Annotated in this window: 56 protein-coding genes (1 of these 56 cut by a window edge); 20 read left to right on the top strand and 36 right to left on the bottom strand. The window is 66.4% G+C overall.

Translation table 11 applies throughout. The annotated features are described in order from the left end of the window. Positions 1-689, top strand: partial view of a methyltransferase domain-containing protein gene (locus ACE3SL_RS06470; protein ID WP_374524935.1) — the 3' portion only. Its footprint begins 157 nt before the window's first position; 689 of the gene's 846 nt are visible here — the last part of the coding sequence; its start codon lies off the left edge, out of view; it ends in the stop codon at positions 687-689. On the opposite strand, the gene ACE3SL_RS06465 is transcribed toward ACE3SL_RS06470, so the two are convergent. Both ACE3SL_RS06465 and ACE3SL_RS06460 read right to left on the bottom strand, forming a co-directional pair. Then, a complete protein-coding gene (locus tag ACE3SL_RS06465) occupies positions 686-1114 on the bottom strand; it encodes a (deoxy)nucleoside triphosphate pyrophosphohydrolase (RefSeq protein WP_374524934.1) in 429 nt (142 codons plus the stop codon). The genes ACE3SL_RS06470 and ACE3SL_RS06465 overlap by 4 nt on opposite strands. 77 nt (positions 1115-1191) lie before the next feature. Continuing rightward, complete coding sequence (locus tag ACE3SL_RS06460) at positions 1192-1347, bottom strand: hypothetical protein (protein ID WP_374524933.1); 156 nt, start codon at positions 1345-1347, stop codon at positions 1192-1194. A 151-nt stretch (positions 1348-1498) separates the two neighbouring features. Here ACE3SL_RS06460 and ACE3SL_RS06455 point away from each other — a divergent pair, with 151 nt between their 5' ends. Then, positions 1499-1660 (top strand): Flp family type IVb pilin, encoded by a 162-nt coding sequence (locus tag ACE3SL_RS06455; protein WP_374524932.1) that lies wholly within the window; start codon positions 1499-1501, stop codon positions 1658-1660. Between the two features lie 99 nt (positions 1661-1759). On the opposite strand, the gene ACE3SL_RS06450 is transcribed toward ACE3SL_RS06455, so the two are convergent. From ACE3SL_RS06450 to ACE3SL_RS06435, 4 genes are all read right to left on the bottom strand, one after another. Beyond that, positions 1760-3262, bottom strand: coding sequence for a M48 family metalloprotease (locus ACE3SL_RS06450; RefSeq protein ID WP_374524931.1), 1503 nt, complete (start codon positions 3260-3262; stop codon positions 1760-1762). A gap of 110 nt (positions 3263-3372) precedes the next feature. After that, on the bottom strand, positions 3373-4320 hold the full coding sequence (locus tag ACE3SL_RS06445; protein WP_374524930.1) for an acetyl-CoA carboxylase carboxyltransferase subunit alpha: 948 nt from the start codon (positions 4318-4320) through the stop codon (positions 3373-3375). A gap of 9 nt (positions 4321-4329) precedes the next feature. Next, positions 4330-5241, bottom strand: a complete 912-nt coding sequence (locus ACE3SL_RS06440) for a tyrosine recombinase (RefSeq protein ID WP_374524929.1) — start codon at positions 5239-5241, stop codon at positions 4330-4332. Then, positions 5234-7063 (bottom strand): hypothetical protein, encoded by a 1830-nt coding sequence (locus ACE3SL_RS06435; RefSeq protein ID WP_374524928.1) that lies wholly within the window; start codon positions 7061-7063, stop codon positions 5234-5236. The genes ACE3SL_RS06440 and ACE3SL_RS06435 overlap by 8 nt, the downstream gene beginning before the upstream one ends. 149 nt (positions 7064-7212) lie before the next feature. Here ACE3SL_RS06435 and ACE3SL_RS06430 point away from each other — a divergent pair, with 149 nt between their 5' ends. Further along, the gene (locus ACE3SL_RS06430; protein WP_374524927.1) at positions 7213-7788 is read left to right on the top strand and encodes a shikimate kinase; all 576 of its coding nucleotides are present in this window, start codon (positions 7213-7215) and stop codon (positions 7786-7788) included. Beyond that, positions 7776-8879 (top strand): 3-dehydroquinate synthase, encoded by a 1104-nt coding sequence (aroB, locus tag ACE3SL_RS06425; protein WP_374524926.1) that lies wholly within the window; start codon positions 7776-7778, stop codon positions 8877-8879. Before ACE3SL_RS06430 ends, aroB begins: the two co-directional genes overlap by 13 nt. On the opposite strand, the gene ACE3SL_RS06420 is transcribed toward aroB, so the two are convergent. The 4 genes from ACE3SL_RS06420 to radA all read right to left on the bottom strand — a co-directional run bounded on the left by ACE3SL_RS06420 (position 8876) and on the right by radA (position 13224). Continuing rightward, a complete protein-coding gene (locus tag ACE3SL_RS06420; RefSeq protein WP_374524925.1) occupies positions 8876-10753 on the bottom strand; it encodes a cation:proton antiporter in 1878 nt (625 codons plus the stop codon). The two genes, aroB and ACE3SL_RS06420, sit on opposite strands and share 4 nt — an antisense overlap. Beyond that, a complete protein-coding gene (locus ACE3SL_RS06415; RefSeq protein ID WP_374524924.1) occupies positions 10750-11178 on the bottom strand; it encodes an iron-sulfur cluster assembly scaffold protein in 429 nt (142 codons plus the stop codon). Before ACE3SL_RS06415 ends, ACE3SL_RS06420 begins: the two co-directional genes overlap by 4 nt. Continuing rightward, positions 11175-11720: a CvpA family protein gene (locus tag ACE3SL_RS06410; RefSeq protein ID WP_374524923.1), complete on the bottom strand. Its 546-nt coding sequence runs from the start codon at positions 11718-11720 to the stop codon at positions 11175-11177. Before ACE3SL_RS06410 ends, ACE3SL_RS06415 begins: the two co-directional genes overlap by 4 nt. Before the next feature lie 142 nt (positions 11721-11862). After that, positions 11863-13224 carry a DNA repair protein RadA gene (gene radA / locus ACE3SL_RS06405; RefSeq protein ID WP_374524922.1) on the bottom strand — a complete coding sequence of 454 codons (1362 nt, stop codon included), beginning with the start codon at positions 13222-13224 and terminating at the stop codon, positions 11863-11865. 211 nt (positions 13225-13435) lie between these two features. Here radA and fsa point away from each other — a divergent pair, with 211 nt between their 5' ends. The 3 genes from fsa (at position 13436) to ACE3SL_RS06390 (ending at position 16609) form a co-directional block, all read left to right on the top strand. Continuing rightward, positions 13436-14086, top strand: coding sequence for a fructose-6-phosphate aldolase (gene fsa / locus ACE3SL_RS06400; RefSeq protein WP_297663226.1), 651 nt, complete (start codon positions 13436-13438; stop codon positions 14084-14086). Between the two features lie 215 nt (positions 14087-14301). After that, on the top strand, positions 14302-15105 hold the full coding sequence (locus ACE3SL_RS06395; RefSeq protein WP_374524921.1) for an enoyl-CoA hydratase-related protein: 804 nt from the start codon (positions 14302-14304) through the stop codon (positions 15103-15105). A gap of 7 nt (positions 15106-15112) precedes the next feature. After that, entirely contained in the window at positions 15113-16609 is a 1497-nt protein-coding gene (locus ACE3SL_RS06390) for an acetyl-CoA acetyltransferase (RefSeq protein WP_374524920.1), read from the top strand. Between the two features lie 114 nt (positions 16610-16723). Here the strand turns inward: ACE3SL_RS06390 and ACE3SL_RS06385 are convergent, their stop codons facing one another. Continuing rightward, entirely contained in the window at positions 16724-18226 is a 1503-nt protein-coding gene (locus ACE3SL_RS06385; protein WP_374524919.1) for an aldehyde dehydrogenase family protein, read from the bottom strand. Positions 18227-18322: 96 nt separating this feature from the next. Here ACE3SL_RS06385 and acs point away from each other — a divergent pair, with 96 nt between their 5' ends. Next, positions 18323-20290 (top strand): acetate--CoA ligase, encoded by a 1968-nt coding sequence (gene acs, locus ACE3SL_RS06380; protein WP_374524918.1) that lies wholly within the window; start codon positions 18323-18325, stop codon positions 20288-20290. Between the two features lie 104 nt (positions 20291-20394). Here the strand turns inward: acs and ACE3SL_RS06375 are convergent, their stop codons facing one another. The 7 genes from ACE3SL_RS06375 to ACE3SL_RS06345 all read right to left on the bottom strand — a co-directional run bounded on the left by ACE3SL_RS06375 (position 20395) and on the right by ACE3SL_RS06345 (position 28456). Then, positions 20395-21126, bottom strand: a complete 732-nt coding sequence (locus ACE3SL_RS06375; protein WP_374524917.1) for a peptidase — start codon at positions 21124-21126, stop codon at positions 20395-20397. A gap of 34 nt (positions 21127-21160) precedes the next feature. Beyond that, positions 21161-21964 (bottom strand): transglutaminase domain-containing protein, encoded by an 804-nt coding sequence (locus ACE3SL_RS06370; protein WP_374524916.1) that lies wholly within the window; start codon positions 21962-21964, stop codon positions 21161-21163. Positions 21965-21966: 2 nt separating this feature from the next. Then, positions 21967-22911: an alpha-E domain-containing protein gene (locus tag ACE3SL_RS06365; protein ID WP_374524915.1), complete on the bottom strand. Its 945-nt coding sequence runs from the start codon at positions 22909-22911 to the stop codon at positions 21967-21969. Continuing rightward, positions 22911-24350 carry a circularly permuted type 2 ATP-grasp protein gene (locus ACE3SL_RS06360; RefSeq protein ID WP_374524914.1) on the bottom strand — a complete coding sequence of 480 codons (1440 nt, stop codon included), beginning with the start codon at positions 24348-24350 and terminating at the stop codon, positions 22911-22913. Before ACE3SL_RS06360 ends, ACE3SL_RS06365 begins: the two co-directional genes overlap by 1 nt. Before the next feature lie 145 nt (positions 24351-24495). Continuing rightward, positions 24496-25230 (bottom strand): TSUP family transporter, encoded by a 735-nt coding sequence (locus ACE3SL_RS06355; RefSeq protein WP_374524913.1) that lies wholly within the window; start codon positions 25228-25230, stop codon positions 24496-24498. A 106-nt stretch (positions 25231-25336) separates the two neighbouring features. Then, entirely contained in the window at positions 25337-28072 is a 2736-nt protein-coding gene (secA, locus tag ACE3SL_RS06350; protein WP_374524912.1) for a preprotein translocase subunit SecA, read from the bottom strand. A 114-nt stretch (positions 28073-28186) separates the two neighbouring features. Then, complete coding sequence (locus tag ACE3SL_RS06345; RefSeq protein ID WP_374524911.1) at positions 28187-28456, bottom strand: hypothetical protein; 270 nt, start codon at positions 28454-28456, stop codon at positions 28187-28189. Positions 28457-28623: 167 nt separating this feature from the next. On the opposite strand from ACE3SL_RS06345, the gene ACE3SL_RS06340 reads away from it, so the two are divergent. Further along, entirely contained in the window at positions 28624-29427 is an 804-nt protein-coding gene (locus ACE3SL_RS06340; RefSeq protein WP_374524910.1) for an SDR family oxidoreductase, read from the top strand. Positions 29428-29486: 59 nt separating this feature from the next. On the opposite strand, the gene ACE3SL_RS06335 is transcribed toward ACE3SL_RS06340, so the two are convergent. From ACE3SL_RS06335 to ACE3SL_RS06310, 6 genes are all read right to left on the bottom strand, one after another. Further along, positions 29487-29750, bottom strand: coding sequence for a hypothetical protein (locus ACE3SL_RS06335; RefSeq protein ID WP_374524909.1), 264 nt, complete (start codon positions 29748-29750; stop codon positions 29487-29489). Positions 29751-29848: 98 nt separating this feature from the next. Next, the gene (locus tag ACE3SL_RS06330; protein WP_374524939.1) at positions 29849-30610 is read right to left on the bottom strand and encodes a sulfite exporter TauE/SafE family protein; all 762 of its coding nucleotides are present in this window, start codon (positions 30608-30610) and stop codon (positions 29849-29851) included. Between the two features lie 26 nt (positions 30611-30636). Beyond that, the gene (locus tag ACE3SL_RS06325) at positions 30637-31347 is read right to left on the bottom strand and encodes a head GIN domain-containing protein (RefSeq protein ID WP_374524908.1); all 711 of its coding nucleotides are present in this window, start codon (positions 31345-31347) and stop codon (positions 30637-30639) included. A 43-nt stretch (positions 31348-31390) separates the two neighbouring features. After that, a complete protein-coding gene (locus tag ACE3SL_RS06320; RefSeq protein WP_374524907.1) occupies positions 31391-32146 on the bottom strand; it encodes a head GIN domain-containing protein in 756 nt (251 codons plus the stop codon). 57 nt (positions 32147-32203) lie between these two features. Then, on the bottom strand, positions 32204-32854 hold the full coding sequence (locus ACE3SL_RS06315) for an NrsF family protein (protein WP_374524906.1): 651 nt from the start codon (positions 32852-32854) through the stop codon (positions 32204-32206). Between the two features lies 1 nt (position 32855). Beyond that, entirely contained in the window at positions 32856-33377 is a 522-nt protein-coding gene (locus tag ACE3SL_RS06310; protein ID WP_374524905.1) for a sigma-70 family RNA polymerase sigma factor, read from the bottom strand. A gap of 155 nt (positions 33378-33532) precedes the next feature. Between ACE3SL_RS06310 and ACE3SL_RS06305 the strand changes: the two genes are divergently transcribed. The 5 genes from ACE3SL_RS06305 (at position 33533) to ACE3SL_RS06285 (ending at position 38509) form a co-directional block, all read left to right on the top strand. Then, complete coding sequence (locus ACE3SL_RS06305) at positions 33533-34009, top strand: GreA/GreB family elongation factor (RefSeq protein ID WP_374524904.1); 477 nt, start codon at positions 33533-33535, stop codon at positions 34007-34009. Further along, the gene (locus ACE3SL_RS06300) at positions 34006-34185 is read left to right on the top strand and encodes a hypothetical protein (protein ID WP_215353462.1); all 180 of its coding nucleotides are present in this window, start codon (positions 34006-34008) and stop codon (positions 34183-34185) included. The genes ACE3SL_RS06305 and ACE3SL_RS06300 overlap by 4 nt, the downstream gene beginning before the upstream one ends. Before the next feature lie 7 nt (positions 34186-34192). Beyond that, complete coding sequence (locus ACE3SL_RS06295; RefSeq protein WP_374524903.1) at positions 34193-35365, top strand: NAD(P)/FAD-dependent oxidoreductase; 1173 nt, start codon at positions 34193-34195, stop codon at positions 35363-35365. A 146-nt stretch (positions 35366-35511) separates the two neighbouring features. Beyond that, positions 35512-37347 carry a DEAD/DEAH box helicase gene (locus ACE3SL_RS06290; RefSeq protein ID WP_374524902.1) on the top strand — a complete coding sequence of 612 codons (1836 nt, stop codon included), beginning with the start codon at positions 35512-35514 and terminating at the stop codon, positions 37345-37347. A 175-nt stretch (positions 37348-37522) separates the two neighbouring features. Next, positions 37523-38509, top strand: coding sequence for a quinone oxidoreductase (locus tag ACE3SL_RS06285; RefSeq protein ID WP_374524901.1), 987 nt, complete (start codon positions 37523-37525; stop codon positions 38507-38509). A 27-nt stretch (positions 38510-38536) separates the two neighbouring features. On the opposite strand, the gene fghA is transcribed toward ACE3SL_RS06285, so the two are convergent. From fghA to ACE3SL_RS06235, 10 genes are all read right to left on the bottom strand, one after another. Continuing rightward, on the bottom strand, positions 38537-39385 hold the full coding sequence (gene fghA / locus ACE3SL_RS06280; protein WP_374524900.1) for an S-formylglutathione hydrolase: 849 nt from the start codon (positions 39383-39385) through the stop codon (positions 38537-38539). Then, entirely contained in the window at positions 39382-39885 is a 504-nt protein-coding gene (locus ACE3SL_RS06275) for a prolyl-tRNA synthetase associated domain-containing protein (RefSeq protein WP_374524899.1), read from the bottom strand. Before ACE3SL_RS06275 ends, fghA begins: the two co-directional genes overlap by 4 nt. An 8-nt stretch (positions 39886-39893) precedes the next feature. Then, positions 39894-40271: a VOC family protein gene (locus ACE3SL_RS06270; RefSeq protein ID WP_374524898.1), complete on the bottom strand. Its 378-nt coding sequence runs from the start codon at positions 40269-40271 to the stop codon at positions 39894-39896. 109 nt (positions 40272-40380) lie between these two features. Further along, the gene (gene purU / locus ACE3SL_RS06265) at positions 40381-41247 is read right to left on the bottom strand and encodes a formyltetrahydrofolate deformylase (protein ID WP_374524897.1); all 867 of its coding nucleotides are present in this window, start codon (positions 41245-41247) and stop codon (positions 40381-40383) included. Positions 41248-41383: 136 nt separating this feature from the next. After that, a complete protein-coding gene (locus ACE3SL_RS06260; RefSeq protein ID WP_374524896.1) occupies positions 41384-42496 on the bottom strand; it encodes an S-(hydroxymethyl)glutathione dehydrogenase/class III alcohol dehydrogenase in 1113 nt (370 codons plus the stop codon). Between the two features lie 531 nt (positions 42497-43027). Continuing rightward, entirely contained in the window at positions 43028-44407 is a 1380-nt protein-coding gene (locus tag ACE3SL_RS06255; RefSeq protein ID WP_374524895.1) for an L-serine ammonia-lyase, read from the bottom strand. Positions 44408-44578: 171 nt separating this feature from the next. Next, positions 44579-45193, bottom strand: a complete 615-nt coding sequence (locus ACE3SL_RS06250) for a superoxide dismutase (protein WP_374524894.1) — start codon at positions 45191-45193, stop codon at positions 44579-44581. An 89-nt stretch (positions 45194-45282) separates the two neighbouring features. Next, positions 45283-46851: a cisplatin damage response ATP-dependent DNA ligase gene (locus tag ACE3SL_RS06245; protein ID WP_374524893.1), complete on the bottom strand. Its 1569-nt coding sequence runs from the start codon at positions 46849-46851 to the stop codon at positions 45283-45285. Further along, on the bottom strand, positions 46848-47864 hold the full coding sequence (locus tag ACE3SL_RS06240; RefSeq protein WP_374524892.1) for a ligase-associated DNA damage response exonuclease: 1017 nt from the start codon (positions 47862-47864) through the stop codon (positions 46848-46850). Before ACE3SL_RS06240 ends, ACE3SL_RS06245 begins: the two co-directional genes overlap by 4 nt. A 48-nt stretch (positions 47865-47912) precedes the next feature. Beyond that, entirely contained in the window at positions 47913-49451 is a 1539-nt protein-coding gene (locus ACE3SL_RS06235; RefSeq protein ID WP_374524891.1) for a sensor histidine kinase, read from the bottom strand. A 198-nt stretch (positions 49452-49649) separates the two neighbouring features. Here ACE3SL_RS06235 and ACE3SL_RS06230 point away from each other — a divergent pair, with 198 nt between their 5' ends. Then, complete coding sequence (locus ACE3SL_RS06230) at positions 49650-50444, top strand: response regulator (RefSeq protein ID WP_374524890.1); 795 nt, start codon at positions 49650-49652, stop codon at positions 50442-50444. Between the two features lie 6 nt (positions 50445-50450). Here ACE3SL_RS06230 and ACE3SL_RS06225 read toward each other — a convergent pair whose 3' ends face one another. Further along, positions 50451-51101, bottom strand: a complete 651-nt coding sequence (locus tag ACE3SL_RS06225; protein ID WP_374524889.1) for a sigma-70 family RNA polymerase sigma factor — start codon at positions 51099-51101, stop codon at positions 50451-50453. 166 nt (positions 51102-51267) lie between these two features. On the opposite strand from ACE3SL_RS06225, the gene ACE3SL_RS06220 reads away from it, so the two are divergent. The 4 genes from ACE3SL_RS06220 (at position 51268) to ACE3SL_RS06205 (ending at position 54160) form a co-directional block, all read left to right on the top strand. Then, the gene (locus ACE3SL_RS06220) at positions 51268-51522 is read left to right on the top strand and encodes a NepR family anti-sigma factor (RefSeq protein WP_374524888.1); all 255 of its coding nucleotides are present in this window, start codon (positions 51268-51270) and stop codon (positions 51520-51522) included. Further along, positions 51522-52157 (top strand): sigma-70 family RNA polymerase sigma factor, encoded by a 636-nt coding sequence (locus ACE3SL_RS06215; RefSeq protein WP_374524887.1) that lies wholly within the window; start codon positions 51522-51524, stop codon positions 52155-52157. Before ACE3SL_RS06220 ends, ACE3SL_RS06215 begins: the two co-directional genes overlap by 1 nt. A gap of 70 nt (positions 52158-52227) precedes the next feature. Further along, a complete protein-coding gene (locus tag ACE3SL_RS06210; protein WP_374524886.1) occupies positions 52228-53403 on the top strand; it encodes a PQQ-dependent sugar dehydrogenase in 1176 nt (391 codons plus the stop codon). Positions 53404-53410: 7 nt separating this feature from the next. Beyond that, the gene (locus ACE3SL_RS06205) at positions 53411-54160 is read left to right on the top strand and encodes an esterase/lipase family protein (RefSeq protein WP_374524885.1); all 750 of its coding nucleotides are present in this window, start codon (positions 53411-53413) and stop codon (positions 54158-54160) included. A gap of 10 nt (positions 54161-54170) precedes the next feature. Here ACE3SL_RS06205 and ACE3SL_RS06200 read toward each other — a convergent pair whose 3' ends face one another. Next, on the bottom strand, positions 54171-54689 hold the full coding sequence (locus ACE3SL_RS06200) for a GNAT family N-acetyltransferase (RefSeq protein ID WP_374524884.1): 519 nt from the start codon (positions 54687-54689) through the stop codon (positions 54171-54173). A 159-nt stretch (positions 54690-54848) separates the two neighbouring features. Here ACE3SL_RS06200 and ACE3SL_RS06195 point away from each other — a divergent pair. After that, positions 54849-55111 (top strand): hypothetical protein (locus ACE3SL_RS06195; RefSeq protein WP_374524883.1); only part of this gene is annotated, 263 nt, incomplete at its 3' end.

Raw genomic sequence — 55111 nt, 5'->3', positions numbered from 1 at the left:
TGATCGGCGCGCACGATGCAGCGCTGGCCGATCGGCTTCGCGGCACAGGCACCGATCTCACCCTGTTCGAAGCGGGACAACGGTTTGCCCAGAAAACCGGGGCCCTCGTCGGCGAGGTTGACGCGATTGACCTGCCGCTCGAAAGCTTCGACCTGATCGTCTGGCCGGGAGGCCTCGAAAGCGTCAACGACGTCCCCGGCGCGCTCGTCCGCCTGCGCGCGCTGCTCGCGCCTGACGGCTTGCTGCTCGGCGCCTTCGTCGGCGACGGCAGCCTGCCGCGCCAGCGCCGCGCCGTGATGAGCGAAGGCGTGCGGCCGATCGCGCGCCTGCACCCGCAGATCGACCTTTCATCGATGGGCAATCTGCTCCAGCGCACCGGCTTTGCCCTGCCGGTCGTCGATGTCGACGCGCTGACGGTGCGCTATGGAGATTGGTTCGCGCTCGTCCGCGACCTGCGCGCCGCGGGGCTCGCCAGTCGCCTCGCCCCCGCGCCACCTCCGCTGACGCGCGAGGAAGCCGCACGGATCGCCGCCGCCTTCGCAGCGCAGGCCGACCCCGACGGGCGCATCGCCGAAACCTTTCGTATCGTCCATTTCAGCGGCTGGGCGCCGCATCCCGACCAGCCCCGCCCCGCGCGGCGCGGCAGCGGCGCGGCCTCGCTCGCCGAAGCGCTGAAGCAGAAACCTTAGATCAGGGCTTCGAGCAGGCCGATCAACGGCTCGTCGGCGGGCGGCATGGCGAGCGCGTGCAGTTCGACCGGGCGCACCCAGCGCAGCGCGGTGGCGTGTTGCGCGATCGGCGTTCCACGCCATTTGCGGCAGACGTAGAGCAGCAGCAGCAAATGCCGGTCACCTAGCGTGTCGCTCGCAAAACAGGCCGGAGCGAGGCAGGCGTGATCGACGTCGATCGCCAGTTCCTCGGCGAGCTCGCGGATCAGTGCCTGCTCGGGCGTCTCGCCGGGCTCCAGCTTGCCGCCCGGAAACTCCCAGAGGCCGGCCATCGGCTTCCCCTCCGGCCGCCGCTGGACGAGCAGCCGCCCATCGCGATCGACAAGAGCCGCAGCGACGACGGTAAGCGTGGATTTTACGGCGATTCCGCCATCGGACGCGGGCAAATCATTAACCTTCCTATGGGATGTTCGGAACCCTCGGGAACTATAACTTCAGTCAGGGGCGGGACAATGAACAAGATTCACAGGCTGCTGCGGTCGACCAGGGCCGCGACAGCCGTCGAATACGGGCTGATACTGGCCATGATATTTCTGGCTGCGGTGGGCGCGATAAGTGCCGTCGGAAACTCGACCATCACCATGTGGAACAGGGTCTCCTCGAACGCGAGCAGCGTCATGTAGGCCGCCGATTGTCCAATAACGGGACTCGCCACCGCCCTATTTTCGAGGGGCCGGCATTAAGATTTTCCAAACCTATTTCGCCTAGACCCGAACCGTTGACCCAGACCAGACCGTCAACAGGGTAAGTGAAGCATCAGGAGACCAGTCATGAAATTCTTCAAGAAATTCGTCCGCAACACCAAGGCCGCAACCGCCATCGAATATGGCCTGATCGCCGCTCTGATCGCCGTCGCCGGCATCGGTGCGATGAGCGCCGTCGGCAGCGGCGTGAAGGGCACCTTCACCAAGGTCGGTGACAACCTGAAGTAAGTCAGCGACCGTTCCGCCGGTTTCACCGGCACAAGGAAACCGAAGGGGCGGTGGCTTTCACCGCCCCTTTTTCGTGCGCCCCGTCTTTGCCATGCCGCCTCAGCGGCTGGCGTAAACCACGATCTTGACCTTCTGTCCCGGCGTCAACCGGCTCGACGAACCGAGGCGGTTGAGCACCTGAAACCGCTCGGTCTGATAGTCGCTGTACGCCATGCGCCGCGCCAGCGTCGCCACCGTGTCGCCGCGCGCGACGGTGATGACATCGACCCGACGCGGCCGGATCGCCGCCACCTCGCTCGCGCCCAGCCGCCGCACGCTGTTGAACATCGGGTTGAACACCGACGCGCCGCCAGCTTTTGTCAGCGCCACGAAATGGAACGCGCTGCTCCGCGAAAATTCATAGGCAAAGACGGTGACATCGACCTGACCCGACTGGGTATTGGCACGCGCGATTGCATAATAGGCCGGAATGCCGTTCACTGTCGTCCGCTCGATAGTATTCGGCGAAAGATTGGCGTTGCCGCCGACCGCCTTGAAAACAGACGCAATATAGGCATTCATGTCGCCATTATAGGCGGCGGTCGAAAATTGCGCCTGCCCGCCGTTGCCGCTGACCGACACCGCGTCATTGCCGTTCTGCATGCCATAGCCGTTCGGCACGGTGAATTTGAGCCGCAGATCGGGATGCAGGAAATCGCGCCCCTCGATCACGCCCTGCTTGGGATCGTCGCCGTAGAGGAGACCACCGACCGACGCGAGAAATGCATCGGCATTGCGGACGCCGCCTGCACCGACGCGCGCGGCGAGGCTTTCAGCATTGCGGACGCGCGACGCCGGATCGGGGTGGGTGCTCGCCCATTCGGGGATCGAGCGCGCATCGCCGCCCGACAGGCGCGCCTCAAGGCTGGTCTGGTTGGCGAGGCTCGCGAGCATCGTCGACAGCGCGAGCGGATCGTAACCCGCCTTCTTCAGATATTGAACGCCGAGCTGGTCGGCCTCGAGCTCCTGACTGCGCGAGAAGCCGAGCGTCGCGAGCTGCGCCACCTTCATCGCATTATTCTGCAAGAGGCCGCCGAGCCCGCCGAGCAGTCCGCCATTATCGCCGATGGCGCCGCCCAGCACCGCGCCGAGCACGCCGAGGATCTGGTTGCGCGTCGCCGCCGACTGGCGCTTCTTGCTGTGCTGCGCCGCGACATGGCCGACCTCGTGCCCCAGCACGCCCGCCAGTTCGGCCTCGTCGTTCATCAGCGCCATCAGCTGGCGCGTGACATAGACATAGCCGCCGGGGATCGCGAAAGCATTGTTCACCGGCGAGTTGAGCAGAGTGACGGTGAAATCCTTGGGCGAGCGCGACAGACCCGACTGGATGGCGATATTCTGCCCGATCCGGTTCACATAGGCCGCCTGCGGACCGTTGTAAGCACCGCCGAATTCAGCGAGCAGCTGCGGATGCGCCTCGTCGCCCTGCTTGCGTTCGGCGGGGGTGATATTCGTCTGGGTGCGGATCGCCTTCAACTGCGCGTCGGCAACGCCCGTCAGCATCACGCTCGCGGCCAGCACCATCGCCAGCCTCGTTCCCGTCGTTCCCGTCCTTCGCGTCATCGGCAGCCTCCCGCTTCATGGTCCCTGAACGATATAAGCCAAGCCGCCGCTGAACAGCGGCTTGCTATCGTCGCGATTTTGAACGCGATAGGGCCGTTCGGGTTCCGGGTCTACGCTCGCCCCATTGCCAGGAATTTTTCCTCGCGCTCGGTGAGCAACGTCTCGCGCGGCAGACCGGCGAGCGAATCGAGCTCCTGCGCGATCGCGTCGCCTAGCGACCCGATCGCGACCTCGGGGGCCCGATGGGCGCCGCCGACGGGTTCGGGGATGATGCGGTCGATGACCTTCAGCGCCAGCAAATCCTGTGCCGACATCTTCATCGCGGCGGCGGCATCGGCGGCCTTGTCGGAGGTGCGCCACAGGATCGAGGCACAGCCTTCGGGCGAAATCACCGAATAGACGGCATGTTCGAACATCAGCACGCGGTTGGCGGCCGCCAGCGCGATCGCGCCGCCCGATCCGCCTTCGCCGACGATCGCGGCGACCATCGGCACGCCAAGCGCGAGGCACTGCTCGGTCGAGCGCGCGATCGCCTCGGCCTGTCCACGCTCCTCGGCCTGGATGCCCGGAAAGGCACCCGAGGTATCGACCAGCGTCACCACCGGCAGTCCGAAACGGTCGGCGAGCTGCATCAGGCGGATCGCTTTCCGATAGCCCTCGGGCTTCGCCATCCCGAAATTATGCTTCATCCGCGATGGAATATCGTCGCCCTTTTCATGGCCGATCACCATCACGCGGCGGCCGCGAAAGCGCGCGAGCCCGCCGAGAATCGCCTGATCGTCGCCGAAATTGCGGTCGCCGGCGAGCGGCATCCAGTCGTCGAACAGCCCCGCGACATAATGTTTGAAATGCGGCCGGTCGGGATGGCGCGCGACCTGCGTCTTTTGCCACGGCGTCAGCTTGGCATAGATGTCGCGCAGCAATTTCGAGGACTTGTCCTCCAGCCGCGCGATATCATTGTCGATATTGAGCGAAGGATCGTCGCCCATTTCGCGCAGTTCGGCGATCTGCCGATCCAGCGCTGCGACCGGTTTTTCAAAGTCCAGAAAGGCTGTCATAGGGGAGCGCTAGTGCGAAGGCGGCGCGCCGTCAACGCCATCCATATGCGCCAGCGGGTGCCGCCTGTTGACCAGTTCGACGAGCCGGCGGCTATCGACATGCGTGTAAATTTCGGTCGTCGCGATGTCGGCATGACCAAGCATCAGTTGCAGCGCACGCAAGTCCGCCCCGCCTTCGAGCAGATGGGTCGCAAAGGCATGGCGCAGAACATGCGGGCTGATCGCCGCCGGATCGATCCCCGCGCGTGCCGCCAGTTCGCGCAGCATCTGGAACAGCCGCACGCGCGATAAATGCGCCTTGCCCGAAGGAAAGAGCCAGGGCGACGCATCGGTCAGGAAAGGTAGCCAGCGTTCGAGCATGTCGCGCGCGCGCGCCGACAGGGGCGCCAGCCGCTCCTTGTCGCCCTTGCCGCGGATGATCAGAAATTCGCGCCCGCCTGCGACCGCACGGCGCGGGAGCGAGACGAGTTCGCTTGCGCGCAGCCCCGAGCCGTAAAGCAGTTCGAGCAGCAACAGCATCCGCACCGCGTTCGCGGGCGGCGCACCGCCCCCAGCCTCTTCGCCCGCCTGCCCGAACAGCCGTTCGACATCCTCATGCGTCAATATGCGCGGCAGCGGCCGCCGCGTCGCCGGGCGCGCAATATCGAGCGCGGGATTGTCTGCGCGCTCGCCCTCGTCGAGCAGGAAGGCGAAGAATTGCCGCAGCGCCGACAATTTCCGCGCCGCGCTGCTCGCCGCCAGATCATGATAGGCAGCCATCAACCCACGCAGGTCTTCCGCGCCCGCTTCGCCCAACGAACCGCGCACCATCTCGGCGGCTTGTTCCAGGTCGCGCTTGTAGGCCGCAAGCGTATTGCGCGATGCTCCGCGCTCGGCCGCCATCATCTCCAGAAAGCGGTCGATCAGTGCGCCGTCAGACACGCACCAGCGCTTCGGCTGCGATCATCCGCGCTTCGCCTTCCAGCCCGACGTCGCGCAGCGCGCGGACGATATAATAGAGATGATAAGGCGGGATGTCCGACCAGTCGCCCTGCATCCCGGCCGCGGCGATCAGCGCCACCATGCCCGGCTCGCGCCGCTCGGCCGCCGCCATGATCGCGCGCGACCAGCGCGTCTGCTTGCCCAGCGTCATGTCGAGGTCGCCAGCCGCCGAGGCCGCCTGCCCCTCGTCGAGGCGCCCTAGCCCCGCGAGGCCCGCGACGAGGAATTTCGAGCGCTGATGGTCGGCGCTGTCGTCGCTGCCCGAAAAACTGCTGATGCTCCCGGCGCTCACGCCGGTCAGCGCGCGCGGCGACCCGACAGCCAGCACGCCCCAGGCACGGCTGCCGACATTGAGCTTCCGCACCCATGCCATCGCGTTGGCGTCGTAGCCGGCGGCGAGCATCGATCCCATGAGCTGCCACGGGTCGTCTCCGACGTCGGTCCCGGTCGGCAGGCCGGCGGCGGCGCGCGCGGTCGCGACGAGCGCGGCGTAGCGCTGCGCCGGATTCTGCCCCGCGCCCCACAGCCCTTCCATCGCGGCATAGCGTTCGGCGCCGCTCGCGGCGCCGAAGGCGTCGCGCAGTTCGTTCGTCTGGGCCGCGATCGCTTCGGGCGGTTCTTCTTCGCTCGATGCCGCGCTCAGCAGCGACACATAGGCCTCGCTCGACAGCACGCCGCGCGCCGCCGCATCGGGCGCCGCGGCGATGCGGTCGGCCATATCGGTCATCGGCGCCAGCACGGTCCAGCCGCGCATATAAGCGGGCTCGCCGGTGCGGAGCGCCGCGGGAATGTCGATCGCGGTCGCGGTCGCGAGGCCGAAGCGCCAGCTCGTCAGCCGGTCGACCTTGTTCCATTCGATCGTCGTCGAACGGCGGCCCGCGCCGGTCGCGCCGAGCACGCGCTCGGCAAGCAAAATGTCGAAATTGCTGATCTTGCCGCTCGACCGCACCCGGCCGATCGCCCAGCCCGCCGGTCCCGCTTCGCCCGACAGGCCCGAACAGATTGCCGCGGACAGCCGCCACGACTGTTCCTCGCCATGCGCGAGGCCGGCAGGAACATAGGGGCAGAGGCCGGCGGGGTCGGCGTTGGCGAGGAAGGTCTGCTGCGCAACCTGAACCAGCCGCGGGCTCGCACGGTCATAATCGACCGACTGGACGATCCAGCGCGCGGCGATCGATTCGCCCATGCGGAGAAGCAGTCCGGCACGGTCGGCGGCGAGGTCGGCGCCATTGATCGTCTCGGGCGTGTCGATCGCCGAAGACAGCGCGCGGCGGAGCAATATCTGGCCCCAGCGCGACGCGAGATTGCCGCTCGTCTTGCGCATGATCGCCGCGGCATATTGGCCGCGCACGCCAAAAGCGTCGGGCGCGAGTCCGCCGGTTTCGGGCGTCAGCGGCCCGATCCGCGCGAGCAGGCGCCGCGCGCCCGGCGGCAGGTCGTATTTGAGGCCGCCCGCCGTGGTTTCTTCACCATCGGCGGCATCGCCCTCTTCGCTGGCCGCGTCGGTGAGGGTCGAGGTGACGGGAGGCGGAAGGACGCTCCCGGACGACGGCGCCGGGGTTCCCGCGGATGGGGACGGTGACGATTTCGGGGTGGCGGTCGGGGTCGGGGACGGCGCGGGCGAAGCCTTCGGCGTCTCGGACGGATTACCGAAGCCTTCGGGGAGCAGCGATTCCTGCGCGAGCGCGGGCAGCACCAGTGCCGCCGCCATTGCGGTGCCCGAAAGGCCCAAAGTCAGGGTAAGCAGCTTTTTCGTCATCATCCGTCCCCGGGCGCCGGGCGTCCGGCCATCCACAGGCCTTTTCCCGATCTGCCCCGCGCGCGCAATATCCAATGCCCGCAGTTCGTCCCATAAGTGCGCCCGCGAAAGTGATTGTTCCGCGCGGCTTGCGCGGTATAGCCCCGCGCACCATGTCGCGAAACCCGAAAAGCCCGGGCTCAAACCTTGACGGAGCCATCCCCGCGTCGATCCGCGATCGGTCGATCGTGCTCGTCGGGCTGATGGGGTCGGGCAAGTCGACGATCGGCCGCCGCCTCGCGCAGCGGCTCGGCATGGCCTTTGCCGACGCCGACGACGAGATCGAGCATGCCGCGGGGATGACGATTTCCGACATGTTCGCAAAGTTCGGTGAGGCGCATTTCCGCGACGGCGAACGCCGCGTAATCGCGCGGCTGCTCGCAGGCCGGCCGCATGTGCTGGCGACCGGCGGCGGCGCCTTCATCAACGACGAGACGCGCGCGCTGATCCTCGCGGACAGCCTGTCGATCTGGCTCGACGCCGACATTCCGACGCTGGTCGAGCGGGTCGCGCGGCGCAGCCACCGCCCGCTGCTCAAGGATCGCGACCCGGGCGAAGTGCTCCGCGAGCTCGCCGCGGTCCGCAACCCTATCTATGCCGAAGCGCATATCCGCGTCAGTTCGGCGTCGAGTCCGCACGAGCATACGGTGCGCGCGATATTGGAGGCTCTCGCAACATGGAACGGTTGACCGTCGAACTGGGGAACCGCAGCTATCCGATATTGATCGGCGACGGGCTGCTCGGCGCGATTGGCCGCCATGTCGCGCCGCTGCTCAAGCGCCCGCGGACGATGATCGTCACCGACGAGCATGTCGCGCCGCATTATCTGGACGCGGCGAGCACCGCGCTGGCGGCGGAGGGCATCGCGGTCTCGTCGCTCGTCCTGCCCGCGGGCGAAGGCTCCAAAAGCTGGGCCGGGCTCGCGCGCCTCACCGAATGGCTGATCGGCGAAGGGGTCGAGCGCAGCGATCATGTCGTCGCGCTCGGCGGCGGGGTGATCGGCGATCTGGTCGGTTTCGCCTGTTCGATCGTCAAGCGCGGCTGCGCCTTCGTCCAGGTCCCGACCACCTTGCTCGCGCAGGTCGACAGCAGCGTCGGCGGCAAGACCGCGATCAACGTCGCCGCGGGCAAGAATCTGATCGGCGCCTTCCACCAGCCCGCGCTGGTGGTGATCGACCCGATGACGCTCGCCACCTTGCCGCGCCGCGAGCTCGGCGCGGGCTATGCCGAGGTCGTCAAATATGGGTTGATCGACGATGCCGATTTCTTCGCCTGGTGCGAGGCGAACGGCGCCGCACTGCTCGCGGGCGACGGCGAGGCCCGGCACAAGGCGATCGCCCACAGCGTCGCCGCCAAGGCGCGGATCGTCGCCGCCGACGAACGCGAAACGCAGGACATTCGTGCGCTGCTCAATCTCGGCCACAGCTTCGGTCATGCGCTCGAAGCCGAAACGGGCTATTCTGACCGGCTGCTCCACGGCGAGGCGGTCGCGGCGGGGATGGTGCTTGCGCATCAGTTCTCGGCCGCGAACGGCCTCTGCCCGGTTGCGGATGCAGCCCGGGTGCGCGACCATCTCGCCAGCGTCGACCTGCCGCACAGCCTCGCGAGCGCGGGGATCAACACCGGCGGCGCCGAACTCGCGGCGCATATGGCGCACGACAAGAAGGTGCGCGGCGGCAAGCTGCCGCTGATCCTGACCCGCGGGATCGGACGGAGTTTCGTCACTGAGGATTATGGGCTGGATAGCGTGGCGGCGTTTCTGGACGGGCAGCGGGGCTAGGCCGCCGCCTCGCTCTCGGCCTCTTCACGCGCTCGCTTTGCCGCCGCCCGGCGTTCGCGCAGCGCTTCGAGCACGCTCGCCGCCTGCCGTCCCCCGCCCGCAACGAAGCGATGATCGCGTCCCGCACCGAGGTCGCCCTCGCTGATCTGCATGTCGAGCCGCTCGGCGTCGAGCTGGCGCAGCGCCAGCTCGACATCTTCGATCTCGCGCGGCTCGACCTCGAGTTGCTGCAGTGCCATCGCGCCGAGCGCGATCGAGCTTTCGAATACCTCGCGCACCGCGCCCGCGGTGCCGGCGCCGTCGATCGCGAGCAATTGCCGGCGGTCGAACACCCGCGTCAGCACGCGGGCATCGGGAAAGGCTTCGACAATCGGGGCAAGCGCCGCCGCGTCGATGCCGCGATCATCGGTGCAGAAGATGATCAGCCGCGCCTCTTCGGCGCCTGCGCGGCGCAGCACGTCGATGCGCAGCCCGTCGCCGAAATAGACTTTGGTGTCGAAACGCCCCGACAGCTCGATCTGGCTCGGCTTCTTGTCGATCAAGGTCACCGAGCAATCAACCGCGTGCAGCATCTGCGCGACGATCTGTCCAAAGCGGCCGTAGCCGATGACGATCGACGATCCGCGCGGCGCATTTTCGGGATCGTCGAGATCGGCATCGCTCCCGGGCGAAAACTCCAGATTGCGCGCGAACAGCATCAGGAAGGGCGTCGTCATCATCGACAGGGTGACGACGGCGCTGAACAGGCTCGCCGCCTCGGGCGCGACGAGCAGCGCGTCGGCCGCCTGGGTAAAGAGCAGGAAACCGAACTCGCCGCCCTGGCTGAGCAGCAGGCCGAGACCGAGCGCGGTGCTCCACGACTTGCCGAACAGCCGCACGAGGACGGTGAGCACCGCGACCTTCACTACTACCAGTCCCGCGGCGAGCGAGATAACGAGCAACGGCTTGGCAGCGACGACGCCGACGTCGAGCACCATGCCGACCGCGAGGAAGAAGAGGCCGAGCAGCACGAGGCGGAACGGCTCGACATCGGCCTCGATCTCGTGCCGATAGGGTGAATCCGCGAGCATCATGCCCGCGACGAACGCCCCGAGCGCGGTCGACAGGTGCAGGCTGTGCATGAAGGCCGCGCTCGCCAGCACCGCGAGCAGGCCGACGACGACGAACAATTCGCGCTCGCCATAGCGGCCGACGAGGCGGAGCAGTGGATTGACGACGAAGCGCCCTGCGAGGACGAGGACGACGATCGCCCCGACGGTATAGAGCGCCATCTGCCATCCCGGCGGCGCCGAGGGGTCGGCGGGCGCGCGCGACAGCGCGGCGATGATCGTGATCATCGGCACGATCGCAAGGTCCTGGAACAGCAGGATCGAAAAGGCCTTTTCGCCGAAGGGCGAGTTGATCCGGCCCGAGCTTTTGAGGCTGGGCAGCACCTGCGCGGTCGATGACAGCGCGAGCGGCAAGCCGAGCGCGAGCGCCGCCTGCCAACTGAAGCCCAAGGTCACGAAGATCAGGCCCGCAAGGATCAACCCGGACACCGCGACCTGCGCGAAGCCGAGTCCGAATATCGCGCGGCGGAGATCCCAGAGGCGCCTCGGGTGGAGTTCGAGCCCGACAAGGAAGAGCAGGAAGGCGATGCCGATCTCGGCAAAGGCGAGCTTCGATTCGCCGCCGCCGACGAGCCCCAGCCCGTGCGGCCCGACGAGCGCGCCCGCGATCAGATAGCCGAGCACCGCGCCGAGCCCGAGACGGCGGAAGATGAGGACGAACAGCGTCGCGACCCCGAGCAGGATCGCGCCTTCGAGCAGCGCAGCGTCGGTGGCGGTCTCGCCCACGGCCGCGGTCGCTGTGGCGGCGATAACGGCGAGCCTCATACCGGGGCTGCCTGCTCGCCGAGCGCCGCAACTGCGGCGTCGAAGGGGAGCAGGATGGCGCCATGCCGGGCCGGATAATCGCGCGCGGCGGCGAGAAGGTCGAAACCCGGCCAGTCGGGAAGATCGCCCTCGCCCGCGAACCAGCCAGCGATCGCGGCGCGCGCAGCGCCAATCTCGGTGAGGTTCTTGCCCTCCGCGTGGCGCGCGAGCAGGGTCGCCGAAGCTTGGCCGAGCGCACACGCCTCGACATGCATGCCGATGCCGGTCACGCGGCCCGCCTCGTCCGTGTCGATATCGAGGATTATCGCGCTGCCGCAGAGCGGCGCGCGCACCGAAACGCGGTGCCGCGCTCCTTCGCGTAGCGGGAAATCGGCCGAGCCGACGGCGAGCGCCAATATGTCGCGATTGTAGAGCGCGCCGCTCATGGCGCGCCCTGCCTGTCGGCTTCGGCTTGCGCCGACCGCGCCTCGGCACGGCGCTCCGCAATGACCTTGCTCAAGGCCGCGCTGGTCGCGCTGAGCGCCGGATAGGTGCGGCTGTCGGTCATCCATTGGGGGCGCTGCGCGTTGCCGTAGCCGATGTCGTAAAGCAGCGTTGCGGCCATGAAGAGCAGCGTCGCGACGAGCAGGCCCTTGACCGCGCCGAAACCGGCACCGAGCCCGCGATCGAAGCCGCCGACGAGCGAAGCGCGGCTGCGCTGTCCCATCGCGCGCGATCCCCATTTGGCGAGGCCGAAGACGCCGCCGAACAGGATCACGAAGGCGAGCATCGCCGCACCGCCGGGCGCCTCGATCCAGCCCGACAGCAGATCGGTGGTCATCGGGTGGAAGAAGCGCACTGCGAGAATCGCGAGAACCCAGGCGAGGAGCGTCGTCACCTCCTGCACCAGCCCGCGCATGAAACCGAGCACCGCGCCGCCGCCGACGAGGGTGAGCACGAGAATGTCGAGGGCGGTCAGATTGGCCATCGAACCGCAATCCAGAAATCACGCATGAAATACAACCGTTCGTGCTGAGCTTGTCGAAGCACCGTCCTTTTCTCCTTCCGGGACAGAAAGAACAGCCCTTCGACAAGCTCAGGGCGAACGGAAAAACCTAGCGTTCGCTGATCTAATCACGGCCAAGCATCAGGTCAACGAGTTCGCCGAGCCGGCCGAAGCCGGTGACGCCAATCCCGTTCACAGCCTTCATCCCCTTTGGCCCCCAGCCCCTTGAAAAGCCGAGCTTCGCTGCTTCGCGCAGGCGCAGCGCATCGTGCGAAACCGGCCGCACTTCGCCCGATAGCGAAAGCTCGCCGAAGACGATGGCGTCCGACGGCGCCGGCCGTTCGCTGAACGCCGAGATCAGCGCCGCGGCGACCGCGAGGTCGGCCGCCGGATCGGTAAGCCGATAGCCGCCGGCAATGTTGAGATAGACTTCGGCGGCGCCCATCTGGAGCCCGCAGCGCGCTTCGAGCACGGCGAGCACCATCGCCAGCCGCCCGCTGTCCCAGCCGACCACCGCGCGTCGCGGGGTCGCGCCGCTCGCGAGGCGGACGGTCAGCGCCTGGACCTCGACCAGCACCGGGCGCGTGCCTTCGAGCGCCGGGAAGACCACCGACCCCGGCACGTCGCGGCTGCGGTCGGTCAGGAACAGGCTCGAAGGGTTGCTGACTTCGCCGAGCCCCTCCTCGCCCATTGCGAACACGCCGATCTCGTCGGTGCCGCCGAAGCGGTTCTTGACCGCACGGAGGATGCGATACTGGTGGCTGCGCTCGCCCTCGAACGCCAGCACCGTATCGACCATATGTTCGAGCACGCGCGGGCCGGCGATCGTCCCGTCCTTGGTGACATGGCCGACCAGCACGATCGCCGCGCCGCTGTCCTTGGCGTAGCGGATCAGCTCCTGCGCGCTCGCGCGGACCTGGCTGACGGTGCCGGGGGCACTGTCGATCAGATCGCTGTGCATCGTCTGGATCGAATCGATAACGACGAAATCGGCGGTCCGGCTATCCAGTGTCGCAAGAATATCGCGCACCGAGGTCGCACTCGCCAGTGCGACCGGCGCGTCGCCAAGCCCCAGCCGCTGCGCGCGCAGCCGCACCTGCCCCGCCGCTTCCTCGCCGCTGATATAGACGACCGACTTACCAGCTTTGGCAAGGCGCCCGGCTGCCTGCAGAAGCAAGGTCGATTTGCCGATCCCCGGATCGCCGCCGATCAGCGTCGCCGACCCCGCAACGAAGCCGCCGCCAAGCGCGCGGTCGAACTCGGCGATGCCGCAGAGCATCCGGTCGGGCATCGGGCTGTGGACGTCGAGCGTTTCGAGCGCCAGCGCGCGCCCGCCCTTGCTGAGGTCGTGCTTGGCCGAAAAAGCGGTTTCACCGGCCTCCTCGACCAACGTGTTCCATTCGTTGCAGTCGGCGCATTGCCCCTGCCAGCGATAGCTGACGGAGCCGCAATTCTGGCAGACATATTGGCGTTTCGCTTTGGCCATGCGGCCTCGCATAGTCGGAACAAAAATGGAACGCTAGTGCTTTTGCCCTCTCCGTCATTGCGAGGAGCCGCAGGCGACGAAGCAATCTCCAGCCATGGACCTTTGCGCAAGGTCGATGGCTGGAGATTGCTTCGCTACGCTCGCAATGACGAGCAAAGGGCTCTAGTGGATCGGCAACACCGAATCACCATCCAGCAGGATCGCCCACGCCATGAAATTCTTCGCCGACACCGCCGAAATCGCTGACATCCAGGAACTCGCCGCGACCGGCCTGCTCGATGGCGTCACCACCAACCCGTCGCTGATCGCCAAGTCGGGCCGCGACTTCAAGGAAGTGACCAGGGAAATCTGCGCCATCGTCGATGGCCCCGTCTCGGCCGAGGTCGTCGCGCTCGACCATGCGACGATGATGAAGGAGGCTGAAATCCTCCGCAAGATCGCCGACAATGTCTGCATCAAGGTGCCGCTGACCATCGACGGGCTCAAGACCTGCAAGGCGCTGACCGGCGACGGCACGATGGTCAACGTCACCCTCTGCTTTTCGGCCACGCAGGCGCTGCTCGCGGCAAAGGCGGGGGCGACCTTCGTCTCTCCTTTCGTGGGCCGCCACGACGATAATGGCTTCGACGGAATGCAGCTCATCGCCGACATCCGGCTGATTTACGACAATTATGCCTATGACACCGAAATCCTCGTCGCCAGCGTGCGCCACGGCATCCATGTCCTCGAAGCCGCGAAGATCGGCGCCGACGTGATGACCGCGCCGCCGTCGGTCATCAAGGGGTTGTTCAAGCACGTCCTGACCGAAAAGGGCATCGAAGGTTTTCTGGCCGACTGGGCCAAGACCGGGCAGTCGATCTGACGCGACGCAGATAATCAAGCCGCGTGCCCCCGCGAAGGCAGGGACCCATCTCCGGCCGGTTCAAAATTGCGCCCTCGGCTGATTGGCAGTGCCGGGAGGCATGTGACTCCCGACACTCTTGGCGTGCGCCCGCGGTTCGTTTGAGCGCCGTCACCCTTTCCAGTTGACGTAAACGTCAACCTACGCCGATACTCTTCCGAAAGGGAGAGATTCGCATGACCGACACCGCTGCCCCCGCCGTTTTGACCGAACGCAACGGCCATATATTGATCGTCACGATCAACCGGCCCGAGGCCCGCAACGCGGTCAACGCGGACGTCCATGCCGGAATCGGCACCGCGCTCGACGAAGCCGAGGCCGACCCCGACATCCGCGTCGTCATCATCACCGGCGCGGGCGACAAGGCGTTCTGCGCGGGCGCCGACCTCGTCGCACTGTCGCGTGGCGGCGCGCTCCAGCCCGACGACAAGGCGCAACAGGCGTGGGGCTTCGGCGGCTTTGCCGCGCACCCGATCTCGAAGCCGGTCATCGGCGCGGTCAACGGCTTCGCCTTTGGCGGCGGTTGCGAACTCGCGCTGATGTGCGATCTGATCGTCGCCGCCGAAAATGCGCAGTTCGGCCTGCCCGAGGTCAAGGTCGGCTTGTTCGCGGCGGCGGGCGGCGCCTTCCGCATCGTCAAGCAGTTGCCGCCGAAACTGGCGATGGAGCATCTGCTGACCGGCGATCCCTTCGATGCCGCGACCGCGCTGCGCTACGGCTTCGCGAACCGCGTCGTCCCGCTTGCCGACCTCATGCCGACCGCCATCGCGCTCGCCGAGAAGATCGCGGGCAATGCGCCACTGTCGGTGCAGGCGTCGAAGCGCGTCGCCCTCAGGATGCAGGACGGACAGATCGCGGGCGACGACGCGCATTGGGCTGACAACAGCCGCGAGCGCCGCGCGCTGATGGCGAGCGAGGACGCCCGCGAAGGCCCGCGCGCCTTTGCCGAGAAGCGCAAGCCCGTCTGGAAGGCGCGCTGAGATGGGCATGACCGATCCCGAGCGCATTCCCGTCATCGTCGGCGTCGGGCAGGTCAACGACCGCCCCGACGATCCCGACCAGGGGCTCGACTCGCTCGGCCTGATGATCGAGGCCTTGAAGGTCGCGGCGGAGGACGCGGGCGTGCCGCTCGCCGAGATCGACAGCCTCGCGATCGTCGACCAGATCAGCTTTCATCATCTCGGCAAGCTTTGCGAACCGCTCGCGGCGGCAATCGGCGCCAGTCCCGCGATTAATTACCAGTCCGCCGCGCCGCACGGCGACACGCCGGTCCGCCTGCTCAACGAGGCAGCGAACCGCATCGGTGCGGGCGAGGTCAAATTGGCCGCGATCGTCGGCGGTGAAGCGCTGCGCACCGCCGCGGGCCGCGCCGCCAAGGCCGCGAGCGGTGAGGACAAGAGCTATAACGCGATCCGCAAGGTCGCGACACGGCGCGAGCCCGACTATGCACAGAAGCACGGCCTCGCGGCGCCGGTCGACGTCTACCCGCTCTACGAAAATGCGACCCGCGCCGCGTGGGACCAGAGCCTTGCGGATGCACAGTTCGAGAGCGCCGAAATCTGGTCGCGCTTTTCAGAGGTCGCGGCCGCGAATTCCGGTGCGTGGATCAGGAAGCCCGCAAGTCCCGCCGACATCCTCAAGATCGACGAGCGCAACCGCCCGATCGCTTTCCCCTATTCTAAGCTGATGGTCGCCAATTCGTCGGTGAATCAGGGCGCCGGCTTCCTCGTCGCCAGCCTCGCCGAAGCGCGGCGGCGTGGCATCGCCGAGGATCGTCTCATCTATGTCGGCATGGGTGCCGCGGCGAAGGAACCGGCAAGCATCCTCCGCCGCGACCGCTACGACGGCAGCGTCAGCATGGAGACGTCGATCATTCGCACGCTCGAACTCAACGGCATGACCGTCGCGGATTTCGACTGCGTCGAGCTCTACAGCTGCTTCCCCTGCGTTCCAAAGATGGCGCGGCGTATCCTCGGCTGGCCGTGGGACCGCCCCGCGACGGTGTTCGGCGGCTTGACCTTCGGCGGCGGCCCGATCGCCAATTATATGAGCCATGCCGTGGTCTCGATGGTCGAAAAGCTGCGCAGCGAAGGCTGCTACGGCTTTCTCTTCGCCAACGGCGGTTTCGCGACCGACAATCATTGCATCGTGCTGGGGAATCGGCCGATCGCCGCGGCGCGCTTTCCGCAGGACTTCGACTATCAGGCCGAGGCCGAGGAAAAGCGTGGCGTGGTGCCCGAACTGGTCGAGGATTATGCCGGACCGGCAACGATCGAAAGCTACACGGTCTTCTATGGCCGCGACGGAGCGCCGAAGGCCGGTGTCGCCGTGGCGCGCACGCCGGAGGGCAAGCGCACCCTAGCGCACGTAGACGTGAGCGACGCCGCGATGCTGGCGTTCCTGACCGATGGGACGGCGGAGCCGGTGGGGACGCGTGGGGAAATTGTCGCGCTCGATGAAGGCTATGGGTGGCGAGCAAACTAACAAATCTCGTCATTGCGAGGAGCCGAAGGCGACGCGGCAATCCCCAGCTATCGACCTTGCGCGAGGCCGATAGCTGGGGATTGCTTCGCTTCGCTCGCAATGACGCTGTTGTTGTCAGTTGAGATCGAAACTCACCCCCTGCGCCAGCGGCAGCGCATCCGAATAATTCACCGTGTTCGTCGCGCGGCGCATATACTGGCGCCACGCGTCCGAGCCGCTTTCGCGCCCGCCGCCGGTCTCCTTCTCGCCGCCGAAGGCGCCACCGATCTCGGCCCCGCTCGTTCCCAGATTGACGTTGGCGATCCCGCAGTCGCTCGCCGCGAGGAAACGCTCGGCTTCGCGCAGGTCGGTGGTGAAGATCGCTGACGACAGCCCCGCCGCGACCGCATTATGCTGCGTGATCGCCGCATCCAGATCGTCATAGCGCATGACATAGAGGATCGGCGCGAACGTCTCCTCCAGCACCGGCCCGACCTGTCCCGGCATCTCGATCAGCGCGGGGCGGACATAGAAGCTCGCGCCCTCACCCACACGCTCGCCGCCGAGCACGATACCACCCGCCGCTTTGGCCGCCGCCAGCGCCTCCTGCATCCTCTCATAGGCAGCGCGATCGATCAGCGGCCCGACGAGGACCCCGCCTTCCAGCGGATTGCCGACTCCAACGCTGGCATAGGCAGCCTTCAGCCGCGCAAGGAACCCGCTGTAGATGCCATCATGCAGAAACAGCCGCCGCGTCGTCGTGCAGCGCTGCCCCGCGGTCCCCATCGCCCCGAAGGCGACGCCGCGCAGCGCGAGATCGAGGTCGGCCGAGGGCGCGACGATCACGCCATTGTTGCCGCCAAGCTCGAGGATCGAGCGCGCGAAGCGCTGGGCGAGCCGCGGCGCGACGGCGCGCCCCATCCGCGTCGATCCCGTCGCCGACACCAGCGCGACGCGCGGATCATCGACCAGCGCCTCGCCCGCCTCGCGCCCGCCGATCAAAAGCTGCGACAGGCCTTGGGGCGCATCGCCGAACCGCGCCGCCGCGCGCGCGAAAATCGCCTGCGTCGCCAACGCGGTGAGCGGCGTCTTTTCCGAAGGCTTCCACACCACGCTGTTGCCGCAGACGAGCGCGAGCGCGGCATTCCACGCCCACACCGCGACCGGAAAGTTGAACGCCGAGATCACCCCGACGACGCCCAGCGGGTGCCAAACCTCCATCATCCGGTGCCCCGGCCGCTCGGTCGCGATCGTCAGGCCATAGAGCTGGCGCGAGAGGCCGACCGCAAAGTCGCAGATGTCGATCATCTCCTGCACCTCGCCCGCGCCCTCGGACGGAATCTTGCCCGCTTCGATCGTCACCAGTTTGGCCAGATCGTCCTTCGCAGCGCGCAGTTCCTCGCCGAACAGCCGCACCAACTCGCCGCGGCGCGGCGCCGGAACCGCGCGCCAGGCGCGGAACGCAGCGACCGCCCGATTCAGCGCCGCATCGACATCGGCGGAGTCGGCGACCTGCACCGTCCCGATCTGCTCGCCGGTCAGCGGCGTCAGCGCCGGCATCGATCCGTCGGTCCAGGCCGCGCGATCGACGCCCAGCGCATCGAGTATCCGGCCGGTCTCCTGGCCCAGTTGAAGCATAGCATGTCCCTTCTTCGGCGCCTTCGCGCCTTGCAGTTTGCGGCCCGCGGGTTATCGACTCAAGCGAGCAAAGCAAAGCCCATTGGGAGAGTCGCCGTGTCGTCCGAATTGTCCCCGTCCGAACCCTTAGTTCCCGTTCCCGCCGACGCCGCCGCGAACACCCATTGCACCGCCGCCGATTACGACCGCCTCTATGCCGAGAGCATCACCGATCCCGACGCTTTCTGGGCCGAGCAGGCGAAGCGCCTCGCCTGGGTGACCCCGCCGACGAAAATTGCCAGCTGGTCCTTCGATCCGGTCGACATCAAATGGTATGAAGACGGCGTCCTCAACCTCTGCCACAATGCCGTCGACCGCCACGTCGCCGCGGGACATGGCGACCGCACCGCGATCATCTTCGAACCCGATGCGCCCGACGGCGAGACGCGGCACATCAGCTACAAGGCGCTGCTTGCCGAGGTCGTCCGCTTCGCGAGCACACTGAAGAAAATGGGCGTCCGAAAGGGCGACCGCGTCACCATCTACATGCCGATGATCCCCGAGGGCGCGGTCGCGATGCTCGCCTGTGCGCGGATCGGCGCGGTGCACAGCGTCGTCTTCGGCGGCTTCTCGCCCGAAGCGATCCACGGCCGCATCGAGGATTGCGGCAGCGACTGGGTGATCTGCGCCGACGAGGGGCTGCGCGGCGGCAAGGTGGTGCCGCTGAAAGCCAATGTCGACAAGGCGCTCGAACGCGTCGACGTCAAGGCGGTGCTCGTCATCGCGCACACCGGCGGCGACGTCGCGATGAAGGAAGGCCGCGACCATTGGTATGACGCGCTGTCGGCCGACGTCGACACCGACTGTCCGTGCGAGCCGATGGGCGCCGAAGATCCACTCTTCATTCTCTATACGTCGGGCTCGACCGGCAAGCCGAAGGGCGTGCTGCATACGGTCGGCGGCTATTCGGTGTGGACCGCGAGCACCTTCTGGTATGGTTTCGACTATCGACCGGGGGAGATTTTCTGGTGCAGCGCCGACATCGGCTGGGTCACCGGCCACTCCTATGTCGTCTATGGCCCGCTGCAGAATGGCGCGACGACCCTGATGTTCGAGGGCGTGCCCAATTACCCCGATCATGATCGTTTCTGGCAGGTCGTCGATAAGCATCAGGTCAACATCCTCTACACCGCGCCGACGGCGATCCGCGCGCTGATGCGCGAGGGCGACGATTATGTGACGCGGCACGACCTCTCGTCGATCCGCCTGCTCGGCAGCGTCGGCGAGCCGATCAATCCCGAGGCGTGGCGCTGGTATCAGCAGATCGTCGGCAAGGGCCGCGTTCCCGTCGTCGATACCTGGTGGCAGACCGAAACTGGCGGGATTATGATCACCACGCTTCCGGGGGCACATCCGATGCAGCCGGGAAGCGCGGGACGCCCCTTCTTCGGCGTTCGCCCGCAACTCGTCGATGCCGAAGGCACGGTGCTGGTCGACGAACAGACCGGAGGCGCGTCCGAAGGCAATCTCTGCATCACGCATAGCTGGCCGGGGCAGGCGCGGACGATCTACGGCGACCACAAGCGCTTCGCCGAAACCTATTTCTCGACCTACAGGGGCAAATATTTCACCGGCGACGGCTGCCGTCGTGACGGTGACGGCTACTGGCGGATCACCGGCCGCGTCGACGACGTGATCAACGTCTCGGGCCACCGCATGGGCACCGCCGAGGTCGAGAGTGCGCTGGTGCTGCACGACCTCGTCGCCGAGGCCGCGGTCGTCGGTTTCCCGCACGATATCAAAGGCCAGGGCATCTATGCCTATGTGACGCTCAACGCCGGGGTCGAGCCCACGGAAGAAGTTGCCGCAGCGCTCAAGCAACAGGTCCGGACCGAGATCGGACCGATCGCGACCCCCGACCATATCCATCTGACCCCCGCGCTGCCCAAGACACGCTCGGGCAAGATCATGCGCCGCATTTTGCGCAAGATTGCCGAAAATGATTTCGGGTCGCTGGGCGATACGTCGACGCTGGCCGATCCGAGTTTAGTGGACGGGCTGATCGAGGGGCGGAAGAACCGCTAACCCCCTATCGTCATCCCGGACTTGATCCGGAATCCATTTGGACAGCGCGGTTTTGGACCCCGGATCAAGTCCGGGGTGACGATGATAATTACGCTATCGCGCTATCAGAAATGAAAGTCCGGCAGTTCCGCCAGTGCGATCCCGAGCGCCTCGGCCCAGCCGTCGGCGACGCTCTCATAATAAGGATCGTTGCGTTCGAAGCGGCGCTCGCGCACCGTCGTGAAATCGTCGCGCTCATGGACCTTGAGGTCGATCGGCAGGTCGACTCCGGCATTCGCCTGGATCGTCGAATCGAACGAGACGCAGAGCAGCTTCACCGCATCCTCGAACGACATCGTCGGATCATAGGAGCGCACGATGATCGGGCGGCCGTATTTGGTCTCGCCGATCTGGAAGAAGGGATTGTCCTCGCCTGCCTCGATGAAATTGCCCTCGGGATAGATCAGGAACAGCCGCGGCTCGGCGCCCTTGATTTGCCCGCCGACGATGAGCGATGCGCGGAACAGCGACTCCGCCGCCGGTCCCTCGTCATTGTGGCGCATCACGATGCCGCGCAACGTCTCGCCGATGATCGTCGCGATCTGGAACATCGAGGGCGCGGCGAGGATTGAGGGATGCCGGTCTTCCGGCGCCTTGGTGCGTTCGTCGAGCAGGCTCACCACCGCTTGCGTCGTCGCGAGATTTCCCGCCGACATCAGCGTGATCACCCGCTCGCCCGGAACGGTCCAGCTCCGCATCTTGCGGACCTGCGAGATGTCGTCGACGCCCGCGTTGGTGCGGGTGTCCGACATGAACACCAGCCCCTTGTTCAAACGCATGCCCACGCAATAGGTCATCGAATCCCGCTTTTCCCGCCCGGTTTAAGCCCGCTTATTGCTGGACCTGCAATTGGACAACCAGATTTTCTTGCGCTGCACCATAGCGCATCCCGCGAACCGGGGCGGCATCGCGATAGTCGAGGCCGGTCGCGACGCGAATATAGCGCTGGTCGGGCGAGTGACCGTTGCTTACGTCGAAGCCGATCCAGCCGATATGGTCGAAATACGCCTCGGCCCAGGCGTGGGTTGCATCCTGATGGGTGCGGTCGTTCATCATCAGATAACCCGAGACATAGCGCGCCGGATGCCCCAAATGCCGCATCGCGGCGATGAAGATATGGGCATGGTCCTGACACACACCGCCTTCGCCTCCGAGCGCTTGCTCGCCGGTGGTTTCGGCATCAGTGACGCCGATCCGATAGGGCAACCGGTCCAGAATCAGCGCCGACAGCGCGTGCGCACGCTCGATATCGTTCGCGAAATCGCGCCCCAGCCCCGCAGCCAGCGCCCGCACCCCCCGCCCCGCACGGGTAAGTGGCGTCGGGCGCAGGAAGGTCCAGAGCGGCATCGCGCCGCGATGCGCGCCGATCACCCCGTCCCAGGTCACCAACTTGACCTCGCCGGTACAGTGGATGACGAGTTCGGACGCGCCACTGTCGACCGACACCAGATCGACGCCATTGCCATGATGGTCGGTGTAATGGAGCTGCCGCGCACCGCCCTCGATATCGACCGTCCAGCCGTGGATCAGCTGCTGCCCCGGCCGTTCCTTCGGGGTCAGGCGCAACTGCTGGAGCGCATAGGCGACATGGCCGTCGAATTGATAATGGGTCGTATGCTCGACGCGTAGCCGCATGGTCACTCCACGAACCGGTAATCGCGCTCGATCTGCTGCGCGAGCGCAGCGTTGGCGCGGAGGAAGTCGGTGATATATTCATGCAGGCCGCCGTCGAAGATCGACTGGATCGGGCGCGACAGCCGGTCACGGCAGATCGCGGCGCCGAGGCGGACCGCCTCGGTTTCCTCGCCGTAAAGGCGTTGCAGCCAGCCGAGATTGTCGTTCATCTGCTCGCAGCAGAAGGCCAGGCTGCGGGGCATCTGTTTGTAGAGGATCAGGAATTCGGCAATCTTCAAGGCGCTGATCTCGGTCCCGTAAAGCCAGTGATAGGCGCGGTGCGCCGACACCGAGCGCAGGATCGTTTCCCACTGCACATTGTCGATCGAACTGCCGATATGTGCGACTGACGGCAGCAACAGATAATATTTGACGTCGAGGATGCGCGCGGTGTTGTCGGCGCGCTCGAGAAAGGTGCCAAGGCGCGCGAAATTATAGCCGTCGTTGCGGAGCATCGTTCCCGAAAAGGCGCCGCGCACCAGCCCGTTGTTCTGACGGATCGCGGCGAGCACGTCGGGCAGATCGTCCTCGCGCACCTGCCGCTTGAGCTGTGCGCCGAGCGTCATCCAGCTCGTATTGACCGCCTCCCACACCTCGCGGGTGAGATAGGTTCGCGCGGTGCGCGCATTGTCGCGCGCGCGCTTGACGACCGAGAGGATGCTCGACGGGTTGGCGGGGTCGCGCAGCATGAAATCGACGACGCGCTGCGAACTGTATTCGCTGCCATGCGCCAGCCGGAAGGCGTGATCCTGTCCCGCAGTGACGAGCACCGACCGCCATTCGGCCTCCGCGGTGCTCGACCGGGTCAGCGCGATGCGGAAACCCGCGTCGATCAGGCGCGCGTTGTTTTCGCTACGCTCGAGGTAGCGCGCCATCCAATAGAGGGAGCCGGCCGTTTTCCCGAGCATCAGTCCTCCAAAACCCACGTATCCTTGGTGCCGCCGCCCTGGCTGCTGTTCACCACCAGCGACCCCTTGGTCATCGCGACGCGCGTGAGCCCGCCCGGCGTGATCCGTATCCCCTGCGGCGACATCAGCACAAAGGGCCGCAAATCGACGTGGCGCGGCGCGAGCCCCGCCTTGGTGAAGATCGGCACCGTCGAAAGCGAGAGCGTAGGCTGCGCGATATAATTGCCCGGATTGGCCTCCAGCTTCTTGCGGAACACCGCGATCTCCTTGCGGCTCGCGGTCGGGCCGACGAGCATCCCGTAGCCGCCCGATCCATGCACTTCCTTCACCACCAGTTCGGGCAAACGGTCGAGCACTTCCTTCAGATGCTCGGGTTCCGAGCAGCGCCAGGTCGGCACATTGGGGAGCAGCGCCTTCTCCCCCGTGTAGAACTCGATGATGTCAGGCATATAGCTGTACAGCGCCTTATCGTCCGCAATCCCCGTTCCCGGCGCGTTGGCGATGGTGATTCCCCCGGCGCGATAGACGTCCCAGATGCCGGGCACGCCGAGCATCGAGTCGGGCCGAAAATTGAGCGGATCGAGGAAATCATCATCGACGCGGCGATACAGCACGTCGATCGGGGTATAGCCCTGCGTGGTCCGCATCGCCACGCGGCCATCGACGACGCGCAGGTCGTGGCCCTCGACCAGTTCGGCGCCCATCTGGTCAGCAAGGAAGCTATGCTCGAAATAGGCGCTGTTGTGGATGCCGGGGGTCAGCACCGCGACCGTCGGCGTGCCCTGACAGGCAGGCGGCGCGCACGCCGACAACGACTTCAGCAGGTTGAGCGGGTAGTCGCCAACCTCGCGCACCGAAATCTTCGCGAACAGCTCGGGAAACATCTGGAGCATCGTCTCGCGATTTTCGAGCATGTACGACACGCCCGACGGCGTGCGCGCATTATCTTCGAGCACATAAAATTCGTTGGCGTCGGTGCGCACAATGTCGATGCCGCTGATATGCGTGTAGACGCCGCCCGGCGGGTCCATCCCCATCATCATCGGCAGAAAGGCCTCGTTGCGCGAAATCAGCTCGGTCGGGACGCGGCCGGCGCGGAGGATTTCCTGCCGGTGATAGATATCGTGGAGGAAGGCGTTGAGCGCGCGCACGCGTTGCTCGATGCCACGCGAGAGACGGCGCCACTCGCTCGCCGAGATGATGCGCGGGACGACGTCGAACGGGATCAGCCGTTCGTCGGCCTCGTCCTGTCCATACACATTGAAAGTGATGCCGGTGGTGCGAAAAAAAGCCTCGGCCTGCTGCGCCTTGCGCTGGATGCGCGCCGTATCCTCGCGGCCGAACCATTCGTGATAGTCGCGATAGGGCGAACGGACCTCGCCCGCCTGCCCTGTCATTTCATCGAAAAAGGAAATGCCCCAGCCCTTTCCGCGCAACATGCCACCGATATGGCCGCACCCGATGGTCGAGCGTGCGCGGCCCCATATTCCTGCCTGCTGCGTCGCTTGTCTGGCTACGCGGCCGTCAAGCTTATGAGGGAGATGCTAGCACCCCCGCGCGGGAAGGCAAGAGCGCAAAAAGCCCTTAGAAACCAAAGAGCAGACGTATAGCGACGAACCCCACCAGCAACGCCGTCAGCCGCCGGATCAGCGTCGCGGGGCCGGTCTTGACCGCCAGCTGCGTCCCGATCGCACCGCCGATCAGCACCGCGACCAGCAGCGGCCAGTGCCCTGCAATCGCGTCGATCATCGCACCACCCTTGCCCTTGATGAGCTGGCCGGTCAGCCCGAACAGGCTGTTGACGAGGATGAAGAGGCTCGCGGTCGCCGCAACGCTGCGCGCCTCGGCCCAACGGATCAGGTGGAGGATCGGCGCGAGGAAGATACCACCGCCGATGCCGACGACGCCGGCGAGATAGCCGAGCGCGGCCGCGATCGGCAGCAGCAGCTTCGGCGACAGCGCGACCGGCTTCGCCGCCTGCGGCTGGAACAGCAGCGCGAGCGACGATGCGAGCAGCGACAGGCCGAGCAGGATGACGAGCACGCCCTGCTTCACCGGCGTCAACCCGCCAAGGAAGGCGAGCGGCGCCGCGACGGCGATCAGCGGCAGCGCCTTCGCCCACGGCATGACGCCCGCACGGGCGAAGCGGACCGTTCCCCCGGTAACGACAATGACATTGCACGCGAGGCTGATCGCCGGAACGAGCCCGATCGCGACACCGCCGAGCAGCAACAGCGCGGTATAGGTCGATCCGCCGCCGAACCCGACCGCGGCGTAGAGCAGCGCGGTGAGTCCGAAGAGGGCGGCGAGTCCGGTCATCCTATTCCTATCCCGTCATTGCGAGGAGCGAAGCAACGCGGCAATCCAGAGTCGCGTAAACCGCTCTGGATTGCTTCGCTTCGCTCGCAATGACGATACATTGCAATCAAAGCTGCCCGTGGCAATGTTTGTACTTGCGCCCCGACCCGCACGGGCACGGCGCGTTGCGGCTGATCTCGAGCTCCGCATAGGGATTTTCGCCCTCGGGCAGGTCTGGACGCGGCGCCTGCATCGGCGGCAGCGTATTGGCGATCACGCCGAGTTCGCCCGCATCGATGTCGGCGCTGTTGTCTTCGCCGGTGAAGGGGTCGATGTGCGTGGTCAGGAAGTCGGGCAGATCGGGGAGCGGCATCGCCTCGGGTTCCTGGAACTGGAAATCGATCCGCGCGACGGTGCGCGTCACATCCTCGCGGATGTTCTGCAGCATGCGCTCGAACAGCGCGAACGCCTCCTGCTTATATTCGTTGATCGGCTGCTTCTGCGCATAGGCGCGCAGGAAGATCGCCTGACGCAGCGCGTCGAGCGTCGAGAGATGGTCTTTCCAGTGATGGTCGAGCGTCTGGATCAGCACCGACTTCTCGACATTGCGCCACGTATCGGGATCGACCTGCGCCGCCTTTTCCGCGGCTGCAGCGTCGGCAAGTTCCTGAATGCGCTCCTCGAACATTTCGGCCTCGACCGCATCTTCCTGCATCCAGGCGTCGATCGGCGGGGTCAGGTCGAGGATGCTCGCGGTGCGCTCCTTCATCGCCTCGATGTCCCATTGTTCGGGATAACTTCCCGGCGGGCAGGCATCGGCGACGATCGAATTGACCGTTTCGGCCCGCATCTCGGCCATCACATCGTCGACGGTCTTGCTGTCGATGATCTCGCCGCGCTGTTCGTAGATCACCTTGCGCTGGTCGTTCATGACGTTGTCATATTCGACGACCTGCTTGCGGATGTCGTAGTTGCGCGCCTCGACCTTCTTCTGGGCGGTCTCGATCGCCTTCGACAGCCATTTCGATCCGATCGCCTCGCCATCCTCCAGATTCTTGTTCATCATCTTGGAGAAGAGCGTGTCGGGACCGAAGATGCGCAACAGGTCGTCGTCGAGGCAGAGGTAGAATTTCGACAGGCCCGGATCGCCCTGACGCCCCGAGCGGCCGCGCAGCTGATTGTCGATGCGGCGGCTTTCGTGGCGCTCGGTCGCGAGTACGAACAGCCCGCCTGCCGCACGCACGGCTTCGCGCTCGATAGAGACTTCCTCGCGAATCCGCGCCTCGGCGGCCTCGCGCTCGGGACCTTCGGGCATGTCCTTCAGCTCGTCCTCGATGCGGAACTCTTCGCTGCCGCCGAGTTTGATGTCGGTGCCGCGGCCCGCCATGTTCGTCGCGATCGTGACCGCGCCGCTGCGGCCGGCCTGCGCGACGATATGCGCCTCGCTTTCGTGGAAGCGCGCGTTGAGGACGCTGTGCGCGACATTTTCCTTTTCGAGATAGGAGGAGAGCAGTTCCGACTTCTCGATCGAAACGGTGCCGACGAGCACCGGCTGGCCGCGCTCCTGCGCCTCGCGGATCGTGCGCGCGATGGCGCCGAACTTGTCGGTGATATTCTTGTAGAATTCGTCCTCCTCGTCCAGCCGCGCGATCGGGCGGTTGGTCGGGATGGTGACGACGTTCATCTTGTAGATTTCGAAGAATTCGGCGGCTTCGGTCGCCGCGGTGCCGGTCATGCCCGAAAGCTTCGGATACATGCGGAAATAATTCTGGAAGGTGATCGACGCGAGCGTCTGGTTCTCGGGCTCGATCTGGACGCCTTCCTTGGCCTCGACCGCCTGGTGCAGACCGTCGGACCAGCGGCGGCCGTCCATCATGCGACCGGTGAATTCGTCGATGATGACGACCTTGCCGTCCTTGACGATATAATCGATGTCCAGCTTGAACATCTGGATCGCCTTCAGCGCCTGATTGACGTGATGGACGACCTGGGTGTTCTCGATGTCGTAGAGGTTGCTGCCTTGCAGCAGCCCCGCTGCCTCGAGCAAGCGCTCGACATGCTCGGTGCCTTCCTCGGTCAGGCTGATCGACTTCGCCTTCTCGTCCTTCTCATAATCCTCGTCGACGAGCTGGAGCACCACCTCGTTGACGCGGATGTAAAGCTCGGACTTGTCGTCGGTGGGGCCCGAGATGATCAGCGGGGTGCGCGCCTCGTCGATCAGGATCGAGTCGACCTCGTCGACGATGCCGAAGTTGAATTCGCGGTGCACCATCTGCGCGCGGTCGAACTTCATATTGTCGCGCAGATAATCGAACCCCAATTCGTTGTTCGTCGCATAGGTGATGTCGGCGTTATACGCCTCGCGGCGCTGCATCTCGTTGAGGTTCGGGACGATGATCCCTGTGGTGAGGCCGAGGAAGCCGTAAACGGTGCCCATCCATTCGGCGTCGCGCGTCGCGAGATAGTCGTTGACGGTGACGACATGGACGCCCTTGCCCTCGAGCGCGTTGAGGTAGCAGGGCAGCGTCGCCATCAGCGTCTTCCCTTCGCCCGTCGCCATCTCGGCGATCTCGCCGCGGTGAAGGACGATGCCGCCGATCATCTGGACGTCGAAATGGCGCATGCCGAGCGTGCGCTTCGACGCCTCGCGAACGGTCGCGAACGCTTCGGGCAGCACATCGTCGAGCGTCTCTCCCGCCGCGAGCCGGTCGCGAAACTTCTGCGTCTGCGCTTTCAGTTCATCGTCGCTATAGGCCTCAAGCGTCGGCTCGAAGTCGTTGATCCTGGCGACGATCTTGCGGATCGAATTGACGTAACGCTCATTGGACGAGCCGAACAGGCTCTTGGCAAGGCTGCCGAACATAATGAATTTCCTTGGATTTCGATGCGATCAGGGCGGCGTGGGCGCCGCGCGGAATATGAAGAAAATCCCCGCGAATGCAGGGAGAAGGCCCGCAAAGGCCGTCAGCGCCTGACGCTATTCGAGCGCGCGATCGGCGCCGGTCAGCAGGCCGGGGAGATGCGGCGGAGCCGCCTTGCGCGGCTTGCCGCTGCCTCCGCTGGGCGCGCGGCGGGTCGGCGCGGTCGCGGCCGGGCGGCGATCGCTATCGGTCGCCTCCGCCTTGTTCGCCGTCTCGGCGAGCAGAACGAGCGACCCCATCGCCATCGGAGTGGCGGGTGCGGCAACGGCCCGGTCCGCAGTCGCGAACCCGGTGATCAGCGCCAAAAGGGTCAGCAAAAGCCGCAAGAATCGCCCCCATACACGTCCGGAGCCCAGATTATTGCGCCCCGTTCCCTGAACATAGGGTGAAAGCGGCCGCGCGTCTAGGGGTTGTCGTACGGCAACGATAGCCGCTTGACGTTATCGTCAGCTTCGCATCTTGTCGCGCTGACAAATATGTAAGGAGGGATAGCGTGGCACGAAAGGCGATCTTCATCACCGGCGGCGGGTCGGGCATCGGTCGCGCGACCGCGCGCCATTTTGCGGGTCACGGCTGGTTCGTCGGCATTGCCGACGTCAACGCGCAAGGGATCGACGAAACTGCAGCGCTGCTGCCCGAGGGCGCCTCGTCGCGCCACGTCATGGACGTGCGCGACCGCGACCAGTGGCAGGCGGCCCTCGCCGATTTCGCGCAAGCCAGCAAGGGGCGGCTTGACGTGCTGTTCAACAATGCCGGGATCGGATCGGGCGGCCAGTTCATCGACATGGCGCCGGAGGAGGCCGACCGGCTGATCGCGATCAACTTCGGCGGCGTCGTCAATGGGATATATTCAGCGCTGCCGCTGCTCCGCGCGACCCCCTGCGCGACAATCCTCAACACCGGATCGGCATCGGGCTTTTACGGCGTCGCAGGGCTTGCCGTCTATTCGGCGACCAAATTCGCGGTGCGGGGGCTGACCGAGGCGCTCGAGATCGAGTTCGCCAAGCATGGCATCAAGGTGCGATCGCTGATGCCCGGCTTCATCGACACGCCCTTGCTCGATCAGGTCAGCGCCGACAGCAACGCGCCCGCCCGCGACCGGCTGTCGTCGAGCGGGTTCGAGATCGTGCCCGTCGAGCGCGTCGCCGAGGCGGCGTGGGACGCGGTGCACGGCGACAAGGTCCATGTCACCGTCGGCAAGATGGCGAAACGCCTGTCGCGGCTGGCGCGCTTCTTCCCGGGGCTGATCGTCCGGCAATCCAAGAAGATCGACGGACTGGGCGCCGCGGGCCACTGACGGCCGTGCGGGCAGATCAGGCCGGAAACGGCGAGATCTGCCCGGAACGAGCCCGCGGATCAGCCGGCCTTTGCGCCGGGCGTTCCGCATTTGGCGAACTGCCCCTTCGCATTGCGGCAGCGCGCGCCGGAGCTGGCGGTCTTGTGCGCCGGGGTTGCCCGCTTCGCAGGCGCGCGCACGGCCGCCATGGCCGGAGCCTTGGCCGCGGGGGTCGGCGCACATTTGATGAAATGCCCCTGCGCATTGCGGCATTGGGCCGCCTGGCCGGTGCCGGGCAGAGCGAGGGCGGCCGCGGCCGCCAGAACGACAGCAAATCTGTTCATGACATCCTCCAGTGGCCGAAATGGCCGACCAGGAGAATGCCGCCCGCTACCTTGGCGGAAGGTGGCGCGGGGGTTACATTTTCGTCAGCAAGCGCCGATCAGCTGGTCAGCAGCTTCACCCCGGACACGAGCAGGACGGCAGCCAGCGCCGGCCGGAGCAAGCGATCGGGCGCGCGGCTCGACAGCAGGCTACCGACGATTACGCCGGGGATCGAGCCTGCGAGCAGGCTGACCAGCAGCGCCGGATCGACATCGCCATAAAGCCAGTGCCCCGATCCCGCGACCAGCGCCAGCGGGACCGCATGGACGATATCGGTGCCGACGATCCGCGATACCGGCAGGTTGGGATAGAGCATCAGCAGCGCTGTAACCCCGATCGCCCCCGCCCCGACCGACGAGATGGAGACGGCAATCCCGATAAAGGCGCCGAGCATCACGGTCGGCAGCATCGCGTGGCGGTCGTCGGGCCCTTCGTGCCGCCGCGCGAACCGCATGAGCCGAGCCTGAAACAGCGCGGCGAAGGCGGTCAGGACGAGCATGACACCCAGGAAATCGATGATGACATGTTCAGCGCGGGCCCCGATTTCGCCGACCCCCTGCAGCGCGACGACCGAGAGCAGCGCGGCCGGGATCGACCCGGCGGCGAGGCGGCGGAAAATATGCCAATCGACCGTATCGCGCCAACCGTGGACGGTGCTGCCCACCGTCTTGGTAATCGCGGCGAAGAGCAGGTCGGTGCCGACCGCCGTCTTCGGATTCACGCCGAACATCAGCACCAGCAGCGGCGTCATCAGCGACCCGCCGCCGACGCCCGTCAGCCCGACGAGGATGCCGACGAGCATCCCCGCGACCGCGTGCATCCGGACGATCTGGTCAAGCACCGCCGCTATTTCTGCGCGCCGCAGGTCACCGACCCGCTGCCGAGATTGCGGACGGTGCAAGCCGGACGGCCGAGGACCACGGCCTTGCCGACCCCGCGCGCAGTGATCGCGGCGGTCTTCGCCGCGTTGAAGATATGATCGCCCGCGCCTTCGCTGTCGCTGATCAGGTCGTCAACAGCGAGCTTGCCCGCATCGACGACGCCCGCGCCCGACAAGGTCATCTGTGCCTGCTTCGCCTTGCCCGCGAGCGTCATCGTCCCGTTGCCGATCATCGCGACGCTGAGCCGGTCGGCCGCGACGTCGCCGACGCCGATCCGTCCCGGCCCGCGCAGCCCGATCATCACGCGCGCGCCCTTGAGCCGGTCGATCTGCAGCGACCCTGCCCCCGCGAGCGTCGCCGACCGCAGATTCGCGGCATTGACACGCACCGTCACCACTGCGGGGGCGGTGCGGCGGCTCTCGTCGCCCGCATATTTCTTCTCGCCGATTACCAGCCGCCCGTCGCGCGTCTCGAGCGTCAGCCGGTCGAGCGCGTCGGTCGAGCCGGTCGCCACCGCGCCGACCGGCGCGCGCGTCACCACTTCGACATCGACATCGGCGCCCACCTCGATCGCCTCGAAGCTGGTGAGGCCGTAGCGCTTCTCGGCCGCCGTTGCGGGACCGGAGAAAAGAAGGGCGGCGGCCGCAACAACGGCCAGGCGCGAGTAGCTGGTCATGGCCCCGCCTTACCGGCTTCGCGGCGGCGGCGCCAGCGCCGCTTTATTTGCAGGTCGCGGTGCCCGACCCCATCGCGTGCGTCGAACATTTGCCGCCGCCGCCAATCGTCGCGTCGCCCGATCCGAGGATGTTGACGTTCGCGCGGACGGTCGCCTGCGCTTCGACGTCGCCCGATCCGGTGATCGATATGTCGAGCGTCTGTGCAGCCAGTCCTTCGGCATCGATGTCGCCCGATCCGGTTACGCCGAAATCGCCGGTGTCGATCGTGCCGCCCTTGATCTCGATATTGCCCGAGCCCGAGACGCCGAGGTCGGCGCTCTTCGCGGTCAGCTTGCCGAGCTTGAGGTCGCCCGACCCCGTGACCTCCAGCTTCGCCGCATCGGCGGCCAGATTGTCGGCGTCGATCGATCCCGATCCGGTGAGGCGCAACGTATCGAGTTTCGGCATCGTGATGCTGATCTCGACGCCCTTGCTGTCGTGACGGCTGAAGCTGAAGCCTTCGCGCTTGCGGCCGATCGAGAGCATCGCGCCATCGAGCGTGATCTCGAGTTCGTCAAGCTCGCGCTGCGGCCCTCTGGCGCTGATCGCGAAGGCGTCACCCTGGCGGATCGTCACATCGTCGGGGCCGGCGACCTTGATGCCGGTGAAGCCCTTGAGGTCGAAGCTTTGCGTCGTCACCGGCCCCGCGGGCGCGGCGCGATCATCCTGTTTCGCGCCATGCTCGCCCTCTTTCCCGTCGCCGTTGCAGCCCGAAAGAGCCATCGCCAGCGGCAGAATCGCCATCGTCCAGTTTCGCATCGTCAATCTCCTTGTGTGTTACTTACATAACACAGGAGCGACGCGCTGTCCAGCGACCTACCAGCGGAGCAGCGGCGCGAGCAGCAACCGGCCCGCAACCGCCCACAGCGGAATCGCCAACCCGTGCCAGAGCGCGATGTGGATCATGTCGTTCGACGAGCAATGCAGCGCGACCGCCGCCGCGCCCGCCGCGCCGGCGGCAGTGCCGGTCACCCAGCCCGCACGCTCGGGCGAGGTCGGTGCCCCGCCTCTCAGCCAGGCGAACAGCGCCGCGCCGACGCCGACGCCCGCAATCAACCCGTCGAGCGTGCAGCCCATGCCATGGCCGGAGTGCATCGCCTCCATCGCGCCATGACGGTCCCCAAAGCCGATGAAGATTGCGGTCAGCGGCAAAGCAAGCGCGGCGAGCGCGGCCCAGCGCCAGCCGCCATAGTCGCGCCCGACGCCGGGAAGGCCCATACGGAGCGCACTCCACGCCGCCGCGAGCCCCAGCGCGACGATCAGCCAGAAAGCGAGCATCGGCAGCGGCGCCATCGGAATGCCGGCCGCGAGATCATGGCGCATGCCGAAGATCCGGAGCAGCAGCGCGCCGACGACGATCCATCCCGCCGCGACCCACAGCGCCCCGCGCAGCAGGCGCCGCGGGCGGACGGGTTCGAGCTCGTCTGCGAGAGCCTCGATCAGATCGTCGATCGATGCGTCCGTCATCTCACTCACTTTCAATCAATTGCGCGAGCTTCTTGAGCCCGCGATGGATGTTCACCTTGACGAGCGATTCGCTCTGGCCGCAAATTTTCGACGCCTCGGCGATCGAGGCTCCCTCGATCTTGACCAGCGTTATCGCCTGCGCCTGCCCCGGCGGCAGACAGGCGAGCAGCCGGTCGATGCTGAGCCGGGCGTGGATGGCCTCATCCGCTGCGCCGGCCGCTGCGTCACTGTCGCCAAGCTCGGCTTCGTCGCGCTGGCGGCGGAGCGCATCGATCCAGCGATAGCGCGCGATCGCGGCGAGCCAGGGCAGAAAGGGCCGCCCGCTGTCCCAGGTCGCAAGCTTGCGGTGCATCGACACCAGCGTTTCCTGCACCAGGTCGTCGATCTGGTGCGGCGCAATGCGGCGCGCGAAATAGCGGCTGAGCCATTTGCGGCAATCGGCCAGCAGCGTGCGATACGCAACGCGATCGCCCCGCTGCGAAGCAGCCATCAGGCGCGCAAGCGAGGGTTCGTCGAGGCTCATAGGCGAGGCAGGATAGCGGAGATGGCGAGGAATGGCATCGCCTCCGGTTCGGGGGTGATGGCGCCATGGTTACGTGCCCGGGAAAATTTGCGCCATCTTGTCGCCACCTTCGCGGTGCAACAGGCGCGCTTCCCCTTTTCGTTATCGAGAGAGACATGAGCGTAGCCTTCCGCCGCGAGAGCGACGACGAGCATATGGAACCCGCGTTCGAGTGGCCGATTCCGGTCGGGGCCAATCTGGTCACGCCGCGGGGACGCCGCCTGCTCGGAGAGGAAACCGCGCGTCTCGAAACCGCTATTGCAGCCGAGGCCGACGAAGAGGCGCGCAAGAAGTTGCAGCGCCGCCTCCGCTATGCGAGCACCCGCCACGCGACCGCCGAGGTACAGGTTGCGCCTGAGGCCGATGTCGTCGGCATCGGCAGCCGCGTCCGCTATGTGCTGAACGGCGGCGAGCGCGCGGTCACGATCGTCGGCCATGACGAGGCCGACCCCAGCGCGGGGCTGATCGCTTTCACCGCGCCGCTCGGCCGCGCGCTGATGGGCGGCGAGGCGGGCGACGTCGTCGAGTTTCAGGAGCGCGAGGATGCGATCACCATCCTCGCGGCGGACGCCGATCCGGAGGTCAGGGCATGAAAGACAAGTTCGAGCGCCACAAGCAGCCGTGGACCGCCGCCGAGATCGACAAACTGCACACGCTCGCCAAGAAGGGCATGGCGCTGAAGGCGATCGCCAAGGCGCTGACGCGCAGCGAGGAATCGGTGAAGACCCGCGCCAAGGCCGACGGGCTATCGATCGCGAAGCTGCGCTGACGGCCCCATGCCCACCACCGATTATGACGCCATCGTGCTGGGAGCCGGCGCGGCCGGACTGATGTGCGCCGCGGTCGCGGGGCAAAGGGGCAAACGCGTCCTGCTGCTCGATCATGCCGAAGAGGTCGGCAAGAAGATCCTGATCTCGGGCGGCGGGCGTTGCAACTTCACCAACATCCATACCGTTCCCGACCGCTATATCTCGGCAAACCCGCATTTCGCGAAGTCGGCGCTCGCGCGTTATGCGCCTGCGGATTTCATCACCCTCGTCGATCGTTATGGCATTGCCCATCATGAAAAGACGCTCGGCCAGCTCTTTTGTGACGGCTCGGCGAAGCAGATCGTCGCGATGCTGCTGGAAGAATGCGCGAAGGGCGGCGTCGATGTCCGCTGCGGCCAGCCGGTACGCGACGTGGCCCATGCCGATGGGGCGTTCCGCGTCACTTTTGGCGACCAGCGCTTTATGGCTCTCAATCTGGTCATCGCAACCGGCGGTCCGTCGATCCCAAAAATGGGCGCGACCGGCTTCGCCTATGATCTCGCGCGCCATTTCGGGCTCAAAGTGGTCGAGCCGCGCCCGGCGCTCGTCCCGCTGACGCTCGGCGGAGACGATGTGCTGTTCCGCGACCTGTCGGGCGTCGCGACCGCGGTCCAGGCGCGCGCGGGCAAGGCCGCGTTCCGCGAGGCCGCGCTGTTCACGCACCGGGGGCTGTCGGGTCCGGCGATTCTCCAGATCAGCAGCTACTGGCGCCATGGCGACCCGGTGACGATCGACTTCCTGCCGGATGCCGCGCCGGGCTGGCTTGTCGAAGCGAAGCGTGCGCGGCCGCGCGCGACGCTGGCGTCGGCGCTTGCTCTGCCCGACCGTCTCGCACAGACGCTAGCCGACCGGCTTGCCCTTCCCGGCGAACTCGGCGCGCAGACCGACCGCAAGCTCGCCGACGCCGAAGCGCGTCTCAGGCACTGGACTTTCCATCCCAATGGCACCGAGGGCTTCGCGAAAGCCGAGGTCACCGTCGGCGGAATTTCGACCGCAAACCTGTCCTCGCAAACAATGATGGCCAAAAGCGTGCCGGGGCTGTATGCGATCGGCGAAGCCGTGGACGTCACCGGGTGGCTGGGCGGCTATAATTTTCAATGGGCTTGGGCCAGCGGATACGCGGCGGGTCAGGCCCTTTAGGAAAAACCATAGAACCATCGTCATGCCGGACGTGATCCGGCATCCACGCGCCATTGCTGAACTTTTGGGCGATGGACCCCGGATCAGGTCCGGGGTGACGAACAGAGAATCGGCCGCCCGTGGCCGCACAGGATAAGAAGAACAAAATGGCTTTTGAAAATCTCTCGCCCGCCCTTGCGGACGCCCTCACCGCGCGCGGCTATGAAGCGCTCACCCCCGTCCAGACGCAGGTCACCGAAGACGAAGCCAGGGGCCGCGATCTGCTCGTCTCGGCACAGACCGGCTCGGGCAAGACCGTCGCCTTCGGCCTCGCGATGGCCGACGAACTGCTCGAAGAAGGCCGCCTACCCTTCGCGACCGCGCCGCTTGCGCTGATCGTCGCGCCGACGCGCGAACTTGCGCTGCAGGTCAGCCGCGAATTGAGCTGGCTTTACGGCAAGGCCGGCGCGCGCATCGCAACCTGCGTCGGCGGGATGGATGCCAGCCGCGAGCGGCGGAACCTCAATCAGGGCGTCCATATCGTCGTCGGCACGCCGGGACGCCTGCGCGACCATCTCGAACGAGGCGCGCTCGACCTCGAGAGCTTGCGCGTCGCGGTGCTCGACGAGGCCGATGAAATGCTCGATATGGGCTTTCGCGAAGATTTGGAAGAAATCCTCGACGCGACCCCTGAGACGCGCCGTACCCTGTTGTTTTCGGCGACGATCCCGAAGCCGATCGCGCAGCTCGCCAAGCGCTATCAACGCGACGCCTTGCGCATCTCGACCGTCGGCGAGGAACGCGGCCATGGCGACATCACCTACCAGGTAGTGACTGTCGCCCCCGCCGATATCGAGGGCGCCGTCATCAACCTGCTCCGCCTGCACGAGGCCGAGACCGCGATGCTGTTCTGCGCGACGCGCGACAATGTCCGCCGCCTGCACGCGAGCCTCGTCGAGCGCGGCTTCGCCGCCGTCGCGCTGTCGGGCGAGCATAGCCAGAACGAACGCAACCATGCGCTGCAGGCGCTGCGCGATCGCCGCGCGCGTGTCTGCGTCGCGACCGACGTCGCCGCGCGCGGCATCGATTTGCCGAGCCTCAGCCTCGTCGTCCATGTCGAAATTCCGCGCGACGCCGAAACGCTGCAGCACCGTTCGGGCCGCACCGGCCGCGCGGGGAAGAAGGGCACGGCGGTGCTGATCGTCCCCTATCCGCGCCGTCGCCGCGTCGACGGCATGCTGCGCGGCGCGAAGATCGAAGCCGAGTGGATGAACGCGCCGACTGCCGCCGACGTACGCCAGCGCGATCAGGAACGGTTGATCGAGAAATTGCTCGCCCCCGTCGAGCATGAGGCCGAGGATCTCGAACTCGCGCAGCGGCTGATGGCCGAGCGCTCGGCCGAGGACATCGCGGCCTCGCTCGTCCGCGCACATCGCGCGCTGATGCCGCCGCCCGAGGACCTGATCGACAATGGACCGCGTCCGCGCGGTGAGCGGCCCGAGCGCGGCGAACGGCCCGAGCGCGGCGAGCATCGTGAGCAGTTCGATGACAGCGTCTGGTTCCGCCTCAACATCGGCCGCCGCCAGAATGCCGACCCGCGCTGGATTCTGCCCCTGCTCTGCCGCCGCGGCCACGTGACCAAGCACGAGATTGGCGCGATCCGCATCGGGCCGAACGAGACGTTGTTCAACATCCCGCTCGCCATCGCCGACCGCTTCGCCGAAGCCGTCCACCGCACTGCGAACCAGGACGGCGAGGACGACAGCGGCGTCGCGATCACCCCGGCGCCCGGCGGCGCGACCTATCCGCCGCGGCGGGAAAAGGGACCGCATCGCGGCGGTCCGCGTCACGGCGCCCCACGCGACAACGGCCCGCGCGACAACGGCCCGCGCGGCGATGGCCCGCGGAAGCCCCGCGGGACAGGCGGCCCCGGCGGAAATGCCGACCGCTACAAGCCCAAACCCTATGGTCAACGCAGCCCGCGCAAGCAGGGGAAGTACTGAGCTGCGTCATTGGGACCCGGCGGAAGCCGGGGAAAGCAATCCTGAGCGGGTTTACGAACACTCTGGATTGCCGCGTCGCCTTCGGCTCCTCGCAATGACAAGGCATATTAGCGGGCAGCCCTTGTGCCCGCCTCGCCCCCGCCCCAGATGGACGGAGACAGCAGGAGAGCGGCGGATGCAAGCGATCGAGGCGTTCATCGAGCAGCAGGGCGGGCCCGAGGTCATCGACTGGCGCGAGGTGACGCTCGGCGATCCCGGCCCCGGTCAGGTGCTGGTGCGGCAAACCGCGGTCGGGCTAAACTATATCGACACCTATCACCGCGACGGCACCTATCCGGTCGAGCTTCCAGGCGGGCTCGGCGTCGAGGCGGCGGGCGAGGTCATCGCGGCCGGGCCAGACGTTCACGGGCTTCAGCCCGGCGACCGCGTCGCCACCTTCGGACCGCAGCGGGGCGCCTATGCCAGCGCGCGCATCGTCCCCGCCGCGTCGCTGTTCAAGCTCCCCGCCGGCATCGACGACGAAACCGCCGCCGCCGCATTGCTCAAGGCCTGCACCGTCGAGATGCTCGTCGAGCGCTGCGCCAAGGTCGAGGCGGGCTGGCCCGTCCTTGTTCATGCCGCAGCGGGTGGTGTCGGGCTGATCCTCGTCCAGTGGCTGAAGGCCATCGGCGCGACCGTCATCGGCACCGTCAGCACGGAGGCGAAGGAGCACGCGGCCCGTGAGGCGGGGATCGATCATGTCATCCGCTACAAGCAGGACGATGTCGCGGCGCATGTTCGCGAGATTACCGACGGCCAGGGCGTTCCCGTCACCTTCGACGGGATCGGCATGGCGACCTGGACGACCTCGCTGAAAGCGACCGCTCGGCGCGGGCTGATCGTCAGCTATGGCAACGCCGGCGGGCCGGTGAGCGGTGTGAACCTCGGCATTCTCGCGCAGCATGGCTCGCAGTTCGTGACGCGGCCGACCCTGTTCGACTATTATCTCCATCCCGGCGAGCGCGCCGCGGGTGCGGCGCGGGTGTTCGAGATGATCGAGAGCGGCGCGGTGCAGATCACCGTGGGCCAGCGTTACTCGCTACAGGATGCGGCACGGGCCCACACGGACCTGGAGGCCGGGCGCACGACGGGATCCACCTTGCTGATTCCGGAGCATCTTTAAACCCCTTCCCGCAAGCGGGAGGGGGCGTTACGCCTTCAACCGCTCGGCGTGCCAGGCGACATGTTCGGCCATGAAGGTCGAGATGAAGTAATAGCTGTGGTCGTAACCCGGCTGCATCCGGATTTCGGCTTTCTGCCCTGCGCGCTCGCACGCTTCGACCAGCAGCCCGGTCTTGAGTTGCTCGGCAAGGAAATTGTCGGCGTCGCCCTGATCGACGAGCAGGTCGGGGACACGCAGTCCTTGGTCGAGCAGCGCGCAAGCGTCATAGGCCTGCCAGTCCTCGCGGTCGCGGCCGAGGTAGCCGGTCAGCGCCTTCTCGCCCCACGGGCAGCGCGACGGCGCGACGATCGGCGAGAAGGCCGAAACCGAGCGGAAACGGTTCTGATTGCGGAGACCGATGGTCAGTGCGCCGTGCCCGCCCATCGAATGGCCGGTGATCGCCTGCCGCGTCAGGTCGGCGCTCGCAAAATTGCGCAGCACCAGCGACGGCAGTTCATCCTCGACATAGGAACGCATCCGATAGTTCTTCGCCCACGGCTCCTCCGTCGCGTCGACATAAAAGCCCGCGCCTAGCCCGAAATCATAAGCGGCGTCGGGATCGTCGGGCACGCCCTCGCCGCGCGGGCTCGTGTCGGGGGCGATGAAGATCACGCCATGCTCGGCACAGGCGGCGCGATATTCGCCCTTTTCCATCACATTGGCGTGGGTACAGGTCAGCCCCGAGAGATACCAGAGCACGGGCAGCTTCGCGCCCGGCGAATGGTCGGGAACGAAGACCGCGAAAATCATGTCGGTGCCGGTCGCGAGGCTGGCATGCTTGTACACACCCTGTGTGCCGCCATGGCTGCGGTTGGTCGAAAGGGTTTCGATGGTCATGCGGGGTCCTGAACCGGAATGGAGGCGATGAGGGGGTGATGCCCCCAATGACGCAGAAGGTCGAGAACCGCCCTCCCCGAAAGCCCGAGGGTGGCGGTGTTGCGGAGCGGGTGGACGTTCACCGGATCGGCCGCCGCCAACCCGGCGTCGAGCACCACGGTGATGCTGCCCGGCGGCGCGTTGATCGCCGCAAGCGGCGTGACCGATCCCGGCGCGATGCCGAGCAGCCGGCCCATGTCCTCGGCCTTGCCGAAGCTGACCCGCTTGCTGCCGATCGCGGCGGGCAATGCCTTGAGGTCGACGCGCGCCTCGCCGGGCACGGTGACGAGCCAGAAGGCGCCGCCATTGTCCTTCAAGAACAAATTCTTGGTATGCGCGCCCGGTATCGCGGCATTCACCGCGTCGCTTTCGGCGACGGTGAACACCGCGACGTGCTCATAGGCGGCGAAGGGGATGGCGAGCGCGCCAAGGTCCGCCAGCAATCCCGCTTCGCCGCGCATGATGGTCCTTACATCCGGTGGAGCGCGCAGAGCTTGTTGCCCGCGGGATCGCGGAGATAGGCGAGATACATTTTCATGCCATTGCCTTCGCGCACGCCCGGCGGATCTTCGATCGCGGTGCCGCCCGCCGCAACGCCCGCGGCGTGCCAGGCGTCGGCCTGTTCGGGGTTCGCCATCGCGATGCCGATCGTGCAGCCGTTGCCCGCGGTCGCCGGCTGGCCATCGATCGGCGCGGTCACGAGGAACAGCCCGCCATTGTGCATATAGATGAGCCGCCCCTTGGGATCGGTGATGCCCGGCTGCCCGCCGATCGCCCCGAAGGTCGCGTCGTAGAATTTCTTCGACGCCTCGAGGTCGTTCGATCCGACCATATTGTGACTGTACATGTTTCCGCTCCTCCTGATTCTGGTTGCGAAACGATACCTACCCCGCGCCTCCGGGGAGGGCCAGCCGCGATTCCGTTCCCCGTTTATCAAAAATGACGAACTTGCCGCTCTAACGGAAGACCACCGTCTTGCGGCCGTCGATCAGGACCCGCTGCTCGGCGACCCAGCGCACTGCGCGTGCGAGCACCTGCGCCTCGGTATCGCGGCCGATGCGGATCAGTTCGTCGATGCCGTCGCGGTGATCGACGCGCTCGACCGCCTGCTCGATGATCGGCCCCTCGTCGAGATCGCTGGTGACGAAATGCGCGGTCGCGCCGATCAGCTTCACCCCCCGCTCGTGCGCGCGGTGATAGGGTTTGGCGCCCTTGAACCCCGGCAGGAAGCTGTGGTGGATGTTGATGCAGCGTCCCGCAAGCTTCGCCGACAGGTCTTGTGAGAGAACCTGCATGTAGCGCGCGAGTACCAGATATTCGGCACCCCCGCGCGCCATCACGTCGAGGATCGCCGCCTCCTGGCCTGCGCGGTTGGCGTCGCTCACCGGCAAATAATGAAAGGGCACCCCGTGCCATTCGGACAGGCGTCGCTGCGCCTCGTGGTTCGAGACGACGCCGACGATATCGATCGCGAGATTGCCGGTCGACCAGCGGTGCAACAGGTCGTTGAGGCAATGACTGCCCTGCGACACCGCGATGACGAAGCGCGGCTTGACCGCGGCGTCGCTGAGCCGGGCATCCATCGCGAAGCGGTCGATGATCGGCGCGAACGCCGCCTGCACGCCCGCAAAGTCTTCGGGAAAGCGCGGCCCGGCGCCGCGGAACTCGACGCGCATGAAGAAACGCCCGGACCCGAGGTCGGCATATTGCTGGCTGTCGAGGATGAAACCGTCGCGCTCGGCAAGCAGCCCCGTCACCGCGGCAACGATGCCGACCGCGTCTATGCAGCTGAACGTCAGGACATAAGGTCCGGTCAAATGCATCCTCCCCAATTCTCATCATTGCGACCCCGGCGAAAGCCGGGGGAAGCAATCCAGAGCGGTTTACGCCTGCTCTGGATTGCCGCTTCGCCTTCGGCTCCTCGCAATGACGAAGCTTGGCGAGAAACGAAACTGCTTTTTAGTATACCACCACGCTGCGGATGCTCTCGCCCGCATGCATCAGGTCGAACCCCTTGTTGATCTCTTCGAGGCCCATGACATGGGTGATCATCGGGTCGATCTCGATCTTGCCGGTCATATACATGTCGACGATCTTCGGCACGTCGGTGCGGCCCTTGGCGCCGCCGAAGGCGGTGCCGCGCCAGTTACGCCCGGTGACGAGCTGAAAGGGACGCGTCGCGATTTCCTTGCCCGCCTCGGCGACGCCGATGATGATCGAGGTGCCCCAGCCGCGGTGGCAGGCCTCCAATGCGGTGCGCATCACCTCGGTATTGCCGGTCGCGTCGAAGGTGTAATCGGCGCCGCCATCGGTCATCTGGACGATCGCCGCGACGACATCCTCGCGGCTCATGCCCTTCGAATTGAGAAATTCGGTCATGCCGAACTTGCGGCCCCATTCTTCGCGGTCGGGATTGATGTCGACGCCGATGATCCGGTTCGCGCCGGCAAGCCGCGCGCCCTGGATCACGTTCAATCCGATACCGCCGAGGCCGAAGACGACGACATTGTCGCCGACCTGCACCTTCGCGGTGTTGATCACCGCGCCGACGCCGGTGGTCACGCCGCAACCGATGTAGCAGCTCGACTGGAACGGCGCGTCCTCGCGAATCTTCGCGACCGCAATCTCGGGCAGCACCGTGAAGTTCGAGAAGGTCGAACAGCCCATATAGTGAAAGATCGGCTGGCCCTTGTAGCTGAACCGCGTCGTGCCGTCGGGCATCAGCCCCTTGCCCTGCGTCGCGCGGATCGCGGTGCAGAGGTTGGTCTTGCCCGACAGGCAGCTTTTGCACTGGCGGCATTCGGGGGTGTAGAGCGGGATCACATGGTCGCCGGGCTTGACGCTGGTGACGCCCGCGCCGACCTCGCGCACGATCCCTGCGCCCTCATGCCCCAGCACGCTCGGGAAGATGCCCTCGCTGTCGAAACCGTCGAGCGTATAAGCATCGGTGTGGCAGATGCCCGTCGCCATGATCTCGACCAGCACCTCGCCCGCCTTCGGGCCTTCGAGGTCGAGTTCGACGATTTCGAGCGGCTTCTTCGCTTCGAACGCAACGGCGGCGCGGGTCTTCATGGGCGGTCTCCTTCTCGGCGCTCCCAATCAGACAAACGCGGCAGCAATGCAAGCATGTGATCCGCTCTGTGGCCGAAGGTCATGGTGAGGTGGCAGCGCGAAGCGCTGACGGAGGGGCTTTGGCGCAACCGTTGCCGCCCCTCCACCCCCGCCTGCGGCGGCGGTCCCCCTCCCCATCGCTGCGCGACAGGGAGGATCGATGGCGGTCCGACCGCCCTTAAAGCCACAAAAGCCTCGCATGCGCGCATGCAATTTATGTCCTTTGTGGCTTTAACGGTGCAGGCACCGGCCTTTAAGGAGACAAAGGATACGGACGGACAGCACGAAACTGTCTCCTTTGTCGCTTTAAGCGAAGATGCGAGTATCAACCTGATCAAAGAGCCAAATCGCAGGCTGCCACAGCGAAATAATGTAGGAAAGCCTTCCCTGCCCCTATCATCACCCCGGACTTGATCCGGAATCCATTATTCCGGCGCTGGCGTGAATAGACCCCGGATCAAGTCCGGGGTGACGATAGGAAGAGGGTCGCCCTCAACACTCCACCACGCTGACCGCCAGCCCGCCCTTCGACGTTTCCTTGTACTTGTCGCGCATGTCGCGGCCCGTCTGCAGCATCGTCGCGATCACCGTGTCGAGGCTGACGACGTGCGTGCCGTCGCCGATCATCGCGATGCGGCTCGCATCAATGGCTTTGATCGCGCCCATCGCGTTGCGCTCGATGCACGGGATTTGCACCAAGCCGCCGATGGGATCGCAGGTGAGGCCGAGGTTATGCTCCATGCCGATCTCGGCGGCGTTCTCGACCTGCGCATTGGTGCCGCCGAGCGCGGCGGTCAACCCCGCCGCCGCCATCGAACAGGCGACGCCGACCTCGCCCTGGCAGCCGACCTCGGCGCCCGAAATGCTGGCGTTGCGCTTATATAATGCGCCGACCGCGCCTGCGGCGAGCAGGAAGGTGCGCACGCCCTTCGCGTCGCCGCGATAGCTGCGCCGGTAATAGCGGATCACCGCCGGGATGATCCCCGCCGCGCCGTTGGTCGGTGCGGTGACGACCTTGCCGCCCGCGGCATTTTCCTCGTTCACCGCCATCGCCCAGAGGTTGATCCAGTCCATCATCGCCATCGGATCGGACAGGTTGGCCTCGTGCCGTTCGCGGATGTCGGCGGCGATCTGCGGCGCGCGGCGCTTGACCTTGAGCCCGCCGGGGAGGACGCCGGTGCTGCTGCATCCCGCGTCGATCGAGCCGTCCATCGCGGCGGCGATCGCATCGAGCCCCGCTTCGACCTGTTCGAGGCTGCGGTGGACAAGCTCGTTTTCGAGCATCATCTCGGCGAAGCTCTTGCCCGACGCCGCGCCCATTTCCATGAGGTCGGCGCCCGACGTGAAGGGATAAGGCAATTCGACCTCATCCTCGGCGCCGCGGCTGTTGCGCCCGGCCTCGTCCTCATCGACGACGAAGCCGCCGCCGATCGAGAAATACATGCGCTTGGCCAGTATCTCGCCATCGCTATCGCGCGCGGTGAAGCTCAGGGCGTTGCTGTGAAAGGGTTGGCGTTGCTTCATCTGGAAATGCAGGTCGCGCGCCGGCTGAAAGCGGACGCGTTGACGGCCGAGCAGATAAAGAAAGCCTTCATTCTCGGCGCGGTCCCAATGCGCCTTGATCGCGGCGAGGCTGGTTTTGGCCGGGATTTCGCCCGCCAGCCCGGCGACGACCGCGGTATCGGCGGCGTGGCCCTTCCCCGTCAGCGCAAGCGAGCCATAGAGATCGGCCTCGACATGCGCCGCCTTGCCGAGCAGGCCGCGTTCGTCGAGCCAGACGGTGAACCGCCGCGCCGCAACCATCGGTCCGACAGTATGCGAGCTCGACGGCCCGACACCGATTTTGAAAAGTTCGAAAAGGCTGATCGTCATGCCGCGCCTATAGGCGAGGAAATAGTCTTATGACAGAAGCCAATGCCTTTACGTCTAAAGCCGCGTGCCCCCGCGAAGGCGGGGGCCCATCATCCGTGGGCGAAAAATAGCGGCGACCGGAGATGGGTCCCCGCCTTCGCGGGGACACACGGTCTTTTCTTTGACGGAAAATTACGCCGGATAGGTCCAGGCGCCATCGCGCGCGAGATTTTCGGCGGCGAAGTCCCAGTTCAGCAGTTCATCGACCACCGCGTCGACATAGGCCGGGCGCAGGTTCTTGCGGTCGATGTAATAGGCATGTTCCCACACGTCGATCACGAGCAGCGGCTTGATCCCCGCGGTGACTTCGGTGCCCGCGTCGTGGGTGTCGGTGACCGACAGCGTGCCGTCGCGCGAGACGAGCCACGCCCAGCCCGACGCGAAATGGTTGACCGCGGTGTCCTTCAGCTTCTTCTTGAGATCGTCGAGCGAACCGAAATCGCGGTCGATCGCGGCCGCGAGATCGCCCGAGGGCGCGGTCTTCTCGGGCGACAGGCTGTTCCAGTAGAAGGCGTGGTTCCACGACTGCGCGCTGTTGTTGAACAGGCCCTTGTTGCCCGACCCTTCGGCGTGGTGGATGATTTCCTCGAGGCTCTTGTCGGCAAGCTCGGTGCCTTCGATCGCGGCGTTGGTCTTGTCGACATAGGCCTTGTGATGCTTGCCATGGTGCGTCGCGAGCGTGTCGGCCGAGATATGCGGCGCCAGCGCGTCCTGGGCATAGGGCAGCGGCGGGAAAGCGATCGTCATGGCAGTCTCCTTTTTTGGTGTTCGGGGCTCTAACTCGGTATCTTCGCCGCGAGTTGCAACCCCGTGACCGCAATTTTCCGGGTTATTTTTCAGGTCACCATCGCGCGCAGGGTCGCGATGCGGTCCGCTTCCTCGGCGGGCTTGTCGCGGCGGATGCGCGAAATCCGCGGGAAGCGCATCGCGAGGCCCGACTTGTGGCGCTTCGAAAGGTGGATCGAATCGAAGGCGACTTCGAGGACGAGCGTCTTTTCGACCTCACGCACCGGGCCGAAGCGATCGACCGTATGGTCGCGCACGAACTTGTCGAGCCATTTGAGCTCCTCGTCGGTGAAGCCCGAATAGGCCTTGCCGACGGGAAGCAACTCGCCCTCGTCGGACCAGCAGCCGAAGCTATAGTCCGAATAGAAGCTCGCGCGGCGGCCGTTGCCGCGCTGGGCGTACATCATCACGCAGTCGGCGACGAGCGGATCGCGCTTCCATTTGTACCAGAGCCCGGCGCGGCGGCCCGCCACATAAGGGGCGTCGCGGCGCTTGAGCATCACCCCTTCGATCGCGGCATCGCGCGCGCCGGCGCGAAGCTCGGCGAGATCGTCGAAATCCTTTGCCTCGATGACTTGCGACAGGTCGAAATGGCTGGCGGCGAGGCGCGGCACGAACGCCTCCAACTGACGTCTGCGTTCGGTCCACGGGAGGGCGCGCAGATCGTTGCCATCGACGGCGAGCAAATCGTAGACGCGCACGAAGGCCGGATAGTCGGCGAGCATCTTCTTCGAGACCGTTTTGCGCCCGAGCCGCTGTTGCAGCGCATTGAAGCTTGCCGCTTCGCCGCCCTGCACCTCGCCGCGGACGAGCAGTTCACCGTCGATCACCGCTTCCTGATCGAAGGCCGCGACCAGTTCGGGAAAAGCGCCGCCGATCTCCTCGCCGCCACGGCTGTAGATGCGCGTCTCGCCAGCGGTGTGGACGATCTGGACGCGGATGCCGTCCCATTTCCATTCGGCGGCATAGGCGGCGAGGTCGATGCTTTCCTCCTCCAGCGGATGCGCGAGCATGAAGGGGCGGAAGAAGGCGACGCCGGCGAGGTCGGGGCGCGGCGTCCTGCCCTCGCCCCAGGCGAAGAGCGGCGCATAGGGCGGCGGGATCGCGTGCCATAGCTCTTCGACGTCGTCGACCGGCACGTCGAACGCCTGCGCGAACGCTTGCTTCGCGAGCCGCGCGGAGATGCCGATGCGCATCCCGCCAAGCGCGAGCTTGAGCAGCGCATAGCGGCCGTCGGCATCGAGGCGATCGAGCAGCGCGGCGAGGATCGCGGGGGCGTCGCTGCGGGTCGCCGCGGACAGCGCATCGACAACGTCCGATACGCCGATGTCGGCTTTGCTTCCCGGCGCGTCGGGCCAGAGCAGTGCCGCCGTCTCGGCCGTGTCGCCGACGAAATGGCGCGACAGGCGAAACAATTCCTCATCGACGCGGGCGCCGAGCAAGGCTCGCACCGTCCCGGCCTTGACCGCCGGGAAGTCGAGGCTCTCGGTCAGCGCGGCGATTGCCCAGCCGCGGTCCGGGTCGGAGGTGTGGCGGAGGTAATCGACGATCAGCGCGAGCTTCGAATTGCGCGAGCGCGTGTAGATCAGCCGGTCGATCAGGGCCGCGAAGCGCTTCACGCCTCCTCCTCCAGATCGCGCCCGACGAGGTGCAGCGCGCGCGCCCTGCGCTGGGTCAACTCGCACCAGCGGAGCAGGCCGTCTTCGCTGCCGTGGGTGATCCAGCTTTCCATGGGGTTCACCTCCTCGATGGTCGCGGTGAGTTCATCCCAGTCGGCATGGTCGGAGATGACGAGCGGCAGTTCGACCATCCGCTGGCGCGCGCGCTGGCGCACGCGCATCCAGCCCGAGGCCATCGCGGTCACCGGATCGGGCAGGCGCCGCGACCAGCGGTCGTTGAGGGCGGAGGGCGGCGCGAGGACGATCTGGCCCGCCATCTCGGCCTTGTCGGTTTCGCTGACGAGCCGGAGTTCGCCGAGGTCGACACCGTGGATCGCATAGAGCCGACACATGCGTTCGAGCGCGCCGTGGATATAGATCGGCGCGCTCCACCCGGCGGCGCGCAGCTCGGCGATCACGCGCTGCGCCTTGCCGAGCGCATAGGCGCCGACGAGCACCGCGCGGCCGGGCTCGGCGCGCACCGCGCCGATCAGCTTGGCGATCTCGTCGGCGGTCGGCGGGTGGCGGAAGACCGGCAGGCCAAAGGTCGCCTCGGTGATGAAGATGTCGCACGGCACGACCTCGAAGGGCGTGCAGGTCGGGTCGGCACGGCGCTTGTAATCGCCCGTGACGACGATCCGCTCGCCCAGATACTCCATCAAAATCTGCGCGCTGCCGAGCACATGCCCCGCGGGGTGAAAACTGAAGCGCACGCCGCCGCGCTCGAATCCGTCGCCATAGACAAAGGCCTGATTATGGCTCGCCGCGGCATCGACACCATAGCGCAGCGCCATGATCGCCAGCGTCTCGGGCGTCGCGAACACCGCGCCATGGCCGCTGCGCGCATGGTCGGCGTGGCCATGCGTCACCGCGGCGCGCGCGACGGGACGCGAGGGGTCGATCCACAGGTCGGCGGGCTTCACATAGAGGCCGCTCTTATGCGGTTCGATCCAATGGAGGCCGCGCTTGGTCATGGCATCAGCCTAGCACGAAGAACATAAAAAGAACAAATCGGCGGCGCGTCAGGCTTCACGCCATTTCGCCGGCAGCGCGATCTCGACGATCAAGCCGCCAGGCTCCCAGCGCCGCTCGATCGTCCCGCCAAGATTATTCTTCACGCTGCGTTCCATCAACAGCGTGCCGAAGCTCGTCCGTTCGGGCGCCGCGACAATGCGATCGCCGCCGCTTTCCGCCCAGGTCAGGCGGAACATCCGGTCCTCGCCCTCGCCGCCATCCTGGGTCCAGGTCACATCGACGCGCCCGTTTTCGCCGGTCAGAGCGCCATGTTTCGCGGCGTTGGTCGCGAGCTCGTTGAAGAAGAGCGCCATCGCGACGAGCGCATTTTCGGGAAGCAGAAGGTCGGGACCCGACCAGCGGACGCGCGGGAAGGCCGCCTCGACCTCGCGCATCAGCGCGTGCATCGACCCGGTCATGAAATTGGCGCCGAGCAGCACGTTCTGCGCGCGGTTGAGCGCGTCGAGCCGGCTGCTGATCCGCTCGACATAATCGTCGACGTCCTTCGCCGCGTGGCGCGTCAGCGAGATGATCGCACTGACCGTCGCGAACAGGTTGCGCATCCGGTGGTGCAGCTCGCGCATCAGCAGATTGGCGTTTTCCTGCCGGCTCTTCTGCTCGGTGATATCGACGCTGACTCCGGTCAGCATCGCATCGCCCGAGCGCGGGTCCCAGTCGCCGCGCGCCGCGTTCCAGCGCACCCCGCGTTCGGGGTTCAGAACGCGATATTCGGCCATGTAGGGCGTGCGGTTCGCGACCGATTCTTCGAGCGTCATGCGAAGCGCGGCGCGGTCGTCGGGATGGACGAGCTCGAAGAAGCCAGTGCCCGTCGCAAGGGCCGCCTCGAAGCCCGAACCCCAGAGCTCGGCGCCCGCGCCGTGGGTCTGCAGACGGTCGGTCCGCGCATCATATTGCCAGGTCGCGATCCCCGAGAAATCGAGCGCGCGTTCGAGCGTCCGGCGCGCCTCGTCGCGTTCGGCGGCGGTGCGGCGGAGTTCCGCCTCGGCCATGATGATCGCGGCGAAATCCTGTAGCCGCTCGACCTCGCGCGCGGCGAGCGGCGCACGCTCGCGGCGGTCGATGACGCACAAGGTGCCGAGTACCGCGTCGTTGTAGGCGCGCAGCGGCACCCCGGCGTAGAAGCGAATGAACGGTTCGCCGGTGACGAGAATATTGTCGCGAAAGCGATCGTCTTCGCGCGCGTCGGACACGATCAGCGGCGCATCGCCCGTCACCACATGCTGGCAGAAGCTGATGTCGCGCGGGGTCTCCCGAAGGTCGAGTCCATGCGCCGACTTGAACCACTGGCGGCAGTCATCGACCAACGTCACGAGCGCGATCGGCGTCTCGAACAGGTCGGCGACCAGCTTGGTCACCCGGTCGAACCCCGCCTCGGGTTCCGTATCGAGCAGCCGATATTCGCGAAGGGTCGCAAGCCGCCACGCTTCGCGGCGTGCCGCATCGCCTTCCTCGCCGTCCGCCAACGCGTCTCCCCCCATTCCCGCGGGTGCCGTCGCACCAATATCCGCACCGGGCCGCTCTGCCATGAATCGGGTCCCTAAAAAAGCATAGTCGTGGCGCGGCAGGAAAAGTGAAACGATTCCACTTCCTTAGGCGCTGATCGGTCGCGTCCCGGCGGAGTCTACGCATCGCGCGCCAACAAGTTGCAGCACGCGGCGCTTTGCGCACAGGGAACCCGAAGCCCGCACCCGGCGTATCCCCTTCGACAAGAGGGAGTGATATCGATGAGCTTGGGCGATGAAATCCGCGGACATCTGCCGTTCCTGCGCCGCTATGCACGCGCGCTTACCGGCAGCCAGCAGCATGGCGACAATTTCGTGCACACGACGCTGGAGGTGATCGTCGCCGCCCCCGACGAATTCCACAGCGGCACCGATACGCGGATCGACCTCTATCGCAATTTCCACCGCATCTGGGAAAGCGCCTTCATCGAGGATGGCGAAGGCTCCGACGATGGCGAGGACCCGCTCGTCCGCGCCGCGAACCGCCGGCTCGCCCGAATCACGCCGCTCGGACGGCAGATGCTGCTGCTGACCGCGCTCGAAGGCTTTTCGGTCGAGGAGGCCGCGGCGATCACCGGCGCCGACGCCGCGACGGTCGAGGTACTGCTCGCCGATGCGGCGGGCGAGATCGACCGCGAAGCGCGCACCTCGGTGCTGATCATCGAGGACGAGCCGCTGATCGCGATGGACCTCGAACAGATCGTGCGCGGTCTGGGACATGAGGTCGCAGGGATCGCGACGACGCACGAGGATGCCCTCGCGGCGTTCGAGAATAGCGACGCCGGCCTCGTGCTTGCCGATATCCAGCTGGCCGACGGCTCTTCGGGAATCGACGCCGTGCAGGACATATTGGCGATCGCGCCGGTGCCCGCGATCTTCATCACCGCGTTCCCCGAGCGGCTGCTGACCGGCCATCGCGTCGAGCCGACCTTCCTGATCGCCAAGCCGTTCGGCGAGAATACCGTGCGCGCAGCGATCAGCCAGAGCCTGTTGTTCACGCCGCAGCTGGCGGCCTGAAGCCTTTCAATCCGGCGAAGGCCCGCCGCCGGTCAGCTGATCCACATCGCCCATGATCGCCGCGAAGGCTTCGCTCGGCGCGAGCGGGTCCTCGCTGCGCCGCGGCATTTCGCCACTGTCCAATATCCCCTGCAACGCAGCGCGGCCGCGCGACACGCGGCTCTTCATCGTGCCGACCGCGCAGCCGCAGATCTCGGCGCCCTCTTCATAGGAGAGCTGGCCGGCGCCGATCAGGATCAGCGCCTCGCGCTGGTCCACCGGCAGCAGCATCAGCGCGCGCTGGACGTCGGCGAGATGCAGGCTGTCGTCCTGATCGTCGGGCGCGACGAGCAGCCGCTCGGCGGCGAGCTCGTCATATTCGGCGGTGAATTTCTTGCGCCGCATCTGCGACAGGAAGCAGTTGCGCAGGATGACGAAGGCCCAGCTCTTCATGCTCGACCCGCCGGGGATATAGCTGGCACGCGCCTTCCACGCCTTCAGCATGGTTTCCTGCACCAGATCGTCGGCCAGATCGGCGTTGCCGGTCAGGCTGCGACCGAAAGCGCGCAGGTGCGGCAGCATCGCCGCCAGCTCCTGTTTGAAGCGGACATCGTCGAGCGGCTGGGCGGATTCGTCGCTGATAAGGCGGCCTTTATCGTTGGGATGCGGGCTCCGCATCCGGATTGGGAAACAGGCTTAGCGTCCGAAGTGCGGCTTGAAAACCATAAGTATCTCATAAGCTTTCAGTTTGGCACCATGGCCCGCTGTGCCTTTCGCGCCACACCCCGGCGCAAAAATCGACGAACTGCGGGAACCAGCGGCGCCCTCTGTCGTTGCTTCAGGCATGGCAACGCACGGCAACAACAGGATGAACGGACGGGACGGGCGCGAGCCCGCCGCCGATACGCCGCGCCGGGCGAACGGCAGCTTCCCCGGCACCGGCAGCGACCATTGGCACCGCGCGCTGACCGGGCGCCAGTCGCCCGAGCCGGTGAGCGCAAAGCTCCGCATGATCTATGGCAATATCGTATCGGAGCAGCTCCCCGACCAGATGCTCGACCTTTTGACGCAGCTCGATCGCAAAAGCCCGAAGCAATAATGGCCCGAACCGACACGGCGCCGCCGCCGCAGGACGACAATTCGCTTTCGGACGGCGAGTTCAAGGCGCTGCTCGCCGGCGTCATTCCGCATCTGCGCGCCTATGGCCGCAGCCTGTCGGGCAATCCCGACCTCGCCGACGACCTGACGCAGGATACGATGGTCAAGGCATGGGCGTCGCGCGACCGGTTCGAGAAGGGGACGTCGATCAAGGCATGGACCTTCGTCATCCTGCGCAACACCTTTCTGTCGCAGATGCGCCGCAACAAGTTTCATGGCGAATATGACGAGAGCGCGGTCGAGCGCACCCTGTCGACCCCGGCGCGGCAGGAAGAGGCGGGTGAGATGACCGACCTCCAGCGCGCGCTGATGGAACTGCCGCAGGACCAGCGCGAGGCGCTGATCCTCGTCGGCGCCGGCGGCCTGTCCTATGAGGAAGCGGCGCAGATCTGCGACTGCGCGCTCGGGACGATGAAGAGCCGCGTGTCGCGCGCGCGCGCGGCGCTCGAGGAGATCATGGCGCGCGGGCAATTCTCGCAAAAACGCGCCGATGCTCCGGCTGCGAGCGAGGCGATCGACGCGATCATGGACAGCGTCGAAGAAATCACCGCGCGGCGCGAAGGGCCGGGACGCTAGGCGGCTCTCGACAAGGGCGCGGCGGCGCGCCAGACTGGCCGGGCGCCTCCCCAGCAAAGCGAGCAAGACCATGAAGAAGATTCCCGTCCTCGTCTTTTCCGCGGCGATGATCGTCGCCGCCTGTTCGAGCGGCACCACCGGCAATGCCGCGCCCGCCGACACCGCGACGCTCGACGCCTCGGGCGCGCAGCCCGCGACACCGCTGGCCGACGCGCCCTTCACGGTGCAGGAGGTCGCGGCCTTCGACGAGCCCTGGGCGATGACCTTCCTTCCCGGCGGCAAGCAGGCACTGATCACCGAGCGCGCGGGCAAGCTCAAACTCTGGCAGGAAGGCGGCTCCACGCTCGACGTCGCGGGCGTGCCGGCGGTCGCCTATGGCGGCCAGGGCGGGCTCGGCGACGTCATTCTCGCGCCCGATTTCGCGACGAGCGGCACCGTCTATCTGAGCTGGGTCGAGGCCGGTGACAGCGGCAATTTCGGCGCGGTGATCGGCAGGGCGAAGTTGGTGCAGGGCGCGGCGCCGCGGCTCGACGGTTTGCGGATCATCTGGAAGCAGGACCCGAAGGTCCCCGGCCGCGGCCATTTCTCGCACCGCCTCGCCTTTTCGCCCGACGGCCGCTATCTGTTCGTCACCTCGGGCGAGCGGCAGAAGTTCGATCCGGCGCAGGACATGGGCCAGAATCTCGGCAAGGTGCTGCGCCTGAACCCCGACGGCAGCGTGCCCGCCGACAACCCCTTCGCCGCGCAGGGCGGCATCACCGCGCAAATCTGGTCGCTCGGCCACCGCAATCTTCTGGGCCTCGCCTTCGACGGCCACGGCCGGCTCTGGCAGCAGGAGATGGGGCCGAAGGGCGGCGACGAGGTCAATCTGGTCGAGGCGAAGGCCAATTACGGCTATCCGATCGTCTCGAACGGCGATCATTATGACGGCAAGGACATTCCCGACCACCCGACGCGCCCCGAATTCGCGGCGCCGAAGCTGTGGTGGAACCCGTCGATCTCGCCCGCGGGGCTCGCCTGGTACGGTGGCGATCTCTATCCGGGCTGGAAGAACAACCTGCTGATGGGGGCGCTGTCGGGCGAGGGGCTGATCCGGATGGCGATCGACGGCGAGCGGCTCCACAAGTCCGACCGCTGGGATTTCGGCCGGCGCATCCGCGAGGTCGAGGTGCGCGAGGACGGCAGCGTCTGGCTGCTCAGCGACGGCAAGGACGGCAAGCTGCTGAAGCTGGTTCCGAAAGGCTAGGATCGGGATGATCCGCGGCTTCCTCACCCGGCGCGCCGAATGGCCGGCGCGCATCGCCGATCCCGACGCGCCGCCGCCGCTGTCGCTGCTGTGGCGCGAGATCGGCGCGCTCCTGCGCGCGCTCGCCGGCCGCATCCGTCCGCTGCCGCCCGAGCCCAATCCCGACAGCGCGCATCCGCCGGTGATGGTCCTGCCCGGTTTCCTGTCGGGTGACTGGGCGACCAAGGCGCTGCGCGGCGACCTCCGCCGCGCGGGCTTTCGCTGCTATGCCTGGGGCCTCGGCTTCAACCGCGGCGCGACCCCCGATATCATCGAGCGCATCGATAGCCGCGTGCAGTGGATCATCGACCGCACGGGCTATCCCCCCGCGCTCGTCGGCTGGAGCCTCGGCGGCATCTATGCGCGCGAATATGCGAAGCATCATCCGGGCAAGGTCGCGCGCGTCGTCACGCTCGGCTCGCCCTTTTCGGGCAGCCGCCGCGCGAACCGCGCGTGGCGCCTCTATCATTTCGTCGCGCGGCACCCGGTCGACAATCCGCCGATCGATTTCCACCCCGCGCCGCGCCCGGCGATGCCGACCTTCGCGCTCTGGTCGAAGCATGACGGCGTCGTCGCGGTGAACAGCGCACGCGGGACGCGCGACGAGAGCGATCGCCGGATCGAGGTCGATTGCGGGCATATGGGCTTCGCCTATGCGCAAAGCTCTGTGGCGGCCATCGTCAAGGCGCTGACCGAAGAGGTCGGCGAGCCCGCCTGACCCCCGCGGCTCAGCACACGTCGATGCGGTCGAGCGGCGCGGGGCGCCATGCGAGGAGCATTCGTCCCGGACGCCGCCCCGCGAGCCCGGTCGATACGAAGCCGGTACGGCGCAGCAGCGCGCGCGAGCGCTCATTGTCGGGGTGGCATTCGGCGACCACCGAACAGCCAGGCCGCGACGCGGTCAGCGCGCCGACCACCGCGCGCACCGCTTCGGTCGCGATACCGCGGCCGCGTGCGCGGGCGGCGAACCAGTAGCCGATCTCATAATCCTGCCCCGCGCGGCGATGGACGCCGATCACCCCGTTGAGCGCGGCGTCGCCGCTGCCGCGCACGGCATGAAAGACATCGCCGCCACCCGAGCGAGCGATCAATTCGCGCGCGTCGCTTTCGGTGAAGGGCGCGGGCAGGAAATCGATCCGCGAGGTCACCGATTCGTCGGTGATCGCGGCAAGTTCGCGCGCATCGTCCGCCGTCAGCGGGGTGATGCGGCAATGGTCGGTCGACAGGGCAAGCAGAGTATCGGTCATGTCGCGTCTTCTTCAAAAAACGCACGCCGTGACCGATGGGGTGATGCTGTGATGACAATCATTCGCCTTCCGGAACACGGCGGCGATGGTCACAGGATGATGCCATGCCGCTCCTAGATAAAGGAGCGCCAATACGCCTTGAATCGCAGGGATCGGTCGTTGGTCATCGCGGGCGGGATATTCGGATTCTTTGCGGGGGTCAATGCGGAAGCGGCGGGGCGGTCGGGGTGTGTCGGTTTTCGACCGGAAGCGGACCTGTCATTGATCGTCATCCCGGACTTGATCCGGGATGACGAATGTCTGGAAATGATCGACCGGAAGGGGACAAGCCAAAGCTATACTCCCGTTCGTGTCGAGCGCAGTCGAGACACGCTTGGGAAGCGCCAGCCTTCGCGTGTCTCGACTTCGCTCGACACGAACGG

It is taken from the genome of Sphingopyxis sp., assembly GCF_041916015.1.
Lineage (GTDB): Bacteria > Pseudomonadota > Alphaproteobacteria > Sphingomonadales > Sphingomonadaceae > Sphingopyxis.
This window is presented reverse-complemented; position numbering and strand designations above follow the sequence as displayed.

Coding starts and splice junctions, on each gene's coding strand:
- ACE3SL_RS06285 (WP_374524901.1), top strand. CDS start 37,523: ATGCAAGCGATCGAGGCGTTCATCGAGCAGCAGGGCGGGCCCGAGGTC.
- ACE3SL_RS06205 (WP_374524885.1), top strand. CDS start 53,411: ATGATCCGCGGCTTCCTCACCCGGCGCGCCGAATGGCCGGCGCGCATC.
- ACE3SL_RS06315 (WP_374524906.1), bottom strand. CDS start 32,854: ATGACGGACGCATCGATCGACGATCTGATCGAGGCTCTCGCAGACGAG.
- ACE3SL_RS06395 (WP_374524921.1), top strand. CDS start 14,302: ATGACCGACACCGCTGCCCCCGCCGTTTTGACCGAACGCAACGGCCAT.
- ACE3SL_RS06290 (WP_374524902.1), top strand. CDS start 35,512: ATGGCTTTTGAAAATCTCTCGCCCGCCCTTGCGGACGCCCTCACCGCG.
- fsa (WP_297663226.1), top strand. CDS start 13,436: ATGAAATTCTTCGCCGACACCGCCGAAATCGCTGACATCCAGGAACTC.
- ACE3SL_RS06320 (WP_374524907.1), bottom strand. CDS start 32,146: ATGCGAAACTGGACGATGGCGATTCTGCCGCTGGCGATGGCTCTTTCG.
- ACE3SL_RS06390 (WP_374524920.1), top strand. CDS start 15,113: ATGACCGATCCCGAGCGCATTCCCGTCATCGTCGGCGTCGGGCAGGTC.
- ACE3SL_RS06445 (WP_374524930.1), bottom strand. CDS start 4,320: ATGACAGCCTTTCTGGACTTTGAAAAACCGGTCGCAGCGCTGGATCGG.
- ACE3SL_RS06260 (WP_374524896.1), bottom strand. CDS start 42,496: ATGAAGACCCGCGCCGCCGTTGCGTTCGAAGCGAAGAAGCCGCTCGAA.
- ACE3SL_RS06450 (WP_374524931.1), bottom strand. CDS start 3,262: ATGACGCGAAGGACGGGAACGACGGGAACGAGGCTGGCGATGGTGCTG.
- ACE3SL_RS06210 (WP_374524886.1), top strand. CDS start 52,228: ATGAAGAAGATTCCCGTCCTCGTCTTTTCCGCGGCGATGATCGTCGCC.
- ACE3SL_RS06225 (WP_374524889.1), bottom strand. CDS start 51,101: ATGCGGAGCCCGCATCCCAACGATAAAGGCCGCCTTATCAGCGACGAA.
- ACE3SL_RS06220 (WP_374524888.1), top strand. CDS start 51,268: ATGGCAACGCACGGCAACAACAGGATGAACGGACGGGACGGGCGCGAG.
- ACE3SL_RS06460 (WP_374524933.1), bottom strand. CDS start 1,347: ATGACGCTGCTCGCGTTCGAGGAGACCCTGTTCCACATGGTGATGGTC.
- ACE3SL_RS06375 (WP_374524917.1), bottom strand. CDS start 21,126: ATGACCTATTGCGTGGGCATGCGTTTGAACAAGGGGCTGGTGTTCATG.
- ACE3SL_RS06410 (WP_374524923.1), bottom strand. CDS start 11,720: ATGGCCAATCTGACCGCCCTCGACATTCTCGTGCTCACCCTCGTCGGC.
- ACE3SL_RS06415 (WP_374524924.1), bottom strand. CDS start 11,178: ATGAGCGGCGCGCTCTACAATCGCGACATATTGGCGCTCGCCGTCGGC.
- ACE3SL_RS06240 (WP_374524892.1), bottom strand. CDS start 47,864: ATGACCAAGCGCGGCCTCCATTGGATCGAACCGCATAAGAGCGGCCTC.
- fghA (WP_374524900.1), bottom strand. CDS start 39,385: ATGACCATCGAAACCCTTTCGACCAACCGCAGCCATGGCGGCACACAG.
- ACE3SL_RS06215 (WP_374524887.1), top strand. CDS start 51,522: ATGGCCCGAACCGACACGGCGCCGCCGCCGCAGGACGACAATTCGCTT.
- ACE3SL_RS06235 (WP_374524891.1), bottom strand. CDS start 49,451: ATGGCAGAGCGGCCCGGTGCGGATATTGGTGCGACGGCACCCGCGGGA.
- ACE3SL_RS06310 (WP_374524905.1), bottom strand. CDS start 33,377: ATGAGCCTCGACGAACCCTCGCTTGCGCGCCTGATGGCTGCTTCGCAG.
- ACE3SL_RS06200 (WP_374524884.1), bottom strand. CDS start 54,689: ATGACCGATACTCTGCTTGCCCTGTCGACCGACCATTGCCGCATCACC.
- radA (WP_374524922.1), bottom strand. CDS start 13,224: ATGGCCAAAGCGAAACGCCAATATGTCTGCCAGAATTGCGGCTCCGTC.
- ACE3SL_RS06330 (WP_374524939.1), bottom strand. CDS start 30,610: ATGCACGCGGTCGCGGGGATGCTCGTCGGCATCCTCGTCGGGCTGACG.
- ACE3SL_RS06365 (WP_374524915.1), bottom strand. CDS start 22,911: ATGCTCGGGAAAACGGCCGGCTCCCTCTATTGGATGGCGCGCTACCTC.
- ACE3SL_RS06270 (WP_374524898.1), bottom strand. CDS start 40,271: ATGTACAGTCACAATATGGTCGGATCGAACGACCTCGAGGCGTCGAAG.
- ACE3SL_RS06385 (WP_374524919.1), bottom strand. CDS start 18,226: ATGCTTCAACTGGGCCAGGAGACCGGCCGGATACTCGATGCGCTGGGC.
- purU (WP_374524897.1), bottom strand. CDS start 41,247: ATGCATTTGACCGGACCTTATGTCCTGACGTTCAGCTGCATAGACGCG.
- ACE3SL_RS06255 (WP_374524895.1), bottom strand. CDS start 44,407: ATGACGATCAGCCTTTTCGAACTTTTCAAAATCGGTGTCGGGCCGTCG.
- ACE3SL_RS06335 (WP_374524909.1), bottom strand. CDS start 29,750: ATGAACAGATTTGCTGTCGTTCTGGCGGCCGCGGCCGCCCTCGCTCTG.
- ACE3SL_RS06455 (WP_374524932.1), top strand. CDS start 1,499: ATGAAATTCTTCAAGAAATTCGTCCGCAACACCAAGGCCGCAACCGCC.
- ACE3SL_RS06355 (WP_374524913.1), bottom strand. CDS start 25,230: ATGACCGGACTCGCCGCCCTCTTCGGACTCACCGCGCTGCTCTACGCC.
- ACE3SL_RS06250 (WP_374524894.1), bottom strand. CDS start 45,193: ATGACGATCGCTTTCCCGCCGCTGCCCTATGCCCAGGACGCGCTGGCG.
- ACE3SL_RS06435 (WP_374524928.1), bottom strand. CDS start 7,063: ATGATGACGAAAAAGCTGCTTACCCTGACTTTGGGCCTTTCGGGCACC.
- ACE3SL_RS06420 (WP_374524925.1), bottom strand. CDS start 10,753: ATGAGGCTCGCCGTTATCGCCGCCACAGCGACCGCGGCCGTGGGCGAG.
- ACE3SL_RS06430 (WP_374524927.1), top strand. CDS start 7,213: ATGTCGCGAAACCCGAAAAGCCCGGGCTCAAACCTTGACGGAGCCATC.
- ACE3SL_RS06325 (WP_374524908.1), bottom strand. CDS start 31,347: ATGACCAGCTACTCGCGCCTGGCCGTTGTTGCGGCCGCCGCCCTTCTT.
- ACE3SL_RS06275 (WP_374524899.1), bottom strand. CDS start 39,885: ATGCGCGGCGAAGCGGGATTGCTGGCGGACCTTGGCGCGCTCGCCATC.
- secA (WP_374524912.1), bottom strand. CDS start 28,072: ATGTTCGGCAGCCTTGCCAAGAGCCTGTTCGGCTCGTCCAATGAGCGT.
- ACE3SL_RS06360 (WP_374524914.1), bottom strand. CDS start 24,350: ATGTTGCGCGGAAAGGGCTGGGGCATTTCCTTTTTCGATGAAATGACA.
- ACE3SL_RS06300 (WP_215353462.1), top strand. CDS start 34,006: ATGAAAGACAAGTTCGAGCGCCACAAGCAGCCGTGGACCGCCGCCGAG.
- ACE3SL_RS06230 (WP_374524890.1), top strand. CDS start 49,650: ATGAGCTTGGGCGATGAAATCCGCGGACATCTGCCGTTCCTGCGCCGC.
- ACE3SL_RS06370 (WP_374524916.1), bottom strand. CDS start 21,964: ATGCGGCTACGCGTCGAGCATACGACCCATTATCAATTCGACGGCCAT.
- ACE3SL_RS06295 (WP_374524903.1), top strand. CDS start 34,193: ATGCCCACCACCGATTATGACGCCATCGTGCTGGGAGCCGGCGCGGCC.
- ACE3SL_RS06305 (WP_374524904.1), top strand. CDS start 33,533: ATGAGCGTAGCCTTCCGCCGCGAGAGCGACGACGAGCATATGGAACCC.
- aroB (WP_374524926.1), top strand. CDS start 7,776: ATGGAACGGTTGACCGTCGAACTGGGGAACCGCAGCTATCCGATATTG.